This window comes from Streptomyces sp. NBC_01224, assembly GCF_036002945.1.
Lineage (GTDB): Bacteria > Actinomycetota > Actinomycetes > Streptomycetales > Streptomycetaceae > Streptomyces.
Genome location: NZ_CP108529.1, coordinates 3,335,591 through 3,393,135, shown reverse-complemented (window position 1 = coordinate 3,393,135; position 57,545 = coordinate 3,335,591). Strand labels below are relative to the sequence as shown.

The following is a 57,545-nucleotide window of genomic DNA, read 5'->3' as shown; positions in this document are numbered from 1 at the left end:
GATCGTCGGCGGCCGTCTGGCAGACCGGTTCGAGGGCCACCACCGGAAGGTGATCGTGCCCGGGATGACGGTGGCCGCGCTCGCGCTGCTCCTGATGGCTTTCTCGGCCTCAATCGTGGGCTTCATCGTCTTCGGGACGCTCGCCATCTTCGCCGCCTCCCTCTGCTACATGCCGATCTTCGCGGTGCCCCTGCGCAGCCTCGCTCCCGAACAAGCCGGAGTGGGCAGCGCGGTGATCGTCTTCGGGGGACAGGTCGCCGGCATGATCGCCCCGCCCGTCATGGGTGTGCTCGCCGACGCCTTCTCCTTCCAGGTCGCCTTCGCCTTCCTCGTGCTGGGCGCGGTCATCGCCGCGGTCATGGCCGTCGCCACCCCTCAGGACACCACGTCCTTCCTCGCTTCCTCCGCACGCCGTACCCCTCTCGCAATGGAGCACTCATGACTGCCTCGGTCACCTCGCTGCTGTCCGGACTCAACGGCGAACTGCCCGGCCTGCGCGACCTGTACAAGGATCTGCACGCCAACCCGGAGCTCTCGTTCCAGGAGTTCCGTACGGCGGGAATCGTCGCGGCCCGGCTGCGGGAGCAGGGCTGGGACGTCACCGAGGGGGTGGGCACAACCGGCGTCGTCGGTGTCCTCACCGCGGGCGACGGCCCGGTGGTACTGCTCCGCGCCGACATGGACGCGCTGCCCGTGAAGGAGGAGACCGGACTTCCGTACGCCTCCACGAGGACCGGGGTGGACGCGGAGGGCAACGAGGTCCCGGTGATGCACGCCTGCGGCCACGACATGCATGTCACCTGTCTGCTCGGCGCCACCGCACTGCTGGCCGCCAACCGGCAGGCCTGGCGCGGCACCGTCGTCGCGGTGTTCCAGCCCGCCGAGGAGATCGGCGGGGCCCCGGCCATGATCGACGACGGCTTCCTGGAGCGCTTCCCGCACGCCGAGGTCTGCCTCGGCCAGCATGTGGGGCCCGTCCCCGCGGGTTTCGTCGCCACCCGGCCCGGTCCGGTGATGGCCGCGTCCGACAGTCTGCGGGTGCGGCTGTTCGGGCGGGGCGGGCACGGGTCGACGCCCGAGGCGACCGTGGATCCCGTCGTGATGGCCGCCGCGATCGTGATGCGGCTGCAGACGGTGGTCTCCCGTGAAGTGGGGGCGGCGCAGCAGGCGGTGGTGACCGTGGGATCGATCCACAGCGGCACCAAGGAGAACATCATCCCGGACACCGCCGACCTCAGGATCAACATCCGCAGCACGACTCCCGCCGTACGGGAACGGGTCCTGGAGGCCGTCAAGCGGATCGTCCGCGCCGAGGCCGCCGCCTCCGGCGCCCCGAAGGAACCCGAGATCACGGACTTCAACGCCTTCCCGGTGACCGTCAACGACCACGAGGCCACCGCCACCGTCCAGGCCGCGCTCATCCGGGCCCTGGGAGAGGGGCGTGTCTTCACCCTGCCCCACACACTCACCGGCAGCGAGGACTTCGGCGTCTTCGGCACCGCGCTCCAAGTGCCCTCGGTCTTCTGGTACTTCGGCGGCGCCGACCTGGCCGCGTTCAAGGACATCGACCCCGACGCCCTGCTGGAGAACGGAATTCCGCCCGAGATCCCCGGCAACCACTCACCGCTGTTCGCACCGGCCATCGACCCGACCGTCGAAGTCGGCGTGACATCGCTGCTGGCGGCTGCCGCGCAGTGGCTGACGGCCGGCGCCGACACCACCCGATAGCCGCCGCGCACGACAGAACGACGGAGGAGAGAACCATGAAGCAAGACCCCGAACTGATCTTCGTCGGCGGTCCGGTCCTCACCATGGACCCCGAACACCCCCGGGCCGAGGCCCTCGCCGCACGGGCGGGCGTGATCACCGCTGTCGGCGGCAGGGACGAGGTACTGGCCCTGCGCGGCCCCGGCACCCAGGTCGTGGACCTGGCGGGGCAGGCGCTCATGCCGGGATTCGTCGAGGCCCACGGCCACCCGACGACGATGGCCCTGGCCATCGCCCCGCCCGCGGTGGACGTGCGCCCGTTCACCGTGCCGACCGGCGAGGCCGTCCACGCCCGGATACGGGAGGCCGTGGCCGCGGCGCCCGGCGAGCCCGTGGCCGTGTACGGGATCGATCTGCTGCTCCAGCGCGACCTTCCGCTCCCCACCCGGGAGTTGCTCGACGAGCTGTGCCCGGACGCCCCGCTCGTGGTGTTCACCGCCAGCGGTCACGCCGCGTACGCAAACACCGCCGCCCTGCGCGCCGCGCGGATCACCCGGGACACCCCCGACCCGGCCGGGGCCCGCTTCGTCCGCGACGCCGACGGCGAACCCACCGGTGAGGCCCAGGAGGGCGCCGCCGTCGAGGCGTTCATGTGGGTCGTGGCAGGCGACCGGCTCCAGCCCGCGAAGCTCGCCGCCGCACTGGAATGGTCGTACGCCGAGCACGCCCGGGTCGGCATCACCACCGCCGCCGACCTGGCGACCGAGCCGGGCCTGCTCGCCGCTCTGCGGGCCGCCGCCGCACACCCCCGGGCGGCCCTGCGCGTCCGCTCGTATCTCATCGGCACCCCCGAACTGGCCGCCGACCCCGAACGGCGCTTTTCCGGACATGCCCCGGCCGCCGAGCTGTTCGGCATCTCCGGCATGAAACTGTGGGCCGAGGGCACCGCATGGCAGGGCACCATCGCCACCAGCTTCCCGTTCCAGGACAACGAAGCCACCCGCCGCATCGGCCTGGACCCCTGCGCCCACGCACCCATGAACTACAGCCCCGATCAACTCGCCGAACTGGCCGCCGCGTTCACCGCCCAGGGCTACCCGATGGCCTGCCACGTCCACGGCGACGTCACCTTCGACGCCGTGCTCGACGCATACGCCGAGGCAGGCGCCGGCGACCCGGAGCGGCTGCGGGCCATGCGTCCGCGCATGGAGCACTGCGGCGCGGTCACCCCCGACCAGTACCGCCGCGCCGCCGCCATGGGCGCCACCGTCAGCCTCTTCATGGACCACATCCGCTGGTGGGGCGACGTCCTCGCGGACGATCTGTTCACCCCTCGGATCGCCGAGCGGTGGATGGCCGTGCGCTCGGCCTGGGACGCCGGACACCGCGTCTCCCTGCACAACGACGGCATGTGCTCACCCACCGACCCGCTCGCCTCCGTCGCCACCGCCCTCACCCGCCGCACCCCGGCCAGCGGCCGCGTCCACGGCACCACCGAGCGCCTGACCATCGACGAGGCGCTGCGCGCGGTGACCACCAACCCGGCGTGGCAACTGCACCTGGAGGATGAGATCGGCATGCTGCGCCCCGGGATGCGGGCCGACCTGGCGGTTCTGACCCAGGACCCGTACGCCGTGCCCGCCGAGCGCTACGAACGGTTCCAGGAGGAGGTCGCCGTCTCGGCCACCTACCTCGGCGGCCGCCCCACCTGGACGGCGTGAACGAGGTGTCGTACGTGTGAGAGCGGCCCGGCTGCCCGGTACGTGAGGGCAGCCCGGCCGCCCACGCCTCAGCCCCGGCTCTCCTCGGTCTGGACGATCCGCACCCGCGCACCCGGCCGCAGTCCCCACTTCTCCATCGCCCCGGCCTCCGACTCGATCACATGACGGGCCCGCAGCCGCGGCATCCCGAGCCGGCCCGGTTTCATCGTGTGGACGGCGACCACGTTGAACTTCCGGTCCAGGTACGCCACATCGATGGTGAACCGCATCCGGAAGGTGTGCACACTCCCGCACGGGGTGATCAGCAGGGCGCCGTCGATCCCGTTCTGCCCGAGCAGCCCGCGGCTCCTGGTCCGGTAGGTGGCCGCGATCCGCAGCGGTATCTCCGGCTCCTGCCCTCCCTGTGGATCGGTGACCGTCAACGTCCCATTCCCATTGCGCCATTGAGCCATGGCCAAGACGGTAGCGTCCGGTGACGGCCGCTGGGTCCACAACGGTGCGCAGTGGGCCCCAGGGCCCATGACCTGTGCCCGGCGCCCGCTTAGGGTCGGCTCCGTGTACGCCATGCTGACAGTGCTCGCCGCACTCTGGGGCGCAGCGGCCGGACTGCTGGTCCCGCGCGCCGCCTACCGGTTCTCCGTCGAACCGGAGGACGCCTGGCGGGACACCTGCCCCGCGGGCCACGCCCTGACCGGTGCCGCCCGCGGCTGGCTCGGCTCCACCCGGTGCGCCATGTGCGCGGCGGCGGTGCCGGTCCCCGCCGCTCCGGGCGCCGAGCCGGGAGACCGGGGCGGCGAGGAAGACACCGGGCAGCCCGTGGCGCGCTACGCCCCCGGGGTCCTCGTCCCCGTCGTCACCGCGCTCGCCTGCGCCGCGCTCGCAGCGGCCACCGGACCCCGGCCCGAGCTCGCCGTCTGGCTGCTGCTGGCCCCCGTCGGCGTACTCCTCGCGACCATCGACCGCCGCGTCCACCGCCTGCCCGACCGGCTGACCCTGCCCGCCGCGGGGGCGGTCGCCGTACTTCTGGGCGTTGCGGCGCTCCTCCCGGAGCACGGCGGAGCCTGGCTGTCCGCCCTGCTCGGCGGTGCGGCCCTCGGCGCCTTCTACTTCCTGCTCTTCCTCATCAACCCGAACGGAATGGGCTTCGGAGACGTCAAGCTCGCCCTGTCGCTGGGCGTGGCCCTCGGCTGGTACGGCTGGGCCGTGGTGTTCGCCGGGGGCTTCGCCGGGTTTCTGCTCGGTGCGGTGTACGGGTTCGGGCTGATGGTCCTGAAGCGGGCCGGGCGCAAGACCGGCATCCCGTTCGGACCTTTCATGATCACGGGTGCGCTGCTGGGCATACTGCTCGGCGGACTGGCTTCCTGACCGCTGCTCGGGCTGCCGGCCGCACGCCCCGCTGTATTGAGGTCGCGCGGGCCACCGCCCGGCTGACACCATTCCCGTATGCCCGGAACACCCGCAGAAGCAGCGGAACACGCACGGTTCGACGCCCTCGTCGCGGAGGCCGCCGCAGTCTCCGTCGACGGCTGGGACTTCTCCTGGCTCGACGGCCGGGCCACCGAACAGCGCCCCTCCTGGGGCTACGCCCGCGCCATGGCGGACCGGATGGGACGGGCCAGGGCCGCGCTCGACATCCAGACCGGCGGCGGCGAGGTCCTCGCCTCCGTGCCGAGGCTGCCGCCGCTCACCGTCGCCACCGAGTCCTGGCCGCCGAACATCGCCCGCGCCACCGCACTCCTGCACCCGCTCGGTGCGGCCGTGGTCGCCGATGCGGACGAGCCGCCGCTGCCGTTCGGCGACAACGCCTTCGACCTGGTGGTCAGCCGGCATCCGGTGACCACCTGGTGGGCGGAGATCGCGCGGGTGCTGACCCCCGGGGGCACGTACTTCTCGCAGCAGGTCGGCCCGGCGAGCGTCTTCGAACTCGTCGAGTACTTCCTCGGCCCGCAGCCGTCCGAGGTGCGCGGCGCCCGTGACCCGGAGAAGGCACGGGCCGAAGCCGAGGCGGCCGGGCTCGAAGTCGTCGATCTGCGGATGGAGACGCTGCGTACCGAATTCTTCGACATCGGCGCCGTCGTGTACTTCCTGCGGAAAGTGATCTGGATGGTGCCGGGCTTCACCGTCGAGGAGTACCGGCCGAAACTGGCCGCGCTGCACCACCGGATCGAGGCCGAGGGGCCGTTCGTGGCCCACACCACCCGATTCCTGATCGAGGCCCGCAAGACCGAGGACGGCAAACCGGAGTAGGCCGTACCCCCTGCTTTCGCCCGGAGGATGCGACCCTGGACGGTGAGCGCATGGGAGGGAACCGGCCATGAGGGTGGGGAACGAAGGGGAAGCACCGCGTGGCCCGCGGCAGGGGAACGCCGACTGGCTCAGAGGCGCACGGATCGTCGGAGTGCTCGGCGTCTTCTACCGGCCGGAGGGGCGGATGGGGGAGCCGGAAGCCGTTGAATTCCTGCTGGCCGACGGCCAGTCGGTGCTCCTGACCTGCGCCTCCGACTGGACTCTGCATGTCGGCCCCGGTGCCTGGCCGAGGCTGCCCGACTGGTGCGTACCGCCGGGACAGTGGGAGTTCGCCGCCGTGTCGAACCTGCCGCAGCCGCCCGACGGCGGCTGGACCGTCACCTGCACCGAGGAGCGCAGGGACGAGAAGGGCGAGGTGCACGAGGCCGTCATCCGGTGCGAGGGCGGACGCTTCGTGGTCATCGGCGGTGACACCGTGTCGATCCGCTTCACCCGCGGCCACCGGGGCGCACCGGCAAAGGGCTGACTTCCGGCCGTCCGGTGCTTGAGGACAGGACGGCGACCGGACGGGCCCGGCGAGCCATTGATGTCACCGCACCAGCCGCGCCGGCAGGCGCTACGCGTGCGCCCCCACCGTCACCTTTCCGACCGTCAGTTCCGGCTTGCCCTCAAGCACTTCGCCGACCCGCGCCACCTGCTCCTCCAGCCCCTGCAACTGCCCGGCCGTGAGCGGTGACAGCGGCTCCACCGTCACAGCGATCCGCCGGCCCGACCGGCGCTGGTGCCACACCCCGGCCACGGTCCCGTCGATCAGCAGCACCGGGAAGTTCCCCGCCTGGCCACCCGCCAGCGCACGGGTGTACGCCACGCCGGGGAAGAGCTTCTCGCGCGGCTGGGACGCGATGAGATACGCGTCGAAGTAGGGGAGCAGCCGCACCCCGCGCACCGGCTCCACCGGAAACGCGGTGTCGCCCGCCACCAGCCAGGCCGGCTCCCCCTCGTACGCCACCTCCTCGATCTCCCCGCGCGCGGCCATCCCCGTGAACAGCTCCGCCGCCCAACGCTGCGGCGCCGCGAGCCACTTGGCGAAGTGCTGGGGCGTGGCCGGACCGTACGCGTACAGATAGCGGCGTACGAGACGGGCGAGCGCCTCCGGACCGTCGAGCGGGACGGCGTCCGGGCGGGTGTAGGTGACCTTGCGGCCGCGACCGGGCGCGAAGCACAACGCGCCGCGGTGACCCGCCAGATGCATCACCTGCCGCCAGCGCGGCCACATGTCCTGGAACGCGGGCATCACCCGGTCCCCGGCCCATGCCCCGGCACGTTCCACCACCGCATCCGAGAGCTCGTCGACGGTCAGCTCGGCCCCGGTCAGCGCGTCCGCGATCGCGGCGAGCACGGCCTCGGTCTGCTCCGGCGGCATCCGGACATCCGCGGGCAACGGATTGCGTCCGGCCGGTACGGCGGACAACGCGCCGGTCCACATGGGCAGTTCGGTCATCGGCAACAGATGGATGGTGCCGCGCGGCCCGTGCGTCTTGACCAGGGTGCGCTCGGTCCACAGCGCCTCGCGCACATCGGTGCGGGTCGCGCCCGTCGTCCGCAGCCCGACGGAGAGCTCGGCGGCCGACAGCACCTGGGCGTGCGCGGCGGGCAGCGCGCCGACCGCATCGGCCGGGGTGAGGTGCACCGGGGCGGCGAGCCCCTGGCGTTCCATCCGGCGCGCGTTCGCCCCGGTCCAGGTCACGGTCGCGGTTCGTGTCGTCATGATGCGGAATCTAGCGGCCCATCAGGTCAGGGACTGTCCCATATTCGGCCCATGACCTCTGCGAGACGTACAGCCAAGGTCCTCGCCACCGCGTCGGTGCTCCTCCTGACGCCCGCCCTCGCCGGCTGCGGCACGGAGCGGGCCGGGGACGCGGGACCCGGTGCGGGGTACAGCCCTCCGGCCGTGGGCGCCTCCCCCTACGTCGAACCGGGCGCCGGCGACGGCGCGCCGCACTATCGGGAGAACCACGCCTTCCAGTCCACCGCCGGGCTGTCCCCGGACGACCGGGCCAAGGGTGCTGCCGAAGTGAAGAAGGTCGAGGCGGGCCTGGCCGGCATCGCGGAGGGCCGCAAGACCACCGAGCCCCAGCTCCATGAGGCACTCGCCGGTCTGGGATACGGCCCCGAGACCATCTCCACCGGCACCTTCGGCCCCCACCGCAACACGTTCATCATCGACCTCGGCCCGATCTGTGTGGAGGGGGCCCTGGACGGCATGGTCAACGGGCTCGTCAAGGCCGAGGCCCACGGCCGCTACCTCGAAGGAACCGGCTGCGAAAAGCCGGTCGGCGGCCACTGAGACCCCACCGGATGCCGTGCTCGCACCGGAGTCCGGCGAATTCGGAGAGTAATTGTGGAGTGGCGTGGCACGCAGCATCACTTACGAAGGGTTATGGTGGAAACCCCCCCCTCGGGCCGGTCCGTATCCCCCCCCACGGACCGGCCCGTTTTTTATGGGCCCGCTGTGCGCACCGCGTGGCGGCGGCGTGCCGACTGCCTATCGGCTCCGCGAAGGCCGCCCCCGGTCAGCTCCGTCCGGCCCAGATGTTGGTGCCCGCGGTGTCCACGGCGAAGGTGTCGATCTCCTTCAACTCCTCGGCGGAAAGCGGCGCCCCGGCAAGCGCCGCGACGTTCTCCTCCAGCTGCTTCACGCTCGAAGCGCCGATCAGCGCCGACGTCATACGGCTGTCCCGCAGCACCCAGTCGAGTGCCAGCTGGGCGAGTGACTGCCCGCGCCGCTGGGCGATGCCGTTCAGCCCGTTCAGCCGGCGCAGCACCTCGTCGGAGAGCAGGCCCGGGTCCAGGGACTTGCCCTGGGTGGCGCGCGAGCCCTCCGGGATGCCCGTCAGGTACTTGTTCGTGAGCAGGCCCTGGGCGAGCGGCACGAAGGAGATGCAGCCCATGCCGGCCGTCTCCAGGGTGTCGAGCAGCCCGTCGTCCTCGATCCAGCGGTTGATCATCGAGTAGGACGGCTGGTGGATCAGTGCCGGTACACCCATCTCCCTGAGCAGCCGGGCCGCCTCGGCGGTCTGCTCCGCGTTGTACGAGGACACACCCACGTACAGCGCCTTGCCCTGCTGTACGGCGGAGGCCAGCGCCCCCATCGTCTCCTCCAGCGGAGTGTCCGGGTCGAAGCGGTGGGAGTAGAAGATGTCGACGTAGTCGAGCCCCATCCTCTTCAGCGAGGCGTCGAGCGACGACAGCAGGTACTTACGGGAGCCCCACTCGCCGTACGGGCCGGGGTGCATGTCGTAGCCGGCCTTGGTGGAGATGATCAGCTCGTCCCGGTACGGGGCGAAGTCCTGCCGGAACATCTTGCCGAAATTGAGCTCGGCGGAGCCGGGCGGCGGCCCGTAGTTGTTGGCCAGATCGAAGTGGGTCACCCCGAGATCGAAGGCGCGGCGCAGGATCGCCCGCTGGGAGTCGAGTGTGCGGTCGTCGCCGAAGTTGTGCCAGAGGCCGAGGGAGATGGCCGGAAGCTTGAGACCGCTGCGGCCGGTGCGGCGGTATTCCATGGAGTCGTAGCGCGAACCGGCGGCTCGGTAGAAGAGGGGAGAATCAGTCACGTTTCTCTCCTTATCACGGACTTGTGACAGGCCGGGTTGGGCCGGTGCGCCGCCTGCGCAGTAATGTGGCGGCTTCGGGGACTGCCACGGCACGGCGGGGCGATGGACTCTGCGGAGTAGTGCGGCGATCCCCAGGGGGACGACCCCGGACCCCGGGCAATGGGGCGGGCGGGCCCGCACAGAACCGAGAGGTGAACTCAGTGAACTTGCGCGACCTGGTGTACGGGCTCTACGCGCGCCGGGTGGAGGCCCGCCTCGACCACACCCAGGTGCCCAAGCACATCGGCGTCATCCTCGACGGCAACCGGCGCTGGGCGAAGGCGTCCGGCGGTACGGCCGCGCAGGGGCACCAGGCCGGCGCGGACAAGATCCAGGAGCTGCTCGGCTGGTGCAGTGAGACCGATGTGGAAGTCGTCACACTCTGGCTGCTGTCCACGGACAACTTCGACCGGCCCGAATCCGAGCTGACGCCGCTCCTCGGCATCATCGAGAACACCGTGCGCGACCTCGCGGCGGACGGGCGCTGGCGGGTCCACCACGTCGGCACGCTCGATCTGCTGCCCGCCCACACCCAGACCGTGCTCAAGGAGGCCGAGCAGGCCACGGCCGGCATCGACGGGATACTGGTCAATGTCGCCGTCGGCTACGGCGGGCGCCAGGAGATCGCGGACGCGGTCCGCTCGCTGCTGCTGGACCACTCCGCCAAGGGGACGTCCTTCGAGGACCTGGCGGAGATCGTCTCCACCGACCTGATCTCCGAACACCTCTACACCCGGGGCCAGCCCGACCCGGACCTGGTGATCCGCACCAGCGGCGAGCAGCGGCTGTCCGGTTTCATGCTCTGGCAGAGCGCGCACTCCGAGTACTACTTCTGTGAGGTCTTCTGGCCGGCGTTCCGCCGCGTCGACTTCCTGCGGGCCCTGCGCGACTACGCAGCCCGCCACCGCCGCTACGGCGGCTGACACCGCCGTTTTACGGGGATCCCGTCCCCCGGAGAGGGCACGTCCCCGGCGGCACCGGTTCCCGTCGGCGATCACCTGACGGGCTTGAGCGGTGCCGTGCACCGTTTCGCTTTCCGGCCCGTCCGGCGTTCGAGGACAGAGCCATTCGGGTGGTGTGCCCGAACCCACAGGCCCGGGCCACTACTCCCGTCTCACCGCCCGCCCGAGAGCGGCATGGCTTCGCGTGTTCGAGGGAATACCCCTGACAGGTCGATGTCCGGTCACAAACCAGGCGGACGTCGTGTCCAAGTGAGCGGCATGGAGTCCGCTCGCCCGGGAGGCCTCTTGCACACGAAGGACCGTACATACAGTGCGGCCGACGCGGAGGGCCGGCGCTCGGCCCGTGCATCGGGGCCGCAGCCCGGTTCGTCCTCTCCCATTGGGATGCTCCGCGACGCCGTCGCACCCCAACCTCGTCCGAGGGGGTACGTCCTTCCGTGGTGACCAGCACAAAGCGCCGCATGTCCGACAGGCGCACCTATGTTCTCGACACCAGCGTCCTGCTGGCCGATCCGAACGCCATGGCCCGGTTCGACGAGCACGAAGTCGTGCTCCCGATCGTCGTGGTCACGGAACTGGAGGCCAAACGGCACCACCCGGAGCTGGGGTACTTCGCCCGGCAGGCCCTGCGCCTGCTGGACGACTTCCGGACCCGGTACGGCCGGCTGGATGCCCCGATCCCGCTCGGGGATCTGGGCGGGACGCTGCGCGTCGAACTCAACCATTCCGACCCCGGCGTGCTGCCCGCCGGCTACCGGTTGGGGGACAACGACTCACGGATCCTCGCGGTCGCGCGCAACCTCCAGGCCGAGGGGTACGACGTCACGGTCGTCTCCAAGGACCTGCCGCTGCGTATCAAGGCGTCCTCGGTCGGCCTCCTCGCCGAGGAGTACCGCGCCGAACTCGCCATCACCGACTCCGGCTGGACGGGGATGTCGGAACTGCCCCTCGCCGCCGAGCAGGTGGATCTGCTCTACGGGGAGGAGACGCTGTACGTACCCGAAGCCGCCGAACTGCCCGTGCACACCGGACTGGTCCTCCAGTCCGAGCGCGGCAAGGCGCTCGGCCGGGTCACCGCCGAGGGAAATGTGCGCCTGGTGCGTGGCGACCGGGAGGTCTTCGGCATACACGGCCGCAGCGCCGAGCAGCGCATCGCGCTCGATCTGCTCCTCGACCAGGACGTCGGCATCGTGTCGCTGGGCGGCAGGGCCGGTACCGGCAAGTCGGCGCTGGCGCTCTGCGCGGGTCTCGAAGCCGTCCTGGAGCGCAGGCAGCACCAGAAGGTGATGGTCTTCCGCCCGTTGTACGCGGTCGGCGGGCAGGAACTGGGCTATCTCCCCGGCACCGAGGCCGAGAAGATGAGTCCCTGGGCGCAGGCCGTCTTCGACACGCTCTCGGCGGTCGCCGGACGCGAGGTGATCGAGGAGGTGCTGGGGCGCGGCATGCTGGAGATCCTGCCGCTCACCCACATCCGGGGCCGCTCGCTCCACGACGCCTTCGTGATCGTCGACGAGGCACAGTCCCTCGAACGGAACGTACTGCTGACCGTGTTGTCCCGGATCGGGGCGAATTCCCGGGTGGTGCTCACGCATGACGTGGCCCAGCGGGACAACCTCAGGGTCGGCCGGTACGACGGAGTCGTCGCCGTGGTCGAGAAGCTGAAGGGCCATCCGCTCTTCGCGCATGTCACGCTCACCCGCTCCGAGCGTTCGCGGATCGCCGCGCTGGTGACCGAAATGCTGGAGGAAGGCCAGATCTGATACGGGATACGACAGTTGGTGCCGCCCGGCGAGCGAAGCAGCTTAGCCGGGCGGCACTGTGCTGCGGTGGCATTTGCGTAAAACACTTGCTCCAAACGAGGTGTGAGCTTTCACACGCAACGGAGAATTGCCTACCGGCGTGCCGTTCCGGCAGAGTCTTGCTTCCGTCAGGCCCCGCATACGGCACACCCGCACCTCCAGAGGTGCCACGCACCACACAACTCAACAATCGCCGTCCGTATGCCGCCCGCGAGCACCACGCGGCACTCCCCCAGGGGAGTTGCCCACCGGGCCCGTGCCTCCCGTGACCCAAGCAGTAGGGAGGCCAGTGCCAGGGGCACGATTGCGTCCGCGAGGTCACCTAAGCGGGCGATGCTGGAAGGACACCGTGTGAGCCGGATCTCGGTCCGGGGGTTCGCCGTGGCGTCAGCCACTGCGGTCACCACCGTCGGCGCCGTCGTAGGCGTTGCCTCGGGCAGCACTCCCGCTGCCGACGACAACAACTTCGAGGCGACCGCAGCCGACACGACGCTTCTCGCCGACATCCCTGCGGGCCAGCAGGCCCAGGTGCAGACCGCCTCGCTGACTCAGCAGGCCGACGCCCAGGCATCCGCGGCCGACGCGTCGGCGAAGAAGTCCGTGGAGGAAGCGGCCCGTATCCAGGCTGCCAAGGACGCCAAGTCGAAGAAGCAGGCGGCCGAGGACAAGCTGGAGAAGGAGCGCCAGGACAAGAAGGACGCGGCCGAGCGCGCCAGCCGTTCCGAGATCCGCAGCGCCTCCACGTTCGCGCAGCAGGGCTCGTACACCGTGGCCGAAATCAAGGCGATCGCGCGGCAGATCGTTCCCGCCGACCAGTTCCAGTGCTTCAGCAACATCGTGAACGTCGAGTCGAGCTGGAACTACCGGGCGAGCAACCCGTCTTCCGGTGCCTACGGCCTCGTCCAGGCGCTGCCGGGCTCGAAGATGGTATCCGCCGGAGCCGACTGGCAGACCAACCCGGCCACGCAGATCAAGTGGGGCCTCAGCTACATGAACGGCGCCAAGTACGGCAGCCCGTGCGGTGCCTGGGCCTTCTGGCAGGCCAACCACTGGTACTAGAACCTTCCGAGGTTCCGGTCTCAACCTCTCGAAGCCCCTCGCCGTCCTACGGTGAGGGGCTTCGCGCGTGTACGGTCGTTCCGGCCGGTTCGGCGGGGGAGCGGTGGGGAGAGAAAACGGGGGAAAGGGACGATCATGTCGAAGCTTCCGGGGTGGCTCGGCCGTCTGGGCGCCGAACTCACCGAACTGGGCGAGCGGCTGGAACAGCGCAGGGCCGAGGCCGAGGGGGTCGAGGGCGAAGGGGGCGAGGCCGCGCCGATCGAGCCGCCGGAGACCGCCGCTGCCGCACCCTCTGCCGTGCCTGCCGGAGCCGTACCGGCCGAGGCGGGCCGGCGTGGTGCCGCGGCCGACCGCGTACCGCCGCCTCCCGCGTACGCCCCCTCCGTGGCGGCCCGGCCCGATCCGGTCGCGGCGATCCCCTGGGGAATGCGCGTCGCGGCCGAGGCGTCCTGGCGGCTGCTCGTCCTGGCGGGCACGCTCTATGTGCTGATGAAGGTCATCAGCGCCGTACAGCTGGTGGTTCTGGCCTTCGTCGCCGCGCTGCTCGTCACCGCGATGCTGCAGCCGACCGTCGCCCGGCTGAGGCGGTACGGTCTGCCGCGCGGACTGGCCACCGCGGTCACGGCGATCCTGGGCTTCGTCATCATCGGGCTGGTCGGCTGGTTCGTGGTCTGGCAGGTCATGGACAACATCGACACTCTCTCCGACAAGGTGCGGACGGGTATCGAAGACCTGAAGAACTGGCTGCTCGACAGCCCCTTCCATGTCACCGAGCAGCAGATCAACGACGTCGCGAAGAACCTCAGCGACACCATCGGCACCAACACCGAACAGATCACCTCCGCCGGGCTGCAGGGCGTCACCGTGATGGTGGAGGTCCTCACCGGGATGCTGCTGGCCATGTTCTCGACGCTCTTCCTCCTGTACGACGGGAAGCGCATCTGGCACTGGGTGCTGAAGCTGGTGCCCGCACAGGCCCGGCCGGGTGTCGCGGGCGCCGGGCCGCGCGCCTGGCGGACCCTGACCGCCTACGTGCGGGGCACGGTCCTGGTGGCGCTGATCGACGCGATCTTCATCGGTCTCGGGATCTGGTTCCTCAAGGTGCCGATGGCGGTGCCGCTCGCCGTCTTCATCTTTCTCTTCGCCTTCATCCCGCTGGTCGGCGCGGTGATCTCCGGAGCGCTCGCGGTGGTCGTCGCGCTGGTCACCGAGGGCGTGTTCACCGCGCTCATGGTGCTGCTCGTGGTGCTCGCCGTGCAGCAGATCGAGGGCCATGTGCTGCAGCCGTTCATCCTGGGACGCGCGGTGCGGGTGCATCCCCTCGCCGTCGTCCTCTCGGTCGCCACGGGGGGCATGGTCGCCGGCATCGGCGGAGCGGTCGTCGCGGTGCCGTTGGTCGCGGTCACCAATACGGTGGTCGGCTATCTGCGGTCGTACGGACAGGAGGAAGCCCTGCGGCACGCGCCGTCCCCGCGCGGGGCGACCGCGATCGACGTCGCCCCCACGCCCGCGCCGGGATCGCCGCCCGAGGACAGCGGCGGCACGAAAACCAAGTGAACAGAAGAAGGGCCCCGTGGACGGTCGGTCGTCCTCGGGGCCCTTCTCGTACAAGGGTACTGCTGGTCCTACTCGGCGAGCACGGCCTCGGCATCGAGGGTCACGCCGACCGCCTGGATCACCGAGGCAATCTTGACGGCTTCCTGAATGGTCTCACGATCCACGCCGGCCTTGCGCAGCACCTGCTCGTGGGAGTCCAGGCACTGGCCGCAGCCGTTGATCGCGGAGACGGCGAGCGACCACAGTTCGAAGTCGATCTTCTCCACGCCGGGCTTGCCGATGACGTTCATCCGCAGGCCCGCACGGAGCGTCCCGTACTCGGGGTCCGACAGCAGGTGCCGGGTCCGGTAGAAGACGTTGTTCATCGCCATGATGGCGGCGGCCGACTTCGCTGCGGTGTACGCCTCCGCGGAGAGGTTGGCCTTCGCCTCCGGCTCCAGCTCGCGCAGCACCTTCGGCGAGCGCGAGGCGATCGCACAGGCGAGGACGGTGCCCCACAGCTGCTGCTGCGGGAGGTCGCTGTTCCCGATGACCGAACCGAGGTTCAGCTTCAGGTCCTTGGCGAAGTCCGGAACCGCGGCCTTCAGTTCGTCGAGTGCCATGTCGCTGTCAGCTCACTCGCCCGAGAGGAGCGCGACCGGGTCGAGGGTGTTCTCGCCCTTGGTCCAGTTGCAGGGGCACAGCTCGTCGGTCTGCAGGGCGTCCAGGACCCGCAGGACCTCCTTGGGGTTACGGCCCACGGAACCGGCGGTCACCATCGTGAACTGGATCTCGTTGTTCTGGTCGACGATGAAGACGGCGCGCTGGGCGAAGCCGTCCTCGCCCTCGATGCCGAGGTCACGCATGAGCTCGTGCTTCGAGTCGGCCATCATCGGGAAGGGCAGGTCGGTCAGGTCCGGGTGGTCCTTGCGCCAGGCGTGGTGCACGAACTCGGAGTCACCGGAGAAGCCGAGGACCTGGGCGTCACGGTCGGCGAACTCGTCGTTCAGCTTGCCGAAGGCGGCGATCTCGGTGGGGCACACGAAGGTGAAGTCCTTCGGCCACGCGAAGACGATCTTCCACTTGCCCTCGTAGGTCTTGTGGTTGATCTGCTCGAACTCCTTGCCGCTCTCCAGCGAGACACAAGCAGTCAGGTCGAACTCGGGGAACTTGTCACCGACAGTGAGCACGCGCTCTCCTTGTAGCGTAGGAATTCCCTTTTGCGGGAGTTCCTGAGGGTTGGACGATCTCCACCTTGGCACAGAGTGCATTGATCGCGGAAATAGCTACACTCGGTCGTGATGATCGGAGGTGCCTATCAGTGGCGCAGGGTAATCAGGGCAATCGGACCAAACAGCCCAGTCTGTCGCAGCTGCGCGCCTTCGCGGCCGTCGCCGAATATCTGCACTTCAGGGACGCCGCGGCAGCAATCGGGATGAGTCAGCCGGCACTGTCCGGAGCCGTGTCGGCGCTGGAGGAGGCACTGGGTGTCCAGCTCATCGAGCGTACGACGCGCAAGGTACTGCTCTCGCCGGCCGGGGAGCGGCTCGCGGTCCGGGCCCGGGTGGTGCTGGAAGCCGTGGGTCAGCTGATGGAGGAGGCCGAGGCGGTCCGGGCGCCGTTCACCGGAGTGCTCAGGCTCGGAGTGATCCCGACCGTCGCCCCGTACCTGCTGCCGACGGTGCTGCGGCTGGTCCATGAGCGCTACCCGGAGCTCGACCTCCAGGTGCACGAGGAGCAGACCTCCTCGCTGCTGGAGGGGCTGGCCGCGGGAAGGCTGGACCTGCTGCTGCTCGCCGTGCCGCTCGGGGTGCCCGGAGTGGCCGAACTTCCCCTCTTCGACGAGGACTTCGTGCTGGTGATGGAGCAGGACCACTGGCTGGGCGGGCGCACCGACATTCCGCGCGAGGCCCTGCGCGAGCTGCCGCTGCTGCTCCTCGACGAGGGGCACTGCCTGCGCGACCAGGCGCTCGACATCTGCAGGGAGGCGGGGCGTACGGAGGGTGCGCCGGTCACCACGACCGCGGCCGGGCTCTCCACGCTGGTGCAGCTGGTCGCCGGCGGGCTCGGGGTGACGCTGCTGCCGCGTACCGCGGTGACAGTCGAGACCGGCCGCAACGAGGCGCTGGCCACCGGGTATTTCGCGGAACCCGCACCGTCGCGACGGGTGGCGCTGGGGATGCGGACGGGGGCGGCGCGGCGCGAGGAGTTCGAGGAGTTCGCGGCGGCGCTGCGGGAGGCGATGCGGGGGCTGCCGGTACGGGTGGCGGGCGGGCCTTAACCCTTGGGGCGAGTCAGGCGCGGGGTGCCGCCTCTGAATGGACCGTGTCCTCGCGGCTCGTCGCTCCGTGCATGACGGTCTCCGACCGGTCCGCGCGGGAGGTCACTTGTATCCGTTGCCACGCTTTCGAAGGTCTTCCGCCCGGGTGGCCGGACGAGGGTCGATCGAGCCCGAGCGGGGATGTGCCCCCGTGAGTAGCGGCACAGTGCCGGGAAGCCTCGGGGAGCCGTGGTGGTCGTCCCGGACGGTGTGTAATCGGCAATACTTCAAGCCAATTTACCTATACAGAACCTCCTAGGTGTGGATATATCAGGCTGGAATTCGAGTGACTGTTCGTCACTTAACGTACTGAACAATAAGATCTGCAACTGCAACCTCAAATGAGCGCGACGGACTCATGGGGGAGCCTGCCCAGATGGCATCCGGGGTACTGGGGGAGAGGGGCCAGGAGTGGCGTGGGATGAATGGGAACAACTCAAAGCCGATGCGGCGCAGCGCCACACTACGCATATGGAGATCAACAGCCTCCAAGGCGAAGGCGGATATGCGACGTCGACCGGGGGTGGCGCAGGCAGGCTCAAGCACAAAGGCGGACCGTGGACCGAGGCAGCCGGTACAGCCGATGACCTGCAGACCACTACGAGCACGTGCAGAGTGGAGCTCCGCTCTGCTCACGAGGGTATCGGCGGAGGGCTCGAAGGGCTGGCCAGCCTTGGCTCGCTGAAGACCGTGCTCAACTCTTGGGAAGAGCGCCTCCCGTGTCGAGGCTACCCAGTATGAAGGATCTTGTCGGCCCAGGGATCTTGGGGGAAGCCGCAATGGGAAGTAACGATCTCTGGTTCGGTACGGACCCGACGAGTAAGGAGTTCGGGGCCACGAGAATGGAGAGTGGCGACGGCCCACTCCCGTTCTGGCTGTCGGGCCAAGGCCCAACTCCCGCGCATTCTGGTTATTTCGACGAGGACAGGAACCCTTCAGCGGCAGACAACATCGCTCGTATCGTCGGCGGACGTTCAGACTCGATCACTACAGAGGCCCCGCGGTGAAGTACGTTTCCAATCGCATTGCCGTCCTTGTGCTTGCCATGACTTTCGTAGCTGGCTGCGGGAGCGGCAGCAATAATTCCCCTGCTTCCCAAAGGACTTCCAGCGTGAATATGCAGCAGGCTGCAGACAAGGCTGACATCCTCATCGGCGACACACTGTCCTCCGTGGACCCTCCTCTGGAGTGGACGCACGATCTATCCGATAGTGGAATGTGCACTGGCGCCCCGGAACTCGGCGATGTCACGCGCCGTGCTGTGGTCATGACTCAGGTTTCCGAGGGACGCAAAGGTTCGCTTCTCGGAATCATTGAGCGGGCATGGGAGAAGTCGGGCTACACAATCACCAAGGTCAACCCCGATAAGCAGTTCCCTGCCATCTTTGCCGATGCCGGTGACGGTGTATTGAGGATGGGGTTGACCGTCGGGTACAAGGGGCAGTTCTTCCTGGAGGTTCAAACGGCTTGCGTGGACAAGTCGAAGGTGGCGCAGCCCTCCACTCCGGGGAAGGGCACTGACTACCGCGGGAAGGAAGTGCCCACTCCCAACGTGCACTCCGACTTCTGGTCGTCCGACAAGCCGGTCGCTTCTGGTTCTCCGAGCTGAGGCCGACGGTACTGCCTTCGGCAAGTCCGGTACGAGCGCCGACCAGCGCCGGCTCAAGGCGAGGGGGCGCGGCTCCTGAGGAACCGCGCCCCCTCGCCGCCTCGCACAGGTCACTCCGTGCGCAGGCCCTCCGGCCGCATCATGCGCCACAGCGAGGGCAGGGACACCAGCGTGACCAGCAGGATCAGTGCCGCACCCGCGCCGGTCATCGGCAGGAACAGCCACCAGTCGGTGATCTTCTTGTCGAGCATGGTGATCAGTGCCGCGCCCAGGCCGAGCCCGCCCGCCACGGCGACCGTCAGCCCGATGACCACGGGTACGGCGGTCTGCCAGAGCACCGACCAGGCGAGGGTGGAGCGCCGGGTGCCGAAGGCGACCAGGACCGACAGCAGGCGCTTGCGTTCGCGCAGCTGCTCCAGCTGGGAGACCAGCATCGCGGCGGCGATCAGCAGCAGCGTCGCGGTCGCGCCGACCTGGAGGCCGCGCTGCACACTGGCGTACTTCTCGTCTCGGGTCTTCGACGTGAGGGACGCGACCCGCATCGCGGGGTCGATCCGGGCCGCCGTGTTCCGTACGTACTCCGCGGCGTCCTCGACGCTCTCGTCGATCCGGATCTGCGTCTGGGTCGTCGCGCCCGGCAGCTTGCTCGGGTCGAGTGCGCCGATGGTGGCCATGATGCCCCAGGAGTCCTCGCCCAGCGGATCGTGGCGGGCCTGGACCGTCCGGGAGCCGGCGGGCAGGGTCCACCGCATCGGCTTCTGGCCGTAGCCCAAGCCGATCAGGACCTCCTTGCCCTTGCGGGCCGTCGCATCGACCCAGTCGGACATCTCCTTGTCGTTCCTGGGGTGGGCCACGAAGGTGTCGCCGTCCGTGCAGGAGCCGATCCGGGCGAGTTCGCGCAGGGTCGCGCAGTCGCCGACGATGAGACTGGTGGTCGGCTGGACGTCGGACTTCGTGTACTTGCCGGGCCGGGTGGCGTACGTCTCGACCTTCCCGATGACGGCGTCCACGCCCTTGGTGGCCTTGAACTCCTCGATGGTCCGGGTGGCCGCCCCGGGTTCGACCTTCTCGGAGTACGTGTAGAACTGGGCCCGCGACGGGTCCTGTCCGGTCACCCTGCTGAACTCGTCGCCCACCGCGGCGAACAGCATCTGCAGCGCCACCGCTCCCGCGACCGCGACCGTGATGCCGCTGACCGCGCGGGAGGCGGCCCCGCTGCTCAGCTGGAGCCTGCGGGTGGCGAGCTGCCAGGGCACCGGGCCGCCGTGCAGCCGGTTCACGCACGCCTCGACCAGCCAGGGCAGCAGCAGCGCGAGCCCGACCAGGACCAGCACGGCACCGCCCGCGATCGGGTACGGGTTGACCGGGGTGAACTCGTCGACCTTGCCCGTCAGCCCGAGCACCGCCAGGCCCGCGACCGGCATCGGCAGCCGCCACCAGAGACGGCGTCCGCGGTTGCCGCCGCCCCGTACGACGCCGAGCGGTTCGATCACCACCGAGCGCATCGCGACCAGCGTGACCAGCACCGCCGCCACCGGGACGGATACGACGACCAGCGCCGTCAGCGCGGGGTCGGGCACCAGGTCGGGCGGGAAGACGCTGACGTTCCACACCTCGATGTGACCGACGAATCGGCGTCCCACCAGGAAGAGCACCGCCCCGGTCAGCACGCCGAGGAGCGCCCCGAACAGGGCCTCGCCGGCCGCGATCCGACGGGTCATCCGGATGTCCGTACCGACCAGCCGCAGCGCGGCGAGCCGGCGGTCGCGGCGGTCGCCGCCGAACCGCACCGCCGTCGCGATGAAGATCGCGACCGGCGCCAGCAGCACGACGCAGATCATGATGATCAGCACGATGAGGATCGGCGACATGGGCTCGGGCGGGCCCGGGTCGCCATAACCGGCGATCCGGTGACCGCCGTTGGCGGCGGTCAGGGTGTCGCTGCCCATGTAGAAGAGCAGCTCGCCCGGGGCGATCACGCCCGCGTCGCCGATCGTGCCGGTGATCCGGTTCGACAGCCGCTCCCTGAGCAGGCTGCCTTCGGGGGAGGCCAGCAGTTCCTTCAGGGCGGGGGAGACCACCATCTCGTCCGCGCCGGGGAAGCGTCCGACGCCCGGCGGGACGACCGGATGAGTACCGTCCGCACGCATCAGATAGCCCCCGATGGTACGGCCGCGGTACTCGGTCTCCGCGTTGATCCGCAGCACCGACGTATCGGACTTCTTGGCCTGGCCGTCGGGTGAATCCGAGATCTTGGTCTCGGAGCGGGCCTGGTCGCGCGCGGAGCGCTGGTCGAGCATGTGCGGTACGGACGCGGCGACGAGCAGCAGCGTCACGCCGAGGCCGACACCGACGGCGGTCAGCAGCGTGCGGATCCAGCCCTCGCGCCCGCCGGAGGAGGCGAAGCGGACGCCGAGGGCGAGGTCGCGCAGCAGGGCGGTGAAGCCGGTGGGCCCGGTGGGGCGGGGCGCTGCCTCGGCCGGGGCGTTCTTGTGGTCGAGCAGGGTCACAGCGCGTGCTCCAGGTCGCGGGCCCGGCCGTCGCGCACGGTGACGTCGCGGTCGGAGTACGCGGCGACCCGGGCCTCGTGAGTCACCAGGACCACGGCGACGTTGGTCGACCGGGCCGCCTCGGTGAGCAGCTCCATGACCCGTTCGCCGTTGAGGGAGTCCAGGGCGCCGGTCGGCTCGTCGGCGAAGATCACCTTGGGCGATGCGGCCAGCGCGCGGGCCACGGCGACGCGCTGGCCCTGGCCGCCGGAGACCTCGCCGGGGCGTTTGGCGGCGACGGTGTCGACCTCCAGGCGCTCCAGCCAGTGGCGGGCGGTGGCTTCGGCGGCCTTGCGCTTCGTGCCGCTCAGCCGGAGCGGCAGGGCGACGTTCTCCACGCACGTCAGCTCCGGGACGAGCTGGCCGAACTGGAAGACGAAGCCGAACTCGGTGCGGCGCAGGGCGCTGCGTTCGGCGTCCGACATCGCGGAGAGCTCGCGGCCCGCGTAGGTGATCGTGCCCTTGTCGGGGGTGACGATTCCGGCGAGGCAGTGCAGCAGGGTCGACTTGCCGGAGCCGGACGGGCCCATCACGGCGACGACCTCGCCCGGGTGGATGGAGAACGAGGCACCGTCGAGCGCGGGCGTCGATCCGTACGACTTGTACAGGCTGTCGGCACTGAGCAGGGATCCGGTGGGGGTCATGCGCCCACCTCCGCGGCGAGTCGGTCCAGCCGGGCGGCGGTCAGTTCCAGCCAGCGCAGATCGGCTTCGAGGTGGAAGAGCGCGTGGTCGCAGATCAGCTGATCGGCAAGGTCGCCCTTGCGCTTGCGGTCGGTGAGGATGCGCATGAGGCGCAGGTGTTCGGCGCGCTGGGTGTCCAGCAGGGCCTCGGCGCTGCGGCCGGTGAGCAGGGCCAGGACGACCTTGGTGTACAGCGTCGACTGGAGGTACGGCTCGGGCTTCTCCGGCTGCGCGAGCCAGGAGCTGACATCGGTGATCCCGGCCTCGGTGATGGCGTACCGCTTGCGCTCGGGGCCGCCGCTGCTCTCGACGCCGTCGACCTCGACGAGGCCGTTCTTCAGGAGCCGGGACATGGTCGAGTAGACCTGGCCGTAATGCAGGGGGCGGTCGTGGCCGAACTTCTCGTCGAACGTGCGCTTGAGGTCGTAGCCGTGACGGGGGCCGGACTCCAGGAGTCCGAGCAGGGTGTGGCCGATTGACATGCCGAGCACTGTACACGGCGTGTATACCCCTGGTGTATACCGGGGTTCCGCTCCCGGAACCCCGGCTTCCGGAACCTCGGAGTTCAGGTGCCGGGCGGGCCCGGAGCATCCTTCGGGGGTCGCCCCCGCCGGGGGATCGGCCGTGCTGTGCCTGGCAGGCGGCCCGCCTCCGCCAGCGCCCTGCGCAGCAGGAACTCGATCTGGGCGTTCGCGCTGCGCAGTTCGTCCGAGGCCCAGCGGGCCAGCGCGTCATGCACCGCGGGATCCAGCCGCAGCAGCATCTGCTTGCGCTGCGGCGGGGTCCTGCGGGCCGGCGGGGTCTGTTCGGTCACTGGTAAAGAGTGCCCGTGTTCAGGACCGGCTGGGCCGCGCGGTCACCGCACAGCACCACCATCAGATTGCTGACCATGGCCGCCTTCCGCTCCGAGTCCAGCTCGACGATGTCCTGCTCGGCTATCCGGGTCAGCGCCATCTCGACCATGCCGACCGCACCCTCGACGATCTGCTGCCGGGCCGCGACCACCGCGCCGGCCTGCTGACGCTGAAGCATTGCGGAGGCGATCTCGGGGGCGTACGCGAGGTGGCTGAAGCGAGATTCGATGATCCGCACGCCGGCGGCCTGCACCCGGGCGGTGAGCTCCACGGCCAGCTTCTCGGTGATCTCCTCCGCGTTGCCGCGAAGGGAGAGGCCACCCTCCTCATGGGCGTCGTACGGGTACTCGATCGCGATGTGGCGGACGGCCGCCTCGGTCTGGGTGGCGACGAATTCCAGGAAGTCGTCGACCTCGAAGAGCGCCTGCGCGGTGTCCTCGACCTTCCAGACGACGATCGCGGCGAGCTCGATCGGGTTGCCGTAGGCGTCGTTGACCTTCAGGACCGCGGTCTCGTGATTGCGGACCCGCGTGGAGATCTTCCGGCTGCTGGTGAGCGGGTTGATCCAGCGCAGCCCGTCGGTACGGATCGTGCCGACGTACCGGCCGAAGAGCTGGATCACCCGCGCCTCGCCCGGTGCGACCATCTTCACACCCGTCATGCAGAAGAACGAGGCGATGACGAGCAGGACCCCGAGGATCAGGACCGGGACGCCCGCGCCGTTGTTCCCGTTCGAGCCGACGACGCCGCCGACGATGGCGAGACCGATGCCGGCGATCACTCCGATCACGGTCAGCAGCAGGCCGAGGCCGCCGGGAATGCTGTGCGCCGTCACCTCCCTCACCTGCGGTTCGGGCATCTCAGGGGCGTCGGGCGTGAGATCGGCGGCCAGGGTGGCCACGGCGTGCGGATCGTGTGGGTCGGACATGGGATCCCCCGTTTCGAAAGACCTGCATGGTGCTAGCAATGTGATTACACATTACCTGGATTCGCAACCATGGGCACCTCTCGTGAGTCGGTTCCCTAGAGAGCGGGTGCTGATTGTCACGTCCGGAAAAGGCCCCATCGCTTGCTTTTTGTCCCAGCCGACAGTGTTAGCTGGCTGGGCTGAGCTGATCTGGTCGAGCAGAGAAACAGGAGCAACACAGCAATGGGTCGAGCGGATGCGCGACGAGCCCAGCGGCGCGGAGCGCGGCGGGCTGCGAAGAGCGGCGGCATACGCAGACTCTTCACCTGGCGGAAGATGCTGGGCACGTTCTTCGGGTTCTGCCTGCTGATCATGGGCGCCTTCGTGGCGCTCTACCTGTACGTGGACATACCGAAGGCCAACGCCCTGGCCGAGCGGCAGAGCAACGTCTACCAGTACAGCGACGGCACCGTGCTGACCCGTACCGGTGACGGGGTCAACCGCCAGATCGTGGACCTCGCCGAGGTCCCCAAGGAGGTGCAGCACACCTTCGTCGCCGCCGAGAACAAGACGTTCTACAAGGACCAGGGCATCGACCTGAAGGGCACCGCTCGCGGCCTCCTCAACACGCTCTCCGGCAAGGGCAAGCAGGGTGGCTCGACCATCACCCAGCAGTACGTGAAGAACTACTACCTGACGCAGGACCCGACGGTCAGCCGCAAGCTCAAAGAGCTGGTGATCTCGCTCAAGGTCGACCAGAAGAAGGACAAGAGCTTCATCCTCGCCGGGTACATCAACACCGCGTACTACGGACGCGGCGCGAGCGGGATCCAGGCCGCGGCCCAGGCCTACTACGGGGTCGACGCCAAGGACCTCAACGTCTCCCAGGGTGCCTATCTGGCCGCGCTGCTCCAGGCCCCCAGCCAGTACGACTGGGCGAGCGCGACAGAGACCGGCAAGAAGCTCGTCAAGGAGCGCTGGGGCTACACGCTCGACAACATGGTCGAGATGCACTGGCTCGACAAGGCCGAGCGCGACAAGCTCACGTTCCCGTACCCGGACAAGCCCAAGCCCGCCAAGGGTATGGAGGGCCAGACCGGTTACCTCGTCGAGGCCGCCAACAAGGAGCTGGACAAGCAGGGCATCACGGAGGACGTGCGGCGGGCCGGCGGCTGGACCTTCACCCTCAACATCGACAAGAAGCGGCAGAAGCAGCTGGAGAAGGCGGTCGACCGGCAGCTGGAGTCCAAGCTGGACCGCAAGGGCAACAAGGTCGACGCGACCGTCCAGGCGGGTGCCACCTCCGTCGATCCGAAGACCGGAGCCGTCGTCGCGCTCTACGGCGGCGTGGACTACGTCAAGCACTACTACTCCAACGCCACGCGTCGGGACTACCAGCCCGCCTCCACCTTCAAGCCGCTGGTGCTCGCCTCCGCGCTGGAGAACGAGTCGAAGACCCAGGGCGGCGATCTGATCGGCGTCAACACCCGCTACGACGGCACCAGCAAGCGGCCGGTGGTGGGCAGCGACACCCCGTTCGCCCCGGAGAACGAGGACAACCAGAGCTACGGCAACGTCACCGTGCAGACCGCGATGAACAAGTCGATCAACTCGGTCTTCGCGCAGATGGTGGTCGACGTCGGCCCGCCCGAGGTGAAGAAGACCGCGCTGGCGCTCGGCGTACCGGACCAGAACTTCCCCGAACGTCCCGCCGTCTCGCTGGGCACGATGAACGCCTCGACCTGGGACATGGCGGGCGCGTACGCCACGCTCGACAACCACGGCAAGAAGGTCACCCCGTTCATCGTGAAGTCCGCCAAGAACCGCGACCGGACATACGAACCGGTCAAGGGCATCGGCGACCAGGTGATCAGCCGTAAGTCCGCCGACACCGTGACCTCCGTCCTGAAGGGCGTCGTGGACAGCGGCTCCGGCCGGGCGGCCAACACCTCGGCCTACGAGGCGGCGGGCAAGACGGGCACCTCGGAGAACAACAAGGCCGCTCTGTTCGCGGGCTACACCCCGGAGCTGACCACGGTCGTGGCGCTCTTCGGTGAATCCCCCAAGGACGGCGGCGGCCAGGTCAGCCTGACCGGTACCGCCAACTCCGGCCGGGCCAACGGTGGCGGCTTCCCGGCGCAGATCTGGGCGGACTACACCCTCGGTGCGCTGAACGGCGGCTCCAGTGCCCAGTTCGACCTGCAGGACGTCGAGCGCGGCGAGGTCACCGTACCGACGACCCCGTCGAACACCCCCTCGGCACCGGAGAGCCCGACGCAGTCCCCGTCCCAGGAACCGAGTCGGCCGGCACAGAGCCCGAGCGACGGGCCCAGCCAGTCGGCCAGCCAGTCACCGGAGCCGCCGCCGAGCCAGTCCCCGGAGCCGCCGCCGAGCCAGTCCCCGGGTCTTCCGGGCGAGGGAGGGGACCCCGGCCGGCCGGGCAACGGCAACAACGTGGCGAACAACCCGCCCGGACAGTGAGGACGTGAGGTCATGAGTGAGGGGCGGTGCCGGCCGGCACCGCCCCTCACTCATGCGTCCGCGTACGACGGTGTCAGCCGCCGTTGACCTTCTTCGCGATCCGGTCGCCGAGGTCCTTGTCCACGTTGCGCCAGTACTGCAGCGCCCGCTCCAGGACCGGGGCGCTCACCCCGTCCAGAAGATGGCCGGAAATGTTCGACACCAGCCGATCACGCGCCGCGTCGTCCAGGACCTTGCGCACCATCGTGCCCGCCTGGCCCCAGTCGTCGTCCTCGCGGTGCAGCTTGTACGCCTCGTGCACCATCTCGCCCGCCGTGGCCCAGCCCGCCGGGTCGCCGTAGCGTTCGGTGTCCGCGGCCGGACCGCCGTACGAGTTCGGTGCGTAGACCGCTCCCGTACGAGTCGGCTCGTACCGCATCGGGCCGTCCTTCGCGTACGAGTTCCGGCCGAACCGCGGACGGTTCGGCGGCAGCTGCGCGTAGTTCGGGCCGATCCGGTACCGGTGGGTGTCCGGGTACGAGAAGAGCCGGCCGAGCAGCATCTTGTCGGGCGACGGACCGATGCCGGGCACCAGGTTCGACGGCTCGAAGGACGCCTGCTCGATGTGGACGAAGAAGTCCTCGGGGTTCTCGTTGAGCGTCATCCGGCCGACTTCGATCTCCGGGTAGTCGCCGTGCGGCCACACCTTTGTGAGGTCGAACGGGTTGAACCGGTAGTCCGGCGCATCGTCGAACGGCATGATCTGGACGTACAGCGTCCAGCTCGGGTGATCACCCCGCTTGATCGACTCGAACAGGTCGCGGCGGTGGATGTCGCCGTCGCTGCCCGCGATCTCGTCGGCCTCGGCCTGGGGGTAGAAGTCGATGCCCTGGTCGGTCTTGAAGCGGTACTTGACCCAGAACCTCTCGCCGCCCGCGTTCACCCACATATAGGTGTGCGAGCTGTAGCCGTTCATGTTGCGGTAGGTCTTCGGGATGCCGCGGTCGCCCATCAGCCAGGTGACCATGTGCGCGGACTCGGGGGAGAGGGTCCAGAAGTCCCACTGCATGTCGTGGTCACGCAGGGCACTCTCCGGGCGGCGCTTCTGCGAACGGATGAAGTCCTGGAACTTCATCGGGTCGCGCACGAAGAAGATCGGCGTGTTGTTGCCGACCATGTCGTAGTTGCCGTGCTCCGTGTAGAACTTCAGGGCGAACCCACGAGGGTCGCGCCAGGTGTCGGGAGAGCCCTGTTCACCGGCGACCGTGGAGAAGCGGGCGAGCATGGCGGTCTGCTTGCCCGGCTGGAAGAGGTCTGCCTTGGTGAACTGGCTGACGTCGTTGGTCACCTTGAAAATGCCGTAGGCACCGGAGCCCTTGGCGTGGACCACTCGCTCGGGGACCCGTTCCCGGTTGAACTGGGCCATCTTCTCGATGAGGTAGTGGTCCTGGAGCAGGATCGGACCGTCGGATCCGACAGTGAGCGAGTGTTCATCGCTCTCCACCGGGATTCCGGCGTTGTTCGTGGTGTAAGGGGTGTTCTTGGTCTTCGATTCCTCAGGCACGAGCGTCCTCCCGTCGGTGGGGGTTTCGGTCAGGTCGTCTCGTTCACGACTGAAGTCAACTCCGCCGACAGGAGGTCGGCAACATTTGGCTACCGTCCGTGCGGGGCTCTTGTCCGCCCCCTGCCCGGACCCCCTACTGGCCCCGGGTCGGCATCTCGAACCAGACCACCTTGCCGGTCGAAAGACGCGTCGCCCCCCACCGTCTGGCCAGCCGGTTCACCAGGAACAGGCCGCGGCCGCCCTCGTCCATGTCCCGGGCCCGGCGCTGCCGGGGCAGCTGCGGTGCGTCGTCGCCGACCTCGCAGCGCAGGATGTCGGTGCGCAGCAGCCGCAGCGTCACCGGCCGCTCCGCATAGCGCACCGCGTTGGTGACCACCTCGCTGACCAGCAGCTCCACCGAGTCGGAGAGATCGTCGAGCCCCCAACGATTCAGCGCCCGGCGGGCCAGCCTGCGGGCCTTTCCCGGAGCTGTCTCCTCCGGTTCCAGGTGCCAGTACGCGACATCACTCGGTGCGATCCCGTCGAACCGTGCGGCCAGCAGCGCGATGTCGTCGTCCCGGTCGCCGGGGCCGAGCATGTCGAGCACGTCGTCGCAGAGGGCCTCCAGCGGCGGGGAATGATCCGGGCCGGTGAGCCGGGCGGTGGTGGCGAGACGTTCGCGCAACTGCTCGATCCCGGTCCAGACGTCCCGCAGCCGGGACTCCACCAGACCGTCGGTGTAAAGGAGCAGCGTGGCGCCCGCGGGAGCGTCCAGCTCGACGGCCTCGAAGTCCACACCGCCGACGCCGATCGGAGCGCCGGGCGGCACCCGCAGCACCTCCGCGCGGCCGCCCAGATGGAGCAGGACGGGCGGCGGATGCCCGGCGTTGGCGATGGTGATGCGGTGCGCGACGGGGTCGTACACCGCGTACAGGCAGGTCGCCATGCGGTCGCTGCCGAGCCGCTGCGCCTGCTCGTCGAGGTGGTGCAGCACCTCCTGCGGTGGCAGGTCGAGCCCGGCGAGGGTCTGCGCGGTGGTGCGCAGCTGCCCCATGATCGCCGCGGACGTCATGGAGTGGCCCATGACGTCGCCGACGACCAGGGCGACCCTGCTCCCGGGCAGCGGGATCGCGTCGTACCAGTCGCCGCCGACCCGGGCCGTCTCGGCGGCCGGGAGATAGCGGGAGGCGAGCCGGACACCGGTCGGCTGCGGCAGCGAGTCGGGCAGCATGGTGCGCTGCAGCTCGTCGGCGATGTACGCCTCGCGTCCGTACAGCACGGCCTTGTCGATGCCGAGCGCGGTGTGCGTCGCCAGCTGGGCGGCGACCAGCAGGTCATTGGCCTCGAAGGGCGGCCGTTCGGTCCCGCGCAGGAAGACGGCGGCGCCGATCACCCGTCGCCGTCCGCGCAGCGGGGCGAGGATCGCACGGTGCCCGGTGGGTACGGGCCGTCCGGTACCGAGCAGTTCGGGCAGCGCGGCGCGGGCCGCTGCGGAGTCCCCGAAGACCGGCCGTACACCGCGCAGCACCTCGGCGAGCGCGCCGCCCGAGCGGACCTCGCACAGCTCGGCAGCCGGGGGCAGATCGCCGTGCGGATCGATGGCGGGCAGCCGCAGTCGTTCGATCTCCGACGAGGTCTCGGTCTCCTCCTCGCTTAAACGCAGCCGGTCCGACCGGCGCAGCCGCAGTACGAACGGGGAGACCGGCCGCTCGTCGCCGACCGGGAGCGGGTCGCGGAGGTAGACCAGTATGGCGTCGGAGAAAGTCGGCACGCTGGCCCGGCACAGGCCCAGCACGATCTCGTCCAGGTCTATGCCGCGGGCGATCCGCCGGGTGGCGGCCCCCACGAAACGCAGCCGGTCGCCCTCGCGACGGGCCGCGGCCTGTGGGTCGAGTCCTGCGGGGCCGGGGTTCGCCGGGGATGCCGCCGGATTCGCGCCCGGCGCCGTGGCCGGGCCGGGGATCGCGGCGGTGGCAGGGGAAGCGACCGGCGCGGCATCCTGCTGCCGCGGCCGGGTGCGTTCCTGCGACCGGGCGGCAAGAGGCTGCCGGCCTTCGTGGGAGGTGGGATGCTCCGTCACGCGTGGGGTTCCGTCCGTCCGGGCCGGTTGTATGAGGCAATCACCTCGTGGGGCGCTACTGTGCCCCGGCAAGAGCGGCGATAACAACGGCTGTCACCGGATGCCCCCGAACCAGGGGCCGAAACCGGATGCCCGACGCGTGGTTCGGTGACAACGTTTCCGGCGACGGGGCGGGCGAAAGCGAGCACGTCTCCACCCCCTCGTAGTGGCTCATGCGATTCATACGACTGATGCTGCTCATACAGCTCATGCAGTGCGTTGTGCTCGTGCGATGACTTACGGTCAGGTCCGGTGCCGCGTCCGCCGGTTGGAGCGGAGCGGCCCTCCGGAGGACGATCCTACGGTTGCCCCCCTGGGGTGCATCAAGGGTCTCACGACGGCATATGCGAGGGGGTACGGTCCCAGTCATCCGGGAGTGCGGGAACCCGCCAGTGCGGATCGGGCCGCCAGTCCTCCCAGCCGTCCCGGAACGGCGCGCCCCAGTTCTGGATCACCTCGACGGCCGCGAGGCCCGCCTCCCGTACCCGACGCGCGGTCTGAGGGGCCATCAGGCCGACCCGCTGCGCCTGGGCGAACTCGTCCTCGTCGCGCCAGACCCAGCTGCGGTCCGGGTACACGGAGATGTCGAGAAAGTGATCCTCGGAGTCGATGCCGCCCGCCCAGCGGGTGCGCGGTTCCTCCAGGTTCACGTACCAGCTGCGGAACTGCCATCCGGGCTCCCAGAACAGCCAGACCGACCAGGGTTCACCGGGACGGGCGAGCTTCAGCACGCCGTTGCCCAGCCATGCCGAGCGGGCGGTGGTGCGCGGGGCGGTGTAGCGGGTGGCGAGCGGCTCGTCGTGCACCTCGGTGCCGTTCGCCAGCACCGGTTTCACGCATTCGGTGCCGGGTGCCACCCATACGGCGAGCAGCTCGTCGGTGTCCTGGACGACGGTGACGGGGCGGCAGATGTGGACCGGGCCCTGGGCGTGATCCGGCGCGGCGTCCCGCCCCAGGGGGCCGTTGTCGCGGTAGCGCCACAGGATCTGATCGCCCGGCGCCCAGTGCTCGATGTATCCACTACCTGCCATGGGCAGATCTTAGAGATGCCGCGGCCCGGTTGCCGCGACGCATGTCACGGGCGGGTCATACGCAACACGTCCAGCGCCTCGTCGAGCTGCTCCACCGTGAGATCGCCGCGCTCTACATATCCCGAGTCCAGCACCACCTCGCGGATCGTCCTGCGCTCGGCCAGGGACTTCTTGGCGACCTTCGCCGCCTCCTCGTAACCGATGTACTTGTTCAGCGGGGTGACGACGGACGGCGAGGACTCCGCGTACTCCCTGGCCCGCTCCACGTTCGCGGTGATCCCGTCGACCGTCCGGTCCGCGAGCAGCCGGGAGGCATTGGCCAGCAGCCTCACCGACTCCAGCAGATTCTTCGCGATGACGGGAAGCATCACATTCAGTTCGAAATTGCCCGCCGCGCCCGCGACGGCGACCGTCTGGTCGTTCCCCATCACCTGGGCCGCGACCATCAGGACGGCCTCGGGAATGACCGGATTCACCTTCCCCGGCATGATCGACGAGCCCGGCTGGAGGTCGGGAAGGCTGATCTCGGCCAAACCGGTGCGCGGCCCGGACGCCATCCAGCGCAGATCGTTGGAGATCTTGGTGAGCGAGACGGCGAAGGTACGGAGCTGGCCGGACGTCTCCACGAGCCCGTCCCGCGCGCCCTGCGCCTCGAAGTGGTCCCTGGCCTCGGTGAGCGGCAGCCCGGTGGCGCGGGCGACCTCGGCGATGACGGCGGCGGAGAAGCCGGGCGGGGTGTTGATGCCGGTGCCGACGGCCGTGCCGCCCAGCGGCAGCTCGGCGAGGCGGGGGAGGGAGGCGCGCAGCCGCTCGATGCCGTACCGGACCTGTGCCGCGTAGCCGCCGAACTCCTGGCCCAGAGTGACGGGCGTGGCGTCCATCAGATGCGTACGTCCCGACTTCACGACCGTCGCGAACTCGGCGGACTTGCGTTCCAGGGCGGCAGCCAGATGGTCCAGCGCCGGGATCAGCTCGCCGGTGACGGCCGCGGTCGCGGCGATGTGGATGGAGGACGGGAAGACGTCGTTGGACGACTGCGAGGCGTTGACGTGGTCGTTGGGGTGGACCTCGCGGCCCAGGCGTTCGGTGGCGAGGGTGGCCACGACCTCATTGGTGTTCATGTTGGACGAGGTGCCGGACCCGGTCTGGAAGACATCGATCGGGAAGTGTGCGTCCCAGCGCCCCTCGGCGACCTCCTCGGCGGCCTCCTGGATCGCCAGGGCGATGTCCGGGTCGAGCACCTTCAGCTCGGCGTTCACCTTGGCCGCGGCCGCCTTGATCCGGGCCAGGGCCTCGATGTGCGCCCGCTCCAGACGCTGGCCGGAGATCGGGAAGTTCTCTACCGCGCGCTGCGTCTGGGCCCGCCACCTGGCGTCCTTCGGCACCCTCACCTCGCCCATCGAATCGTGCTCGATGCGGAAATCCGTGCCGTCCGCGGGGGTCTGTGCGGTGGTCTGTGCGTCGTCCATGGGGTTCAACCTCCTGAAAAAGTTGAGCACTTGTCTTGTTCTGTGTATTCCCAAGTCGCCTACCGACCAGTAAATACCGGGGGTAACCACAACCCGGGGAGGCGCAATGAGGCGCACCAGGCACAGACTTCGCTGTACGGTCGCGGCCGCCGCGGCCACGGCGGCGGCATTGGGCGGCATGGCCGCCGCCGCAGGACCGGCGGGCGCGGCAGACCGGTCCGGTATCACCACTACCGCATCCACCCCCCTGTCGCCCGAACTGGAGGCCATCCGCGCCGCCGAAGCCACCCGGCTGTACGGCGACCCGGCCGAGCGCCCGCTCGCCGACCGCAGGACCGGGCTGATCTCGCTCGGCGACAGCGAGATCTCCGGCGAGGGCGTCGGCACGTACGAGGCGGGCACGAACGGCCCCGACAACTGGTGCCACCGCTCGCCCGACTCGGCCATCCACCGCACCGGGATCCCGGCCGACGTCACGTACAACGTCTCCTGCTCCGGCGCGTACACCGGCAACATCGTGATCGGCGGATCGAAGCAGTACGCCGACGAACTCGTGCAGAGCGACAACCTCGCCATCAAGGCCCGCAACACCCGCATCAAGATGATCGTGCTGGTCGCCGGCGCCAATGACGACCTCCAGTTCGGCCCGGTCATGACGGACTGCGTCGAGCGCTGGGTCCTCCTCCAGGGCGCGTGCCAGTCGAAGTACGAGGGCGGCTGGCAGGCGCGCGTCGACGGACTCGTCCCCAAGGTCGAGAAGACGGTGCGCGATCTGAAGACCGTCATGTCCGACGCCGGATACAACAACAGTGATTACAAGCTCGTGGTCATGGGCTACCCGAGCCCCATCGGCCCGGACTTCTACGACAACCCGAACTTCCCCGGCAAGCTTCCCGGCGGCTGCGCCGGATACGACTCCGACGCCGCCTGGGGCCGTAACGTCGCGGTCCCCGCCTTCGAGCGCGGCATGCGCAAGGCCGCCGCCGACACCGGAGCCGTCTACCTCGACAACTCCCGGCTCTTCCACGGCCACGAGGTCTGCAGCGAGGACACCTGGGCCCGCGGGCTCTACATCGATCTGTCGCACTTCCCGCCGGACTCCAACTCCGTCCGGCAGTCCTTCCACCCGAACGCGCGCGGCCACGCCGCCTTCGCCTCCTGCCTGACCCAGATCTACAACTCGTCCCTGCGCGAGGCGAGCTGCGCGGATCCGGCGAGCACCGGATCGCCCGTGCTGCAGGCCGCGGCGTGGGACGACGTCTTCAAGCCCCTGAAGAACGAGGCCACGGGCACCTGCGTGGATGTCCCCGCCTCGGTGACCCGCAACGACACGGAGATCGGCGGCTGGGACTGCCACGGCGGCCGCAACCAGGGCTGGTGGTACGACTCCGGCACGAGGAGCATCCGTACGGAGCTGAGCCACGACCGGTGCCTCGATGTGCCGGGTGCCGACTACAAGGCGGGCGCCACGCTCATCGTGTGGAACTGCTCGGGTGCGGCCAACCAGCAGTTCGTCAAGCAGTCGGGCACCTTGCGCCCGGCGGCCTCGACCGGGCTGTGCCTGACGCTCGCGGCGGCCAAGGACCCGCTGAAGCTGCAGAACTGCGACGGCAGTGCGAAGCAGCGCTTCGCGTAGCTCGTTCCCGCGGTGCAGGGAGGGGCGGGGCGGCCTCGGCCGCCCCGCCCCTCCCTGTGTGTCAGCCGGACGTCACGAACGCGCCCAGGACGGCCGCCAGATGAGCGGGGTCGTCGGCGCCGCACAGCTCGCGCGCCGAGTGCATGGACAGCCCCGGCACCCCCACGTCGACCGTCGGGACACCCAGCCGGGCCGCGGTGAGCGGGCCGATCGACGTGCCGCACGGCATCGCGTTGTTGGAGACGAACGGCTGCCACGGCGCACCCGCCCGCTCGCACGCCGCCGCGAACACCGCCATGCCGGTGCTGTCGGTGGCGTACCGCTGATTGACGTTGACCTTGACCGCGGGGCCGCCGTTGGGCAGCGGATGATGGCCCGGATCGTGCCGTTCCGCGTAGTTGGGGTGCACCGCGTGCGCCATGTCGGCGGAGATGCAGAAGGCGCCGGACAGGGCGCGGGAGAAGTCCTCGGTGCCGCCGCCGCGCGCGGTGACCGAACGGCCGAGGACCCGTTCCAGCAGGGGGCTCTGCGCGCCCGTCTCCGAACCGCTGCCGACCTCCTCGTGGTCGAAGGCCGCCAGGACGGGGATGTACGAGGGATCGTCGTCAGCGGTCGCCGCACCCGCCAGGGCCGTGACGCCCGCATGCACCGACACCAGGTTGTCCAGCCGCGCGGACACCACGAACTCCCGGTCCGCGCCGAGATATCCGGGCGGCTGGATGTCATGGAGCATCAGATCCCAGCCGAGGACGTCGTCCCGGTCCACCTCCGCGGCCGCCGCGACCCGGCGCAGCAGCGAGCCCTCCTCGGGCGCCCCGAGCGCCCACAGCGGGGCGAGATGGCGCTGCCGGTCGAGGGCGAGCCCCTCATTGACCGTACGGTCCAGATGGATGGCCAACTGGGGTACCCGCAGCAGCGGTTCGTCGATCTGGACGAGCCGGGACTCGACCCCGCCGCCGGGGCCGCGCAGCGCGAGCCGCCCCGAGATGCCCAGATCGCGGTCGAGCCAGGTGTTCAGCGGAACGCCGCCGTAGATCTCCACGGCGATCTGCCGCCAGCCCGCCGACCCGGTGTCGGGGGTGGGCTTGACCCGCAGATTCGGGGAGTCCGTGTGTGTGCCGACGATCCGGAAGGGGGTGTGCGCGGGGGCGCCCTCGGGGGCGTACCAGGCGATCAGGGCACCGCCGCGGACGACGAAGCTGCCGCCGGTCGTGCCCGTCCAGTCGTCCGTGCCGCGCAGTTCGCGGAAGCCGGCCTTCTCCAGGCGCTGGGCGGCACTCGCCACCGCGCGATACGGGGAAGGGCTGGCCCTGATGAAGGACAGCAGGTCGGCGGCGTGGCTGCGGTGGGGAAGCGGCGTCATACGGCGTCCGCCTTTCCGGTGTTCGACGGTGAGGTGAGGGTGGGCGAACCCGCGCCGGGCCGCTGGGCGCGGCGCGGTGCCCGGGGTGTGGGGGGTGGGTGGCGGCTGTTTCCTGGTTCCCCAGGACTGCTTCCTGATGCCCCGGGTCGGCGGAGCGCTGCAGGAACGTCCGACAACCCACCGCACGGCCCGGCAAGGCGCAAGTCCGCGGCGCGGCCCGCTGCGTGAAATCGGCGGTGCCGGACGGGCCGCCCCGGCGCGCGGGTCCGAGGTGACCGGGGGTGTACGGGGCCCGTGCCGGGGGCGTCCGGGAAGCCGCTGCGGAGGGCCGGGACACGCGGCACCCCGTTCTCCGGCACCGCCCCTGCCCGTCGGTCACGCACGAGTGCGCCTCAGGATTGGCTGAATTCCGTCGTACGCGAATCCTCACCGCACCTGCCCACCGCGATCGGCACCGGAGCGGGGCGCGGGGACGCGATCTCGCCTCCGCGACCCCGCCACCCTGATCAGGAACGCCACGGCGATCACGATGGCCACCCCGTGCGACCAGGCGACGACGGTCAGCGGGCTGTGGCTGTCGAGTGCCGCCGCGACCAGGATCATGCCGACGCCGAACCCGAGATTCTCCACCGTCGCGGAGAGCCCGAACGCATGACCGCGCAGATCGGCGGGGAGCGTCTGCAGATGCGAGGTGTACGAGACCTCGGTGAGCCCGTCGGCCGCCCCCGCGACAAGTGCGATCACGGCGGTCGCCGCCGAAGGGAACCCGGCGAACGCCAGAATGAACGCCCCGGACATCAGACACGTGCCGTACCCGAACCCCGGTGCACCCACCGCCCGCCCGGTGCGCTTGATGTACCGCTGGATCAACTGCTGCGCGACGACGTTCCCCAGCGCCCACAGACACCAGAACGCGCTGACGAACACGGCAGGGTGCGAGGCGTCGAGCCCGGCGGAGTAGACCGGCAGCGCGGCGTTGTGGGAGGACGAACCGAAGGCGTCCGCACCCCGCAGCACCACCATCAGACCGAGACCGGGCGCGGCGGCCGACCTGAGGAACGCCCCCGGCATCCGCCGCCGCCCCGTCCCGGTCCCCCGCCTGCCCTCCTGCGTACGTCCGCCGGAATCCCCCTCCGATTCCGGCCGGGCGTCCTTCCCCCTGCCCCCGCCCGCGATCGGCAGCAGAGCCACCGTCACGGCGCAGACCACAAAGGTGGCCATGTCCACCACGAACGCGGCGGTGTAGCCGACCAGCGAGACCACCACACCCGCCGAAGCGAAACCGGCCACCATGGCCAGCGAACGTCCCGTGATGGAAAGGGAGTTGGCCCACGACCGCCGCTCGTCGCCGACCATCTCGGGAATGGAGCTGCGCAGCGACACCATGAAAAGCGTTCCGCAGGCACCCACCACCACGGAAACGGCCATCAGCGCGGCCGTCCGCATCCCCTCCGGCGCGAAGACCAGCAACAGCATCACCGCCGCCTGCGCCACATTCGTCCACAGCATGAGGCTCTTGGCCGTGAATCGGGCGAGGAGACCGCCGGCAGCGAGTCCGGCGAGAAATCCGGACCCGAGCCGCACGGCCATGAACAGGCCCATCGCGAGCGCTCTGCCCGTCGTCTCGTAGACGAACAGATTGAGCGCCACCATATTCAGGAAGGTGCCGTACGAAGAGAGGGAGTATCCGGCGACGAGGAATCGATAGCGGCGCTCGCCGCGTGCCGTGTCGGCCGGATCGATGTCCGGTGCCGGGTCCGGCCGGTCGTCCGCCTGTTCGGTGTCTTGTGTCACCGGCCCATAGTCACCAGTCGTGCTCACCCATGGCCTCCGGATTGCACGAATGTAATACAACGCCCGCTGGGGTGGGAACGGCCCGCGGGGGCGCCCCGGCCGGTGGAATGCGGCCGGAACGCCCCCGCGGGACCGTACCTGTCGTGCCTCTCGGCACGCCTCAGCTCATCAGGCGAGACCCGGACCCCGCACCGGAATGCTGGTGAACGTCGGTGCCGGGGCGGGCTCGGTGAAGAAGTCGTTGCCCTTGTCGTCGACGACGACGAACGCGGGGAAGTCCTCGACCTCGATCTTCCAGACCGCTTCCATGCCGAGCTCCTCGTACTCGACGACCTCGACCTTCTTGATGCAGTCCTGAGCGAGGCGCGCCGCCGGTCCGCCGATCGAGCCGAGGTAGAAACCGCCGTGCGCGTCGCACGCGTCCGTGACCTGCTTGGACCGGTTGCCCTTGGCCAGCATCACCTTGGAGCCGCCCGCCGCCTGGAACTGCGCGACATAGCTGTCCATACGGCCGGCCGTGGTCGGGCCGAAGGAGCCGGAGGCGTACCCCTCGGGCGTCTTGGCCGGGCCCGCGTAGTAGACCGGGTGGTCCTTCAGGTACTGCGGCATCTCCTCGCCCGCGTCCAGCCGCTCCTTGATCTTGGCGTGCGCGATGTCGCGGGCCACGACCAGCGGACCGGTCAGCGAGAGCCGGGTCTTGACCGGGTACTTGGTCAGCTCGGCGAGGATGTCGTCCATCGGCCGGTTGAGGTCGATCCGCACCACGTCGCCCTCGTCGAGGTGCTCGTCGGTGGTCTCGGGCAGGAAGCGGGCCGGGTCCTTCTCCAGCTGCTCCAGGAAGACACCCTCGGCGGTGATCTTCGCGGTGGCCTGGCGGTCCGCCGAGCACGACACGGCGATCGCGACGGGCAGCGAGGCGCCGTGGCGGGGGAGGCGGACGACACGCACGTCGTGGCAGAAGTACTTGCCGCCGAACTGGGCGCCGATGCCGATCTTCTGCGTCAGCTCGAAAACCTTCTCCTCCAGCTCCTTGTCCCGGAAGCCGTGACCGGTGGGGGAGCCCTCTGCGGGCAGCTCGTCCAGGTAGTGCGCGGAGGCGTACTTCGCGGTCTTCAGCGCGAACTCGGCCGACGTACCGCCGACGACGATCGCCAGGTGGTACGGCGGGCAGGCGGCCGTACCCAGCGAACGGATCTTCTCCTCCAGGAACTTCATCATGGAGGCCTCGTTCAGCACGGCCTTCGTCTCCTGGAAGAGGAACGACTTGTTGGCCGAGCCGCCGCCCTTCGCCATGAAGAGGAATTTGTAGGCGCCGCCGTCGGTGGCGTACAGCTCGATCTGCGCGGGCAGATTCGAGCCGGTGTTCTTCTCCTCCCACATGGTGAGCGGAGCCATCTGCGAATAGCGGAGGTTGAGCTCGGTGTACGCGTCGAAGATGCCGTGCGACAGGGCCTCTTCGTCACCGCCCTCGGTGAGTACGTTCTGCCCGCGCTTGCCCATGACGATCGCGGTGCCGGTGTCCTGGCACATCGGCAGGACGCCCGCGGCGGCGATGTTCGCGTTCTTCAGCAGGTCGAGCGCGACGAACTTGTCGTTGGACGACGCCTCGGGATCGTCCACGATCCGCCGCAGCTGCGCCAGGTGGGCGGGGCGCAGGTAGTGCGAGATGTCGTGCATGGCCTCGGCAGCCAGGGTGCGCAGCGCCTCCGGGGCGACCTTGAGGAACGTACGGCCGTCGGCCTCGAAGGTGGATACACCCTCGGAGGTCACCAGACGATACGGCGTGGTGTCCTCTCCCAGAGGGAGTAGATCGGAGTACGCAAACTCTGGCATTACGGCCATTCCTCACTCGGCAGACAGCGGCTGACCTCCCTTGGGCAGCGCACCCACCAGGGTAGAACGCCGCGCGGACACCGAAGCTGTGAGGTAAGGCTCAGTTCGGCATCCGCACGGGAGCGACGCGCGGGCGACACGGCGGAGGCGCGGCGGGGGCTAGTCGCGATCTATCGCGTTTGGGTACGCTGGGCCGGTGGACCTCGAAAAGCACCCCCAGCAGCCCGTAGCCCCGGCGGAGCCGGCCGGTATCCGCGCCTCCGACGCGGACCGTGACCGGATCGCGGACATCCTGCGCGAGGCGATGGCCGAGGGCCGGCTCACCGCCGAGGAACACGCCGAGCGGGTCGATGCGGTCTACCGCGCCAAGACCATCGGCGAACTGGAGCCGCTGGTACGGGATCTGCCTGCCCCGGGGGGCGCCTCCCGCTCGGCCGCCGAGCCCGGCGCCTTCGGCCATGAGAGCCCCACGGGTCCGGCCGAGAACCTGGTGGCGATCTTCAGCAGCTCCACCCGCAAGGGCCGTTGGCGCGTCGGCGGCCGTACGAACGCGTTTGCGCTCTTCGGTAGCGTGGAGATCGATCTGACCGAGGCGCTTTTCGGCCAGAGGCTCACGGTGATCAATGCGACCGCCATCTTCGGAAGTGTCGAGATCAAGGTCCCCGAGAACATCTCGCTGCGCGGCAGCGGCACGGGCGTCTTCGGTAATTTCGAAGTCGCCACACTGGAATCCGCGGACCCCGAAGCGCCAGTGGTGGTCGTCAACGGCTATTCGGTGTTCGGCAGCGTCGAGGCGAAGCCCAAGCGCGGGAAGTTCATTGCGGATCTCCAGGACCGGCTGCGCAAATACCTCGGCTAGGACCCGGCCGGGAACGGCGCGGTCCGTCCTGGTGCGAACTCTTCCGAACTGCTCTGAACTCCTTCGAGAACAAGCCATATTCCTGACTGGTCGCAATTCCGCAGCCCGGAACCAAGTGCCACTCAGTGCATAGGCGCGCGCACAGCGGGTAGGGAGTGCTGCATCGTCTCTCGCTCGCGAAGCCGTCGTCAGGAGTAGACCGTGCTGCAACTGCCGCATCAGCCCCTGCAGGTCGCCGCCGTCCCTCCCCAGCGCACCCCCGCGCGGGAGGACCAGGCCGGCCCCTGGCACTCGGAGGCGGTGTGCCGCCGGGACGAAGCCGGGCTGTTCTTCGCCCCGTCGAAGGAGCCGACTGCTGCCCGACTCGCACGCGAGGAGTCCGCTAAGCGGGTCTGCGCGCGCTGCCCGGTGATGATCGAATGCCAGGAACACGCACTCATACAGCCGGAGCCGTACGGGGTGTGGGGCGGCCTCACCGCCGCCGAACGCCGCGTGGTGCTCGCCCGTCGCAGACGGCGCGAGATGGAACTCAAGGCATCATCCGCGTCCTCCGCCGCGACGGGCCGCATAGCCGCGGCGGGCTGACCGGCCGACGGGCTGCCGGGGGCCTGAACCGGTGCCCCGCGTCCGTACCGCGAAGAGGCGCCCCCACCGCACACGGGGGGCGCCTCTTCGAGTTCTGCTCCCCGAACCTCCGGGGCGGGACCTACTTCGCGCGGTCGAAGTCGATCGCGCTGTAGGCACGCAGCTTCGACAGCCGGTGGGTCGAGTCGATCTTCCGGATGGTGCCGGACTTGGACCGCATGACGATCGACTCTGTGGTCGCCGTCTCCGCGCGGTACCGCACACCGCGCATCAGCTCACCGTCCGTGATGCCGGTCGCGACGAAGAACACGTTGTCGCCGCTGACCAGGTCGTCGGTGGACAGGACCCGGTCGAGGTCGTGACCGGCGTCCAGCGCGCGCTGCCGCTCGGCCTCGTCCTTCGGCCAGAGCTTGCCCTGGATGACGCCGCCGAGGCACTTTATGGCGCAGGCCGAGATGATGCCCTCGGGGGTGCCGCCGATGCCCATGAGCAGGTCGACGCCGGTCCCCTCGCGGGCAGCCATGATCGAGCCCGCGACATCGCCGTCGGAGATGAACTTGATCCGGGCGCCGGTCTCCCGGATCTCCTTGACGATGCCGTCGTGGCGGGGGCGGTCGAGGATGACGACGGTGACATCCTCCGGGGCGGAGTTCTTCGCCTTCGCGACCCGGCGGATGTTCACCGAGACGGGCGCATTGATGTCGACGAAGTCGGCGGCCTCGGGGCCGGTGACCAGTTTGTCCATGTAGAAGACCGCGGACGGGTCGAACATGGCGCCGCGGTCGGCGGCGGCCAGTACGGCGATCGCGTTCGGCATGCCCTTGGCATTCAGGGTCGTACCGTCGATCGGGTCAACGGCGATATCGACCTCGGGACCGGTGCCGTCACCGACGCGCTCGCCATTGAACAGCATGGGGGCTTCGTCCTTCTCGCCCTCGCCGATGACGACGACGCCGTTCATCGAGACGGTGGAGACGAGGGTCCGCATGGCCTTCACGGCGGCGCCGTCGGCGCCGATCTTGTCGCCGCGACCGACCCAGCGCCCTGCTGCCATGGCGGCGGCCTCGGTGACCCGGACCAACTCCAGGGCGAGGTTACGGTCGGGGGCCTCCGGAGAGACCTCTAGCTGGGACGGCAGATGATGCTCGGACATCGGAGCGCACCTTTCTGTACGGCGACGACCGGAAGAGGGTGCTCTGACTCTATCGTCAGGTCGACAGAATGAGCAGACCGGGTCACGTATGAGCGGGCTGCCCCCGGGTCGGGCCCGTCAGGCCTAATGCGACCATGGACCCGTGGCTAGCAAGCGAGGCAAGCAGACAGTGCGCGACATGTTCCTGTCGATGGCGGTGATCTCCGCTGCGGCAGGGCTCGTTTACATCTTCATTCCGCACGACGAGAACGCCAACCCGGTCAAGGCGGTCGACTACCGGGTGGAGCTCCTGACGGCGCGGCGCGCGGCACCGTACCCGGTGGCCGCCCCGGACGGACTGGCCAAGGAGTGGAAGCCGACCTCGGTCAGTTACGACCGCCAGGCGGGCAACAGCTGGCACCTGGGCTTCCTGGACCCGGAGGGCAAGTACGTCGCGGTGGAGCAGTCCACCTCCCCGGCGCAGAAGTATGTGACCGAGGTCAGCCAGGAGGCCAAGAACACCGGGCGTACGCAGCAGGTCGCGGGCGAGGCCTGGCAGCACTGGAAGGGCGAGAAGTACGACGCCCTCGTGCGCCAGGACAAGGGTGCGACCACGGTGGTCACGGGTTCCGCCTCGACGGAGCGGCTGGCGGAGATGGCCGCCGCACTCAAGTCGTCCTGATGTCCTGTGCGGGGCATCTGCCTCGTACGAGGCGCACGGAGAAGGCCCTGGAGCACTTGATGCTCCAGGGCCTCCTCCGTAGGCGTTGCGACGCTCAGACGGTCGTGATGACCTCGTCGTAGGCGAGGCGCGGCAGACGCGGGAACCAGGCGTCCTCGCCCGCCTTGCCGATGTTGACGACCATCAGCACCTTGTGGTCGCCGTCCAGGAACTCCTTCTCGATGCCCGCGGCGTTGTAACCGGTCATCGGGCCCGCGGCGAGGCCGGCGGCGCGGACGCCGATGATGAAGTACGCGGCCTGGAGCGCACCATTGAGTGCGGCGGACGACTCGCGGACCGGGCGCTCGGAGAAGAACGCGTCCTTGGCCTGCGGGAAGTGCGGCATCAGGGCCGGGAGCTCCTCGTGGAACTCGTTGTCGGCGACCAGGATGGCGACCAGCGGGGCGGTCGAGGTCTTCGGCTGGTTGCCCTCGGCCATGTGCTTGACGAGGCGCGCACGGGCGTCGTCGGAGCGGACCAGGACGACGCGCAGCGGCGACTGGTTGAACGCGGTGGGGCCGTACTTGACCAGGTCGTAGATCGCCTGGACCTGCTCCTCGGTCACCGGCTCGTCGGTGAATGTGTTGGCGGTGCGGGCCTCGCGGAAGAGGAGGTCCTGGGCGGCGGGGTCAAGAACGAGGGACATCTGGCGGTTTACCTTCCGGGCGTACACGTGGATCAAGCAACGGCGGCCACGTTACGGGAGAGGTTGGTTAACTTTCAACTAAAGCTGGAGTGGAGTGATCTGTTCCACAGCGCGGGCCTCTTGTGCCATTCGCCGGCAAGGGCTCCGATCGCGGCGCCGCCTGCCTTGCGCCCACCTCGCCGTGGTCGGCCTCGTCCGAAAAGCCGGGACCGGGAAGCCGGGCGAACCAGGGAGCCGGAAGCGGGGCCGGCCGGGGAAATCGGAAGTCGGGGAGGCCTCAGCCGTTGTCGGCTGTCGTGCCGCCGCCGCTCTCCTGGGGGGCGGCCGGCCCCGCCAGGGCCGCGTCCAGCCGTGCGCGCGCGCCTTCCAGCCAGTGCCGGCACACCTTCGCCAGCTCCTCGCCCCGCTCCCACAGCGCGAGGGACTCCTCCAGCGTCGTACCGCCCGCCTCCAGGCGGCGCACCACCTCGATCAGCTCGTCACGGGCCTGCTCGTATCCGAGCGTGCCCGCGGCACCAGCCGTCGTAGTCCCGTCGTCCGTCATGCGCCCCACCCTACGTTCCGGCCCATCAGGAGCCTCCTACCTCGCCCGTCATCGCTTTCGAGCCGCCTCGGCGCCCGTCCGCCTCGTCCGCCCCAGCACCGAACCCCCGCTCACTCACTCACCCGCACCGCGAACTCGCCCCCCGAAACCCGCGCCCGAAGCAGATCGCCCGGCACCCCCGCGTCCGCGGGAGCCCGCACCACATGGCCGTCCGCCCGCTGCAGCACCGCATACCCGCGCTCCAGCGTCGCCGCGGGCGACAACGCGACCACCCGCGCCCGGGTATGGGCGAGCTCCGAGTCCGCCCGGTCCAGCAGATGCCCCAGTACCCGCCGACCCCGCCCGATCAGCGCATCGATCTCCGAGGCCCGCTCGTCCACCATCCGCTGGGGATGCTCCATCGCGGGCCGGCCCAGCGCATGCGCCAGCCCCCGCTCCTCCCGGTCCAGCAACCCCCGTACCGTCCGCAACGCACGGTCCCGCAGCTGCTGCACCCGCTCCAGCTCCTCGCCCACATCGGGCACGACCTTCTTCGCCGCATCCGTCGGAGTGGAGGCGCGCAGATCCGCGACCAGGTCGAGCAGCGGGGAGTCCGGCTCATGACCGATCGCCGACACCACCGGCGTACGGCACGCGGCGACCGTACGGATCAGCTGCTCGTCCGAGAACGGCAGCAGATCCTCCACGCTGCCGCCACCCCGCGCCACCACGATCACGTCGACGTCCGGGAGATCGTCCAGCTCCTTCACGGCCTGGACGACCTGATTCACCGCGTGCACCCCCTGCACCGCCGTGTTACGCACCTCGAACCGCACCGCGGGCCATCGCCGCCGCGCGTTCTCCAGAACGTCGCGCTCGGCCGCCGAGGCACGGCCACAGACCAGTCCGATCAGCTGCGGCAGGAACGGCAGCGGCTTCTTCCGGTCGAGCGCGAAGAGCCCCTCCGAGGCCAGCGACTTCTTGAGCTGCTCAAGGCGGACCAGCAGCTCACCGATGCCGACCGGCCGTATCTCCGTGGCCCGCAGGGACAGCTGGCCGCGCGGCGCGTACCACTCGGGCTTGGCGAGCACGACGACCCGCGCTCCCTCCGTCACGACATCCGCGATCCGGTCGAAGACCTGGCGGAAGCACGTCACGCTCACCGAGATGTCCTGAGACGGGTCGCGCAGCGTCAGGAACACCACCCCGGCGCCCGGCCGCCGTGACAACTGGGTGATCTGGCCCTCGACCCAGACGGCGCCGAGCCGGTCGATCCACCCCCCGATCAGCCGCGACACATCACCGACGGGCAGCGGAGCTTCCGCGGACGTTTGGAGAGCCATGCGAGCGAGCGTATCCGCCCCCACCGACAATCAGCCGCCCACGACAACCGCCACTCCGGCTCGCCCCCGCCTCAGGCTGTGCGCCGTCCCCACTGCAGCGCCAGGACCACCAGCCCCACCCCCAGCCAGCACACCCCCACCACCTGAGCGCTCGCGGTCGCCTCCACGATCACCGCGATCAGCACCCCCGCACCCACCACCGGCACCAGCACATGCCGCCACCAGCTGGGCGGCCCCTCCATCCGGCGTACGGCGAACCAGCCGACCACCGACGCGTGCAGCAGCACGAACGCCGTCAGCGCACCGATGTCGACGACCGACACCAGATGGTCGAGACCGTCGGCGCGCCGGGCCGCCCACACCGCCGCCACCAGCGTCACCGTCGCGGCGAGCAGGATCGCGACCCGCGGCACCCCGGACCGCGGGTCGACCTTGGACAGCAGCAAGGGCAGCCGCCGCTCCCTGGCCATCGCGAACAGCAGCCGCCCCGCGGCCGCCTGCCCGGCCAGTGCCGCGAAGGCTGCCCCGATCGCCTTGCTGACCGCCACCAGATCGTGCAACCAGGTCCCGACCGCAAAGTCCACCGTGTCGTAGAACGCCGACCCCTGCGCGGCCGGATCGGCGGCCAGCTCAGCCGACGTCATCGGCTCCAGCAGCGCTGCCAGATAGCCCTGCGCCACGAACAGCACACCCGCGAGCACCAGACAGAACAGCACCGCCCGCGCCACCTTCGACGAGCCCCCCGTCACCTCCTCCGCGAACGAGGCGATCGCGTCGAAGCCCAGATACGACAGCACGGCCACCGACACCGCCCCCAGTACCGCCGAAGCGGAGAAGCCGGAATCGCCGGTGAGCGGGGTCAGCCAGCCGCGCTGCGCCCCGTCCCGTACAAGAACCACCACCGCCGAGACGAGGAACACCAGCAGCACCGCGATCTCCATCGCGAGCACCGCGAAGCCGACCCGGGCGGCAGCCCGTACACCCCAGAGATTCAGCAGCGTGGTGGCGACGACCGCGAGCGCCGTCCACACCCACCGCGACACCGAAGGCACGAGCGAGTTCAGCGCGATCCCGGAGAAGAGATAGGCGACCGCGGGGATCAGCAGATAGTCGAGCATCGCCATCCACCCGGCGATGAACCCCGGCCCTTCCCCGAGCCCCTTGCGGGCGTACGCGAAGACCGAGCCCGCCAACGGGGCGACCCGCACCATCTGGGCGTAGCTGAAGGCCGTGAACGCCATCACGACGGTCGCCGCGACATAGACCAGCGCGACCGCACCGTCCGATTTCGCATCGAGTGTGCCGAATACGCCGACGGGCGCCATCGGAGCGATGAAGAGGAGCCCGTAGACCACCAGATCCCGGAAGCCGAGCGTCCGCCGCAGCCTGCCTTCCTCCTGGTGCGCCCCCTTCGCCTCCGTGACCCCGCCGCCGCTGCCGCTGTCCGTCCCCGACATGAGCCCTCCGTCGATCGCGTACGCATCAGTCTCGCGACCCCGCCGATCTTCCGCGCGTTCGGCTCGGCCTTACGATGGGACGCATGACTGCTACGACACCCCGCCGCGTCCTGCTCGCCGCTCCCCGTGGCTACTGCGCTGGCGTGGACCGTGCCGTGATCGCCGTGGAGAAAGCCCTGGAGCAGTACGGCTCCCCGGTGTACGTGCGCCACGAGATCGTCCACAACAAGTACGTCGTACAGACCCTGGAGAAGAAGGGCGCGATCTTCGTCGAGGAGACGGCGGAGGTCCCCGAGGGCTCGATCGTGATGTTCTCCGCGCACGGCGTCGCACCGACCGTGCACGAGGAGGCGGCCGAGCGGAAGCTCGCCACGATCGACGCGACCTGCCCCCTGGTCACCAAGGTCCACAAGGAAGCCGTCCGCTTCGCGCAGGACGACTTCGACATCCTCCTGATCGGCCACGAGGGCCACGAGGAGGTCATCGGCACCTCCGGCGAGGCCCCCGAGCACATCACGCTGGTCGACGGCCCCGAGGACGTCGCGGGTGTCGAGGTGCGCGACCCGTCGAAGGTCGTCTGGCTCTCCCAGACCACGCTCTCCGTCGACGAGACGATGGAGACGGTCGGCGCGCTCAAGGAGAAGTTTCCGCTGCTGATCTCGCCGCCCAGCGACGACATCTGCTACGCCACGCAGAACCGCCAGATCGCCGTGAAGCAGATGGGCGCGGACGCCGACCTCGTGATCGTCGTCGGCTCCAAGAACTCCTCGAACTCGGTCCGCCTGGTCGAGGTCGCCCTCGGCGCCGGTGCGAACGACGCCCATCTGGTCGACTTCGCCGACGAAATCGACGAGGCCTGGCTGGAGGGTGTCTCCACGGTCGGCGTCACCTCGGGCGCGTCCGTTCCCGAGGTCCTGGTCGACGGCGTCCTGGCGTGGCTCTCGGAGCGCGGTTTCGAGGACGTGGAGATCGTGAAGGCGGCCGAGGAGTCCATCACGTTCTCGCTGCCCAAGGAACTCCGCCGTGACCTGCGCGCCGAGGCCGCGGCGCTCGTGGAGAAGTGACGGCTTCGCGTCGACGGCTTCCCGTTCCGGGAAGTGAGCCGGGCCACCTGCCCGTACCGTGGATTGCATGCAGATCTTCGGAGTGGACATCGGCGGATCCGGGATCAAGGGTGCTCCCGTGGACCTGGACCGCGGAGACCTGGCGCAGGAGCGCCACAAAGTACTGACACCGCACCCGGCCACGCCCAAGGACGTGGCCGACTGCGTGGCGGATGTGGTCGGTCATTTCGACTGGTCGGGCCCGGTGGGCATCACCTTCCCGGGCGTCGTCACGAGCGGCTGCACACGCACCGCGGCCAATGTCGACCAGGGCTGGATCGACATGGACGCCCGCGGACTGCTCGGCGACAGACTCGGCCTTCCCGTCACCGTCCTGAACGACGCCGACGCGGCCGGCATCGCCGAGATGGCGTTCGGCGCCGGGCGCGGCCGCAATGGGACGGTGATCGTACTGACGCTCGGTACGGGAATCGGCAGCGCCCTCTTCATCGACGGCAAGCTCGTCCCCAACACCGAGCTGGGCCACCTGGAGCTGAACGGCCAGGACGCGGAGAAGCACGCCTCCACCAAGGTCAAGGAGGACGAGCAGCTGAGCTGGCACCACTGGGCGCACCGGGTGCAGAAGTACCTGACCCATGTGGAGATGCTGTTCTCGCCCGAGCTCTTCATCATCGGCGGCGGAGTCAGCCGCAAGGCCGACAAGTTCCTGCCGCTGATCGAGCATGTACGGGCCGAGATGGTGCCGGCGGAGCTGCAGAACAACGCGGGCATCGTGGGAGCGGCGATGGCGGCGGCGAACACGGCGTAGGGCTCACCCGGCTGCCTGGCCCTGCCCTATTGGGGGCGACGGGGCGGCCCTTTTTTATCGCCCCGGTCAGCGCTGGGGGCGACGGGGCGGCTGGGCGGGCCGCGCCGTCTGCGAGGCGAGCAGCATCCGACGTTGCCGTTGCCGTTGCCGCTGCCGCATCAGCCGTACCTTCCGTACGGTCGCGATGAGCCCGGCGATGAGTGTCCCGCCGTACAGCCACCCGGCATGTACGGCGAGCGCGGTGACGAGCGCCATGGTCTGGCCGCCGAAGCCGCCCGTGCCGCCGGAGATCGGGATCACGCCGACGGCGAATGCGATCGGCACGATGATCGGCGCGGTCACCAGGTCCGCGGGCCGTACCCACAGCGCGGTCAGCGCGCTGACCGGCAGGAACAGCACCCCGAACACGGTCGATGAACCGTCGAGGACCAGCCAGTCGAGGCACGCCAGCAGGAACATGGCGGCGGCGGCGAAGAGCCCCGCACCGATGCCGGTCAGCCGGGGATTCGGCAGCCTGCGCAGCGCGAGAACGGCGGGCGGCACCGGCCGGGACCGGCCCTCCGGCTTCGCGTCCACCACCCGATAGACGGCGGCGGCTTCGTCGATGGTGCCCTGCGGGGACAGCGGGGCCTGCTGAGACTGCCTGCGCTGCGGGGGACGTGTCCTGTGCTGCTCCACCGGGACAACGTAGGTCGCCGGGCGGGAGGAAACGGGTGCGGGACACGCGCTTTGGGCGACCTTAGGGGTGAGTTCGATGCCACACGGCCGAACGGGAACCGAATCGACGCCCGATCGGACCCGTGGATACCCGGTTGCCCTCGCCCGTAAACTGGAGAATCGGCCCACCCGGGCCCGACGCATTCCCGCCCGTCCCTCCTCCTCCCTCCTCCTCACTCCTCAGGAAGTCGCCAACGTGTCGCTCACGATCGGAATCGTCGGCCTGCCGAATGTCGGCAAGTCGACCCTGTTCAACGCCCTGACCAAGAACGACGTGCTGGCGGCCAACTACCCGTTCGCCACGATCGAGCCGAACGTGGGCGTCGTCGGCGTCCCCGACTCGCGCCTGAACAAGCTGGCGGAGATCTTCGGCTCCCAGAAGCTGCTCCCCGCGACGGTCGACTTCGTCGACATCGCCGGCATCGTCCGAGGCGCTTCGGAGGGTGAGGGCCTGGGCAACAAGTTCCTCGCGAACATCCGCGAGTCCGACGCGATCTGCCAGGTCATCCGCGCCTTCAAGGACGAGAACGTCGTCCACGTCGACGGCAAGGTCTCGCCCAAGGACGACATCGAGACGATCAACACCGAGCTGATCCTCGCCGACCTCCAGTCCGTCGAGAAGGCCGTCCCGCGCCTCACGAAGGAGTCCCGCCTCCAGAAGGAGAAGGTCGCGGTCCTCGCCGCGGTCGAGGAGGCCCAGAAGATCCTCGAGTCCGGCCAGACCCTCTTCGCCGCGGGCATCTCCGCAGGCACGGAGAAGGGCAAGCTCCTCCACGAGCTGCACCTCCTCACCACCAAGCCCTTCCTCTACGTGTTCAACGTCGACGAGGACGAGCTGGTCGACGAGGACTTCAAGAACGAGCAGCGCGCCCTGGTCGCTCCCGCCGAGGCGATCTTCCTCAACGCCAAGATCGAGTCCGAGCTGATCGAGCTCGACGACGACGAGGCCCTCGAACTCCTCCAGTCCATGGGCCAGGAAGAGCCCGGCCTCGCCACCCTCGGCCGCGTCGGCTTCGACACCCTGGGCCTGCAGACCTACCTCACGGCAGGCCCGAAGGAAGCCCGAGCCTGGACGATCAAGAAGGGCGCCACGGCCCCCGAGGCGGCCGGTGTGATCCACACCGACTTCCAGAAGGGCTTCATCAAGGCGGAGATCGTCTCCTTCGAGGACCTGGTCGAAATGGGCTCGGTCGCCGAGGCCCGCGCCAAGGGCAAGGCCCGCATGGAGGGCAAGGACTATGTGATGCAGGACGGGGACGTGGTGGAGTTCCGCTTCAACGTCTGATACGTCCGGCGAAAGGCCGTCTGACCTGCGGCGGAGCGGGTTGGGCGGCCTTTGCGGTCCGCACAGAGTCCGCAGCGTGCTGGATGAGTCCGGCGCGCGGGGGAGCGGTTACGCCGCTTCGTCGACCTGTGGCTGGGCGTCGGCGGATTGGTCCGCGTACGCCTTGTCGACCGCGGCCCGGGTCCGCTCCTCGGAGTCGGGCCACAGGTGGGTGTAGATGTTCAGCGTCATGGCCGCATTGGTGTGGCCCAGGCGCTCGGAGACCGTCTTCACGGACTCGCCGTGCTTGATCAACAGGCTGGCGTAGTGGTGCCGGAGGGCGTGGGGTCCGGTGCCCTTCGGTATGCCGGCCTTCGCGCAGGCGGGCCGCCAGGACCCGTCCATGAAGTGCGTGTAGACCACGGGTCCGCCTTGCGGCGCCGTGAAGACCCAGCTCTCGGGCCCATCGGCGGGGAAGTCCCGCAGGTGGGCCTTCACGCCCGCATCCGCAGCGAGAAGAACATCCGCTGGGGCGGCAGACCTCTACGAACAACGGCCTGACCACCCGACCCAGCAGACGTTGCCGGTCACACAAGGCGCGTCATAAAATGATCTTGGCGCCGGATCACGGTGGGACGCGAGCACGTGCACAGGAGAGTTCGCGCTACTCAGCTGTCGTCTTTCAGGAGCCGGGTAGGCCGAGGAGGCTGAACAACTGCTGGCTGGCCTGGAATGCGCTGCCTGCCGTCAGGAGGAACCGGTGGATGCGGCCCAGCGTCGCATCGCGAGCTTCGGTGTCCCCGGCGGCGAGGGCCGATTCTAGGTTCCCCGCGTGGCTCTCGGCGATGTCCGCCTCTGCCTGCGTGGCCTGGGTAGCGTCTTCGCGCAGTCGGTGTACCAACTGCTGGTGGACGTGCCGGACCTCACCCCGACGGTCCTGGTGCATCGAGGCGTTGCCTGCACCGAAGGCCGCGTTGAAGGTGTTGTCGCCCTGTTCGGTGGTCTGGTTGATGCTGATGTTCGAGGCGTTGGCCCCACGGCCGGCGTTCGCCATGTTCTCCCTCACTCCGTTTAGTGTCGCCCGGTACCGGTACGGGCTGTAGGGGTGGTTGGCGGTCACAAGTTGGTGGGCCAGACCCAGGCCGGCGAGTCGGCCCATGATCAGGAAGACGTCACCCTCGTTCCAGCCGCGCCGGGCGAAGTAGCTCTCCATGTCCACGAAGACCCCCGGGACGCTGTCGCTCAGGGCGCACACCTGATCCAGGGCTTCGAGCGCCAGCGCGTTCTGGCGCTCCAGGGCGATCGTGGGGGGCGGCAGTGCGGCTTGGTAGGCACGCTCGCGCTGGGCGCGTGCTTCAGCCGTACGACGTCTGCTCCGGGAGACCGCAGCGATTGAGAACACCGCGCCGCCTATCAGGAGGAAGGGCAGCAGAGTGACAACGCTCACGGAGGCAGCCTTCCGTCGCGGGACGCGGTGCACGGGACGTGGAGACGGATGGTAGAGACCGCTTCGGGTGCGAACAAGGGTGTGATCCAGCCTGGCCGCTCAGCCTAGGGCGACGCGAACGCGTTCCGTCCGCGTCCGCAGCGAGAATGGCATTCGCTGGGGCAGACGGCCAATCGTCCAGATGGCTTGAAGCACTCTCAAAGCTCTTGCTTCCCAGGGCACCACACGTACCGGATGTCCGGCTCACGTTCCTCGTTGCGGTGACCGTCGGTGTGCTCAGTGGCGATGAATCCGTGCCGCTCACAGAAGCGACGTGGTGACTCGTTGACCTGGAACGTCCGCAACGTCAACCCGGCCGGACCACGGCGGACGACAGGCTATTGATCTCCACCGCGACGCATGCGCACAGACACACGACACGACCGCATGAGAGTTCTCCGCGACGCCCGGACCAGGACGGAACCCTGTGATCGTTTCCGGTCAGAGCTAGCCAGCCACAGAGCTGCTCACGTTGATTCCCCACCCGGCTGGTGGTCTACGCCCCCGATATCGCTCGAGTGGACGAGATGTCGCTCCGGTCGGCCTCGCACTCAGGTGAGGCCGACCGGCGAACAACGCTTCAGGAGCAGTTCCATTCCTCGCTGGGCAGTGCGTGCCACAGGTCGAGCCAGTCGTGGAGCAGGAAGAGGGGGCGGGTCAGGACGACGTCGCCGGCCCGCTGGGAGCGGATCGCCAGGCCGAGGTCGGCGAAGACCGGATCGCCAGCGACGCTGTACGCCAGGCTGCCGGGCCGTGTTGTGCGGTGGACGAGCCAGTCCTCCACGTGGGAAGGTGCGCAGCCGGTCAGCGGGGCTGTGTCCAGTCTCACCTGGGGGCCGGTGAGGGCGTCTGCGGCGACGCACCCCAGGCGGCCGTCGTGAAAGAGGGCCCTGATCCCGCTCTCAGTGAAGTCGGCGTAGTTGAGCTGCTGGTCTTCGCCGTGGTGGGAGTAGGACGAGACGGCCGGTCCTTCGCCGAGGACGCGGGTGATCTCCTCCAAGGTCATCCCGAAGTGCAGGGGGCCGACTCCTACGTACGGCGTGAACGTCCACTCGGCGCGCTCCTCCTCCCGGGCGATCCGCCACGGGCCGCGGTACCCCGCCTCGCTTCCAGCGGCGGCCACGGGCGGCTCGGGTGCTGGCTCGTGCGGGGCGGCCGGGCTGGGCGCGGTCCGGTCCTTACGCCGGCGGCCGAGTCGTTTCGGAGCCGCGGTGTCCTCGGGTTGCTCTTCCAGCCAGCGGATCGCCTGCTCCTCCTCCTGGCCGCCGAACGGGTCCTCCGCCAGCTCGCCTGCCCGGTCCAGGGCCGCGCGGCGCTCCTTCTCCGCAGTGACGAGACCAGTGACACCCTCCCCCCAGGCAGCCAGCCGTTCCCGGGCGATCCACCGGTAGTACGAGTCCGCGCTCACGGCAAGGACCTCGCGAACGGCGGGCGCGTACCGGGGTACGGACGAGGCGAGGGCGGGGTCGGCCAGGAGCAGGGCGGTGGCCGCGAGCGCGGCCTCCTTCACTAGTGGATCGTCGGCGTCGCAGAAGTCCGCGATGCGGTCGTGGAGTATTGGCCTTGCCGCACGGGCGGCAGCCAGATCCTGCGCCGTGCCGACGCCGTCCTCGACGTCCAGACGGGCGATGTCGGCGAACGAAGCCAGCCAGTTCAGCAGTTCGGCGCGCAGCGACCGCCGACCGGCCCTGCGTTCCCACCGGTCTTCGGCGAGGGTGCGCGGATCGTCGAGAAGACGAGCGAGGACCAAGGCCGCCGGAGCGGTCGCCGGAAACACCTGCTCCCGATTGAGGGGCAGCCGATACAGATCCCCCACCGCCCGCACCCGGCGGGCCGGGTCGGTGGCGAGCACAGCGCCGAGGATGTCCGGTGTGTCAGGCACACCGTGCTGGCCCGTACAGACGTGCGGCAGCTCCTCCCAGGCGGTACCGGCGAGCTCTGCCTGTGCTCTGGGTGGCAGGGAGCTGGCGGGAGCATCAGGAAGGTCTGGGGTCATCTCGTTGATCACGGCCGCAGTGTTCCAGTTGACTCCGACATCAGCGCCGCCGATACGTGCTACAGACCGCAGACGGCTCACGCTCGAGCAACACTCTGATGCCCTCGCTGCTCGTGGCAGCGAGGGCATCAGTCGTCAGGCGGCGCGGGCTGTGGGTAACTGCGCGACCCACCTCGTGACCTCGGTCAGATGCTCGGGCTGTAGACCGAGGTGCGGGTCGGGCTGAATGAGGAGGGTCGCCGTTCCCTTCGCAGTGCGCTCCACCGCCCATTCATGGTCGAGGCCGGTGAAGTCGTCGTCGATCCAGACGGCGGGGGCGTCGCCCAGCCAGGCGTCGACGTGGTCGCGTTTCCACAGGTAGCCGTTGGGGTGGCTGGTGGTGATCTGGGGACGCGGCAGGTTGACGTGCGGCAGAGGCGGGAGGCCGAGGAGCGGTTCGATCAGGGTGGTGGCGTCCTGCCGCCAGCTGGTGCACCAGACCGGAGTGACGAGACCCGTACTGATCACGTCCATGAGCGCGAGACCGTGGGCGGGATCGAGCCAGACGGTAACCGGGTTGCCGGCGCTCCGGCCGGTGGGGACGACGTCGTGGCGGGCGTGGGTGGCCGGGGTCGAGCCGTCCGCGTTGGGGAAGGGTATGAGGACGCCGTCGATATCGAGGAGCAGGTAGGGCGGGCGCATCGGTTCCTCCAGGGGAAGCCGGAGCGAATGGCTGGTCAGAGCTTGCGAGCGCGGATCAGCAGGGTGGTGGGCCAGTGGCCCATGCGGGGGTCGTGGAACTCCTGGGCCGAGGTGAGCCAGAACCCGGCCTGGCTGAGGTGCCTCTCCCAGCGGTCGGTGTCGAACTCCCAGCGGGCAATGGGGAGCCGGGTGCGGTCGGGGAGGGCGACGAAGTCGCGGCGGGGCCGATCGTCGCTGGAGGGGCTGCGGCTGCCGCGCTGCGGGTGCGGAACGGAGAAGACGAGCACCCGGCCGGGCGTGAGGCGTTGAGCGATGGCCGGCAGCAGGAGCTCAGGAGCGACGAGCCCTACGGCGGCGAAGACGGAGTAGATCGCGTCGAACTGCTCGTCGGAGGCGTGCAGGTAGTGCAGGGCGTGGCCGGCGACGAAGGTGAGGTTGTTCAGCCGTCCGTAGTGGGAGCGGGCGCGGCGGACCTGGAGGCCGACCAGGTCGACGCCGGTGACGTGGGCGCCGTGGCGGGTGGCGAGGTGGGCGGCGTTGTGGCCGGGGCCGCAGCCGAGTTCCAGCAGTCGCTTGCCGCGCAGGTCGGGGCCGAGGACGTCAGCTCCGGGCCCTTGGCCGGGTCGCGTGGTCCATTCCATCCGTGCGGGTACGGACAGGGGTTCGGCGAGTCCAGCGGCGGTGCGCTGGAGCGCGTGGGCGTGCCAGGGGGATGCCTGGGCGAGCACGTCAGATCTCCAGGAGGTGGAGGGCGTCGGTGAGGTGGCGGCGGACAGCCTTGATGTAGGCGGGGTCGGTGGCCGGGTCGTCGATCCAGCGGACGGACTGCTCCATGAACCACTCGACGGCCCACATGCGGTGCCAGCCCAGGGCCCAATGTTCGGCGGTGAGCCCGCCGCGCGGGGCGAGGGCGTCGGGGGTGCCGCCGGCGGTGACGTACTGCTCCAGGAAGACGCGGAGGCGGATGGCGTGCGGGGGCTCGATGGTGCCGTGCCAGCTGGCGAGGTCGAGCAGGCCGGGGCCGGTGAAGGCGCGGGCGAAGTCGAGGAGCCGCCAGCCGCGCTCGCCGATGTGGAGGCTGGTGGGGTGGAACTCGGAGTGCACCCAGCCGAACGGTTCCAGTGTTGCTCCGGCCGAGCGGGCTTCGGCGGCCTTGGCGATCTGGTCGAGCGCGTCCTCGACGTCGTCGGCGTCCTGCCACCGGTCGGCCTTGCGCAGCCGTTCGAGGTGTTCCAGCGCCCGGGCCGGAAGTGCGCGCAGGCGCTCCTGGCCGAGGACAGGCAAGGGCGGAGCCGTACGGGTGCCGTGCAGGATCACGGCCGCAGCGACGCCGTCGAGGTCGTCGGCCTCGCGGACGGACGGTCCGAGGTCCTCCATGAGCATGCCGAGCCATCCGTCCAGGACGGCGGAGGCGTGGACCTGGGGGACGGGTACGCCGAGGGTGTGGGCAAGGCGGAGGGCCTGGTCCTCGCTGTCGAACGGCTTCTTGGCGTACTTGAAGATGGCCGTGGAGCCGTCGGGGAAGGTCACGCGCTCGACGCCGGACATGGACCACACGCGTACCTCCTCCCGTACGGCGGTGGTCTGGCCGGTCGCGGTGAGCAGGTTGTCGAGGAGTTCGGCGCTGGGGTTTGTGGTCACGGGAGGGCTCCGGGGGATGGTGGCTTCCGGGGCGGGCGAGGGATGCCGGCCCGCCCCGGAGCCTGATCGGATGGTGGGTTACGCGGCGGGGTTCACGCGGTGGGCGTAGACCTGCTCGATCCAACCCGCCTTGAACGCGGCGAGGTCGTCGCGGAAGTTCGCCATCGAGGCACCGTAGGGCGCGACCACGCCGCCGGACTGGTCCGGCACGGACTGGCACCCGTGCACGAGCCGGCCACCGAGCGCCGCGTGGGCCTTGATGGACTCGATCCGGCGGTGCTCGTTGAACCAGCCGCCGTGGTAGACCTCGTCGAGCATCCCGCCCATCTCGTCGTCCAGGTCGAAGACGACGGACGTGGCGGCAGGGAAAAACCAGCACGGGCCGACGTTGGAGATGTGCCCGTCCAGCTCGACCTTGTTGAGCGCCATGAGCGTGGCCGCCTCGCGGAGCATCCGCAGATGATCGGCGGTGATCTGCGGCAGGCCGAGGCTGGCCAGGTGCTCGTTGCGGAAGAGGTACGCGTACACCTCGTACGCGGTGGCCAGGACGCGGGCCGCGTCGGAGGTGGACTCACCGTGGTTCTTGATGAAGTCGAGCGCGAGCTGCTCGACCGCGCTCTCGGTCGTCTCGTCCGCACCGAGGAGCTGGGCCTTGACCAGCTCCCAGTCGGCGACGAGCCAGGTGTTCGACTCGAAGCGGAAGAAGTACTCGGCCGGGTCGATGGTGATGCGCCGGCCGTCGGCCTGGATGCCAGGCAGGCGGTTCCAGCGCGGGTCGAACGCCTCGGGCAGCTCGACCGTGATGGCCGTGGTGTCGATGGTGGTCACCGTGTCTCCGTCTCTGATCGGCCGGGTCCGGGCACAGGAATGCCCGAGCCCGGTGTGGGCGTACGGAACTTCGGGGTGCCGCCCGGACCAAGGGGGAGCCTGGATCACGGTCACGCCGTTTCGGGCGGCTGCTGATAAGTGAACCGGTGGTCACGCTCAGTGGGTACGGTGGAAGGCAGTTGAAGCGGTATACGCGGTTTACAGCTCCAGGGCGGAGGCGATCGTGGCGGCGCAGCGAGAACCCAACTTCCCTCTGCGCGATGTCATCGCGGCGGTCGACTGCACCTACGAGGCCCTCGCCAGAGACGTGCGGCGCATCGCCGCCGAGAACGGCGAGATCCTCCAGACCAACAAGTCGGCCATCTCGCACTGGGTGAACGGCACCCGCGCCCCGTCCGGCCGGGTAGGTCAGTACCTGGCCGAGGCGCTGTCCCGCCGAGCGGGACGTACGGTCACCCGTACCGATATCGGCCTGCCCGTCGGTGATGCCGAGGAGCCGGCGGAATCCGACCCCGTCCTCGCCGTCACCGACCTGGGCCGCGCCGACGTCCAACGTCGCCGCTACCTCGCCATCGCGGCCTTCACCACCGCCGGCGTGGCCATGCCGCTCGGCTACGACCACGAAGCCACCACCCGCATGCTCCGCGCCCGCACCGGCACGTCCCTCGTCGGCGCGGAGGACGTGGACGTCGTACGGCAGATCACCGCGGCCTTCAGCGCCGCCGACGAGCGCCTCGGCGGCGGGCACGGCCTGACCACCGTCACCGCGTACCTGGCCGACACAGCCGCCCCCATGCTGCACGGACGCTTCCCCAGCGAAGCCTTACGTCGGGCCGCCTTCGGCGCCGTCGCCGAACTCGCCTACCTCGCAGGGTGGAAGCACCACGACCTTGGCCAGGAAGGCGCCGCCCAGCGCTACTACCAGGTCGGCTACAAGCTC

General features: G+C 69.6%; 52 protein-coding genes and 1 pseudogene (2 of these 53 running past the window's edge). 22 read left to right on the top strand and 31 right to left on the bottom strand.

From position 1 onward, the window contains the following. The 3 genes in view from OG609_RS14585 to OG609_RS14575 are tightly spaced (at most 35 nt apart) and all read left to right on the top strand, a layout consistent with a single transcriptional unit that may run on beyond the window. On the top strand, positions 1-442 hold the end of the coding sequence (locus OG609_RS14585; RefSeq protein WP_327273212.1) for an MFS transporter. 821 nt of this gene lie to the left of the window's left edge; the window shows 442 of its 1,263 coding nt (coding positions 822-1,263); the start codon falls outside the window, past its left edge; it ends in the stop codon at positions 440-442. Beyond that, entirely contained in the window at positions 439-1,728 is a 1,290-nt protein-coding gene (locus OG609_RS14580) for an amidohydrolase (RefSeq protein WP_327273211.1), read from the top strand. The genes OG609_RS14585 and OG609_RS14580 overlap by 4 nt, the downstream gene beginning before the upstream one ends. Before the next feature lie 35 nt (positions 1,729-1,763). Then, positions 1,764-3,428, top strand: a complete 1,665-nt coding sequence (locus OG609_RS14575) for an amidohydrolase (RefSeq protein WP_327273210.1) — start codon at positions 1,764-1,766, stop codon at positions 3,426-3,428. A 68-nt stretch (positions 3,429-3,496) separates the two neighbouring features. Here the strand turns inward: OG609_RS14575 and OG609_RS14570 are convergent, their stop codons facing one another. After that, a complete protein-coding gene (locus OG609_RS14570; protein ID WP_327273209.1) occupies positions 3,497-3,880 on the bottom strand; it encodes a DUF192 domain-containing protein in 384 nt (127 codons plus the stop codon). Positions 3,881-3,992: 112 nt separating this feature from the next. On the opposite strand from OG609_RS14570, the gene OG609_RS14565 reads away from it, so the two are divergent. The 3 genes from OG609_RS14565 (at position 3,993) to OG609_RS14555 (ending at position 6,201) form a co-directional block, all read left to right on the top strand. Beyond that, positions 3,993-4,793 (top strand): prepilin peptidase, encoded by an 801-nt coding sequence (locus OG609_RS14565; RefSeq protein ID WP_327278049.1) that lies wholly within the window; start codon positions 3,993-3,995, stop codon positions 4,791-4,793. Between the two features lie 78 nt (positions 4,794-4,871). After that, positions 4,872-5,675 carry a class I SAM-dependent methyltransferase gene (locus OG609_RS14560; protein ID WP_327273208.1) on the top strand — a complete coding sequence of 268 codons (804 nt, stop codon included), beginning with the start codon at positions 4,872-4,874 and terminating at the stop codon, positions 5,673-5,675. A gap of 67 nt (positions 5,676-5,742) precedes the next feature. Next, a complete protein-coding gene (locus tag OG609_RS14555; protein WP_327273207.1) occupies positions 5,743-6,201 on the top strand; it encodes a hypothetical protein in 459 nt (152 codons plus the stop codon). Between the two features lie 90 nt (positions 6,202-6,291). Here the strand turns inward: OG609_RS14555 and OG609_RS14550 are convergent, their stop codons facing one another. Beyond that, positions 6,292-7,443, bottom strand: coding sequence for a winged helix DNA-binding domain-containing protein (locus OG609_RS14550; RefSeq protein ID WP_327273206.1), 1,152 nt, complete (start codon positions 7,441-7,443; stop codon positions 6,292-6,294). Positions 7,444-7,494: 51 nt separating this feature from the next. On the opposite strand from OG609_RS14550, the gene OG609_RS14545 reads away from it, so the two are divergent. Then, a complete protein-coding gene (locus tag OG609_RS14545) occupies positions 7,495-8,022 on the top strand; it encodes a hypothetical protein (RefSeq protein WP_327273205.1) in 528 nt (175 codons plus the stop codon). A gap of 226 nt (positions 8,023-8,248) precedes the next feature. On the opposite strand, the gene mgrA is transcribed toward OG609_RS14545, so the two are convergent. Continuing rightward, positions 8,249-9,289, bottom strand: coding sequence for an L-glyceraldehyde 3-phosphate reductase (gene mgrA / locus OG609_RS14540; protein WP_327273204.1), 1,041 nt, complete (start codon positions 9,287-9,289; stop codon positions 8,249-8,251). Positions 9,290-9,489: 200 nt separating this feature from the next. Between mgrA and OG609_RS14535 the strand changes: the two genes are divergently transcribed. The 4 genes from OG609_RS14535 to OG609_RS14520 all read left to right on the top strand — a co-directional run bounded on the left by OG609_RS14535 (position 9,490) and on the right by OG609_RS14520 (position 14,705). Beyond that, on the top strand, positions 9,490-10,251 hold the full coding sequence (locus OG609_RS14535) for an isoprenyl transferase (protein WP_327273203.1): 762 nt from the start codon (positions 9,490-9,492) through the stop codon (positions 10,249-10,251). Between the two features lie 476 nt (positions 10,252-10,727). Continuing rightward, positions 10,728-12,050: a PhoH family protein gene (locus tag OG609_RS14530; RefSeq protein ID WP_327273202.1), complete on the top strand. Its 1,323-nt coding sequence runs from the start codon at positions 10,728-10,730 to the stop codon at positions 12,048-12,050. Positions 12,051-12,440: 390 nt separating this feature from the next. Next, entirely contained in the window at positions 12,441-13,148 is a 708-nt protein-coding gene (locus OG609_RS14525; protein WP_327273201.1) for a transglycosylase SLT domain-containing protein, read from the top strand. A 135-nt stretch (positions 13,149-13,283) separates the two neighbouring features. Beyond that, positions 13,284-14,705 (top strand): AI-2E family transporter, encoded by a 1,422-nt coding sequence (locus OG609_RS14520; RefSeq protein ID WP_327273200.1) that lies wholly within the window; start codon positions 13,284-13,286, stop codon positions 14,703-14,705. A 68-nt stretch (positions 14,706-14,773) separates the two neighbouring features. Here OG609_RS14520 and OG609_RS14515 read toward each other — a convergent pair whose 3' ends face one another. Together OG609_RS14515 and OG609_RS14510 are read right to left on the bottom strand one after the other, a co-directional pair. Then, positions 14,774-15,307 carry an alkyl hydroperoxide reductase gene (locus tag OG609_RS14515; protein ID WP_327273199.1) on the bottom strand — a complete coding sequence of 178 codons (534 nt, stop codon included), beginning with the start codon at positions 15,305-15,307 and terminating at the stop codon, positions 14,774-14,776. A gap of 12 nt (positions 15,308-15,319) precedes the next feature. Further along, positions 15,320-15,874, bottom strand: a complete 555-nt coding sequence (locus tag OG609_RS14510) for a peroxiredoxin (protein WP_150487917.1) — start codon at positions 15,872-15,874, stop codon at positions 15,320-15,322. A gap of 131 nt (positions 15,875-16,005) precedes the next feature. On the opposite strand from OG609_RS14510, the gene OG609_RS14505 reads away from it, so the two are divergent. Both OG609_RS14505 and OG609_RS14500 read left to right on the top strand, forming a co-directional pair. After that, entirely contained in the window at positions 16,006-16,965 is a 960-nt protein-coding gene (locus OG609_RS14505; protein WP_327273198.1) for a hydrogen peroxide-inducible genes activator, read from the top strand. A 1,156-nt stretch (positions 16,966-18,121) separates the two neighbouring features. Next, entirely contained in the window at positions 18,122-18,613 is a 492-nt protein-coding gene (locus tag OG609_RS14500; protein ID WP_327278048.1) for a hypothetical protein, read from the top strand. 110 nt (positions 18,614-18,723) lie between these two features. On the opposite strand, the gene OG609_RS14495 is transcribed toward OG609_RS14500, so the two are convergent. The 5 genes from OG609_RS14495 to OG609_RS14475 all read right to left on the bottom strand — a co-directional run bounded on the left by OG609_RS14495 (position 18,724) and on the right by OG609_RS14475 (position 23,627). Continuing rightward, positions 18,724-21,123 (bottom strand): ABC transporter permease, encoded by a 2,400-nt coding sequence (locus OG609_RS14495; RefSeq protein WP_327273197.1) that lies wholly within the window; start codon positions 21,121-21,123, stop codon positions 18,724-18,726. Next, complete coding sequence (locus tag OG609_RS14490; RefSeq protein ID WP_327273196.1) at positions 21,120-21,806, bottom strand: ABC transporter ATP-binding protein; 687 nt, start codon at positions 21,804-21,806, stop codon at positions 21,120-21,122. Before OG609_RS14490 ends, OG609_RS14495 begins: the two co-directional genes overlap by 4 nt. Continuing rightward, positions 21,803-22,327 (bottom strand): PadR family transcriptional regulator, encoded by a 525-nt coding sequence (locus OG609_RS14485; protein ID WP_327273195.1) that lies wholly within the window; start codon positions 22,325-22,327, stop codon positions 21,803-21,805. The genes OG609_RS14490 and OG609_RS14485 overlap by 4 nt, the downstream gene beginning before the upstream one ends. An 83-nt stretch (positions 22,328-22,410) precedes the next feature. Then, complete coding sequence (locus OG609_RS14480; RefSeq protein ID WP_327273194.1) at positions 22,411-22,659, bottom strand: hypothetical protein; 249 nt, start codon at positions 22,657-22,659, stop codon at positions 22,411-22,413. Then, positions 22,656-23,627 carry an SPFH domain-containing protein gene (locus OG609_RS14475; RefSeq protein ID WP_093896794.1) on the bottom strand — a complete coding sequence of 324 codons (972 nt, stop codon included), beginning with the start codon at positions 23,625-23,627 and terminating at the stop codon, positions 22,656-22,658. The genes OG609_RS14480 and OG609_RS14475 overlap by 4 nt, the downstream gene beginning before the upstream one ends. A 222-nt stretch (positions 23,628-23,849) precedes the next feature. Between OG609_RS14475 and OG609_RS14470 the strand changes: the two genes are divergently transcribed. Then, positions 23,850-26,087 (top strand): transglycosylase domain-containing protein, encoded by a 2,238-nt coding sequence (locus OG609_RS14470; protein WP_327273193.1) that lies wholly within the window; start codon positions 23,850-23,852, stop codon positions 26,085-26,087. Between the two features lie 73 nt (positions 26,088-26,160). On the opposite strand, the gene OG609_RS14465 is transcribed toward OG609_RS14470, so the two are convergent. From OG609_RS14465 to OG609_RS14450, 4 genes are all read right to left on the bottom strand, one after another. After that, on the bottom strand, positions 26,161-27,630 hold the full coding sequence (locus OG609_RS14465) for a catalase (protein WP_327273192.1): 1,470 nt from the start codon (positions 27,628-27,630) through the stop codon (positions 26,161-26,163). A gap of 133 nt (positions 27,631-27,763) precedes the next feature. Further along, positions 27,764-29,689, bottom strand: coding sequence for a SpoIIE family protein phosphatase (locus OG609_RS14460; RefSeq protein WP_327273191.1), 1,926 nt, complete (start codon positions 29,687-29,689; stop codon positions 27,764-27,766). Between the two features lie 371 nt (positions 29,690-30,060). Further along, the gene (fomD, locus tag OG609_RS14455) at positions 30,061-30,759 is read right to left on the bottom strand and encodes a cytidylyl-2-hydroxypropylphosphonate hydrolase (RefSeq protein ID WP_327273190.1); all 699 of its coding nucleotides are present in this window, start codon (positions 30,757-30,759) and stop codon (positions 30,061-30,063) included. Between the two features lie 44 nt (positions 30,760-30,803). Next, positions 30,804-32,228, bottom strand: a complete 1,425-nt coding sequence (locus OG609_RS14450) for a class II fumarate hydratase (protein WP_327273189.1) — start codon at positions 32,226-32,228, stop codon at positions 30,804-30,806. Between the two features lie 106 nt (positions 32,229-32,334). Between OG609_RS14450 and OG609_RS14445 the strand changes: the two genes are divergently transcribed. Then, a complete protein-coding gene (locus OG609_RS14445; protein WP_327273188.1) occupies positions 32,335-33,864 on the top strand; it encodes a ricin-type beta-trefoil lectin domain protein in 1,530 nt (509 codons plus the stop codon). A gap of 61 nt (positions 33,865-33,925) precedes the next feature. On the opposite strand, the gene OG609_RS14440 is transcribed toward OG609_RS14445, so the two are convergent. The 3 genes from OG609_RS14440 to OG609_RS14430 form a co-directional block, all read right to left on the bottom strand. Next, entirely contained in the window at positions 33,926-35,227 is a 1,302-nt protein-coding gene (locus OG609_RS14440) for a M18 family aminopeptidase (protein ID WP_327273187.1), read from the bottom strand. A gap of 426 nt (positions 35,228-35,653) precedes the next feature. After that, positions 35,654-36,970, bottom strand: coding sequence for an MFS transporter (locus OG609_RS14435; RefSeq protein WP_327278047.1), 1,317 nt, complete (start codon positions 36,968-36,970; stop codon positions 35,654-35,656). A 219-nt stretch (positions 36,971-37,189) separates the two neighbouring features. After that, on the bottom strand, positions 37,190-38,863 hold the full coding sequence (locus OG609_RS14430; RefSeq protein WP_327273186.1) for a fumarate hydratase: 1,674 nt from the start codon (positions 38,861-38,863) through the stop codon (positions 37,190-37,192). Positions 38,864-39,050: 187 nt separating this feature from the next. Between OG609_RS14430 and OG609_RS14425 the strand changes: the two genes are divergently transcribed. Then, the gene (locus OG609_RS14425) at positions 39,051-39,713 is read left to right on the top strand and encodes a DUF1707 SHOCT-like domain-containing protein (protein ID WP_327273185.1); all 663 of its coding nucleotides are present in this window, start codon (positions 39,051-39,053) and stop codon (positions 39,711-39,713) included. A 201-nt stretch (positions 39,714-39,914) separates the two neighbouring features. After that, positions 39,915-40,298, top strand: a complete 384-nt coding sequence (locus tag OG609_RS14420) for a WhiB family transcriptional regulator (RefSeq protein WP_327273184.1) — start codon at positions 39,915-39,917, stop codon at positions 40,296-40,298. 121 nt (positions 40,299-40,419) lie between these two features. On the opposite strand, the gene glpX is transcribed toward OG609_RS14420, so the two are convergent. Then, positions 40,420-41,451: a class II fructose-bisphosphatase gene (glpX, locus tag OG609_RS14415; RefSeq protein ID WP_266358316.1), complete on the bottom strand. Its 1,032-nt coding sequence runs from the start codon at positions 41,449-41,451 to the stop codon at positions 40,420-40,422. A 142-nt stretch (positions 41,452-41,593) separates the two neighbouring features. Between glpX and OG609_RS14410 the strand changes: the two genes are divergently transcribed. Next, entirely contained in the window at positions 41,594-42,112 is a 519-nt protein-coding gene (locus OG609_RS14410; RefSeq protein WP_327273183.1) for a DUF4245 domain-containing protein, read from the top strand. Between the two features lie 94 nt (positions 42,113-42,206). Here OG609_RS14410 and OG609_RS14405 read toward each other — a convergent pair whose 3' ends face one another. From OG609_RS14405 to OG609_RS14390, 4 genes are all read right to left on the bottom strand, one after another. Beyond that, entirely contained in the window at positions 42,207-42,797 is a 591-nt protein-coding gene (locus tag OG609_RS14405) for a malonic semialdehyde reductase (RefSeq protein WP_327273182.1), read from the bottom strand. 277 nt (positions 42,798-43,074) lie between these two features. Beyond that, the gene (locus tag OG609_RS14400) at positions 43,075-43,341 is read right to left on the bottom strand and encodes an exodeoxyribonuclease VII small subunit (protein ID WP_327273181.1); all 267 of its coding nucleotides are present in this window, start codon (positions 43,339-43,341) and stop codon (positions 43,075-43,077) included. A 110-nt stretch (positions 43,342-43,451) separates the two neighbouring features. Continuing rightward, positions 43,452-44,663: an exodeoxyribonuclease VII large subunit gene (gene xseA, locus OG609_RS14395; RefSeq protein ID WP_327273180.1), complete on the bottom strand. Its 1,212-nt coding sequence runs from the start codon at positions 44,661-44,663 to the stop codon at positions 43,452-43,454. A gap of 71 nt (positions 44,664-44,734) precedes the next feature. Next, the gene (locus OG609_RS14390) at positions 44,735-46,120 is read right to left on the bottom strand and encodes an APC family permease (protein ID WP_327273179.1); all 1,386 of its coding nucleotides are present in this window, start codon (positions 46,118-46,120) and stop codon (positions 44,735-44,737) included. A 74-nt stretch (positions 46,121-46,194) separates the two neighbouring features. On the opposite strand from OG609_RS14390, the gene OG609_RS14385 reads away from it, so the two are divergent. Beyond that, positions 46,195-47,184, top strand: a complete 990-nt coding sequence (locus OG609_RS14385; protein WP_327273178.1) for a 4-hydroxy-3-methylbut-2-enyl diphosphate reductase — start codon at positions 46,195-46,197, stop codon at positions 47,182-47,184. Positions 47,185-47,251: 67 nt separating this feature from the next. Next, the gene (gene ppgK, locus OG609_RS14380) at positions 47,252-47,992 is read left to right on the top strand and encodes a polyphosphate--glucose phosphotransferase (RefSeq protein WP_327273177.1); all 741 of its coding nucleotides are present in this window, start codon (positions 47,252-47,254) and stop codon (positions 47,990-47,992) included. A gap of 66 nt (positions 47,993-48,058) precedes the next feature. On the opposite strand, the gene OG609_RS14375 is transcribed toward ppgK, so the two are convergent. Beyond that, positions 48,059-48,670: a DUF6542 domain-containing protein gene (locus OG609_RS14375; protein ID WP_327273176.1), complete on the bottom strand. Its 612-nt coding sequence runs from the start codon at positions 48,668-48,670 to the stop codon at positions 48,059-48,061. Between the two features lie 235 nt (positions 48,671-48,905). Between OG609_RS14375 and ychF the strand changes: the two genes are divergently transcribed. Then, the gene (gene ychF / locus OG609_RS14370; protein ID WP_327273175.1) at positions 48,906-49,994 is read left to right on the top strand and encodes a redox-regulated ATPase YchF; all 1,089 of its coding nucleotides are present in this window, start codon (positions 48,906-48,908) and stop codon (positions 49,992-49,994) included. Positions 49,995-50,102: 108 nt separating this feature from the next. Here the strand turns inward: ychF and OG609_RS14365 are convergent, their stop codons facing one another. The 8 genes and pseudogenes from OG609_RS14365 to OG609_RS14330 all read right to left on the bottom strand — a co-directional run bounded on the left by OG609_RS14365 (position 50,103) and on the right by OG609_RS14330 (position 56,605). Continuing rightward, positions 50,103-50,471, bottom strand: a complete 369-nt coding sequence (locus tag OG609_RS14365) for a tyrosine-type recombinase/integrase (protein ID WP_327273174.1) — start codon at positions 50,469-50,471, stop codon at positions 50,103-50,105. A gap of 184 nt (positions 50,472-50,655) precedes the next feature. Continuing rightward, a complete protein-coding gene (locus OG609_RS14360; protein WP_327273173.1) occupies positions 50,656-51,420 on the bottom strand; it encodes a hypothetical protein in 765 nt (254 codons plus the stop codon). 197 nt (positions 51,421-51,617) lie between these two features. Next, positions 51,618-51,785 (bottom strand): annotated as a pseudogene (locus OG609_RS14355) (GNAT family N-acetyltransferase); the annotation flags it as partial. 254 nt (positions 51,786-52,039) lie between these two features. Then, the gene (locus tag OG609_RS14350; protein ID WP_327273172.1) at positions 52,040-53,467 is read right to left on the bottom strand and encodes a hypothetical protein; all 1,428 of its coding nucleotides are present in this window, start codon (positions 53,465-53,467) and stop codon (positions 52,040-52,042) included. Between the two features lie 123 nt (positions 53,468-53,590). Further along, complete coding sequence (locus tag OG609_RS14345; protein ID WP_327273171.1) at positions 53,591-54,136, bottom strand: HAD domain-containing protein; 546 nt, start codon at positions 54,134-54,136, stop codon at positions 53,591-53,593. A gap of 35 nt (positions 54,137-54,171) precedes the next feature. Further along, positions 54,172-54,864 (bottom strand): class I SAM-dependent methyltransferase, encoded by a 693-nt coding sequence (locus OG609_RS14340; protein WP_327273170.1) that lies wholly within the window; start codon positions 54,862-54,864, stop codon positions 54,172-54,174. 1 nt (position 54,865) lies between these two features. After that, complete coding sequence (locus OG609_RS14335; RefSeq protein WP_327273169.1) at positions 54,866-55,777, bottom strand: phosphotransferase family protein; 912 nt, start codon at positions 55,775-55,777, stop codon at positions 54,866-54,868. A 78-nt stretch (positions 55,778-55,855) separates the two neighbouring features. Then, positions 55,856-56,605, bottom strand: a complete 750-nt coding sequence (locus tag OG609_RS14330; RefSeq protein WP_327273168.1) for a hypothetical protein — start codon at positions 56,603-56,605, stop codon at positions 55,856-55,858. 223 nt (positions 56,606-56,828) lie between these two features. Between OG609_RS14330 and OG609_RS14325 the strand changes: the two genes are divergently transcribed. Further along, on the top strand, positions 56,829-57,545 hold the 5' portion of the coding sequence (locus OG609_RS14325) for a tetratricopeptide repeat protein (protein WP_327273167.1). 639 nt of this gene lie beyond the right edge of the window; only the first 717 of its 1,356 coding nucleotides appear in the window; the start codon lies at positions 56,829-56,831; its stop codon lies off the right edge, out of view.

Coding starts and splice junctions, on each gene's coding strand:
- OG609_RS14580 (WP_327273211.1), top strand. CDS start 439: ATGACTGCCTCGGTCACCTCGCTGCTGTCCGGACTCAACGGCGAACTG.
- OG609_RS14575 (WP_327273210.1), top strand. CDS start 1,764: ATGAAGCAAGACCCCGAACTGATCTTCGTCGGCGGTCCGGTCCTCACC.
- OG609_RS14570 (WP_327273209.1), bottom strand. CDS start 3,880: ATGGCTCAATGGCGCAATGGGAATGGGACGTTGACGGTCACCGATCCA.
- OG609_RS14565 (WP_327278049.1), top strand. CDS start 3,993: ATGCTGACAGTGCTCGCCGCACTCTGGGGCGCAGCGGCCGGACTGCTG.
- OG609_RS14560 (WP_327273208.1), top strand. CDS start 4,872: ATGCCCGGAACACCCGCAGAAGCAGCGGAACACGCACGGTTCGACGCC.
- OG609_RS14555 (WP_327273207.1), top strand. CDS start 5,743: ATGAGGGTGGGGAACGAAGGGGAAGCACCGCGTGGCCCGCGGCAGGGG.
- OG609_RS14550 (WP_327273206.1), bottom strand. CDS start 7,443: ATGACGACACGAACCGCGACCGTGACCTGGACCGGGGCGAACGCGCGC.
- OG609_RS14545 (WP_327273205.1), top strand. CDS start 7,495: ATGACCTCTGCGAGACGTACAGCCAAGGTCCTCGCCACCGCGTCGGTG.
- OG609_RS14520 (WP_327273200.1), top strand. CDS start 13,284: ATGTCGAAGCTTCCGGGGTGGCTCGGCCGTCTGGGCGCCGAACTCACC.
- OG609_RS14515 (WP_327273199.1), bottom strand. CDS start 15,307: ATGGCACTCGACGAACTGAAGGCCGCGGTTCCGGACTTCGCCAAGGAC.
- OG609_RS14500 (WP_327278048.1), top strand. CDS start 18,122: ATGCAGCAGGCTGCAGACAAGGCTGACATCCTCATCGGCGACACACTG.
- OG609_RS14490 (WP_327273196.1), bottom strand. CDS start 21,806: ATGACCCCCACCGGATCCCTGCTCAGTGCCGACAGCCTGTACAAGTCG.
- OG609_RS14485 (WP_327273195.1), bottom strand. CDS start 22,327: ATGTCAATCGGCCACACCCTGCTCGGACTCCTGGAGTCCGGCCCCCGT.
- OG609_RS14475 (WP_093896794.1), bottom strand. CDS start 23,627: ATGTCCGACCCACACGATCCGCACGCCGTGGCCACCCTGGCCGCCGAT.
- OG609_RS14470 (WP_327273193.1), top strand. CDS start 23,850: ATGGGTCGAGCGGATGCGCGACGAGCCCAGCGGCGCGGAGCGCGGCGG.
- fomD (WP_327273190.1), bottom strand. CDS start 30,759: ATGGCAGGTAGTGGATACATCGAGCACTGGGCGCCGGGCGATCAGATC.
- OG609_RS14450 (WP_327273189.1), bottom strand. CDS start 32,228: ATGGACGACGCACAGACCACCGCACAGACCCCCGCGGACGGCACGGAT.
- OG609_RS14445 (WP_327273188.1), top strand. CDS start 32,335: ATGAGGCGCACCAGGCACAGACTTCGCTGTACGGTCGCGGCCGCCGCG.
- OG609_RS14440 (WP_327273187.1), bottom strand. CDS start 35,227: ATGACGCCGCTTCCCCACCGCAGCCACGCCGCCGACCTGCTGTCCTTC.
- OG609_RS14430 (WP_327273186.1), bottom strand. CDS start 38,863: ATGGCCGTAATGCCAGAGTTTGCGTACTCCGATCTACTCCCTCTGGGA.
- glpX (WP_266358316.1), bottom strand. CDS start 41,451: ATGTCCGAGCATCATCTGCCGTCCCAGCTAGAGGTCTCTCCGGAGGCC.
- OG609_RS14405 (WP_327273182.1), bottom strand. CDS start 42,797: ATGTCCCTCGTTCTTGACCCCGCCGCCCAGGACCTCCTCTTCCGCGAG.
- OG609_RS14400 (WP_327273181.1), bottom strand. CDS start 43,341: ATGACGGACGACGGGACTACGACGGCTGGTGCCGCGGGCACGCTCGGA.
- xseA (WP_327273180.1), bottom strand. CDS start 44,663: ATGGCTCTCCAAACGTCCGCGGAAGCTCCGCTGCCCGTCGGTGATGTG.
- OG609_RS14390 (WP_327273179.1), bottom strand. CDS start 46,120: ATGTCGGGGACGGACAGCGGCAGCGGCGGCGGGGTCACGGAGGCGAAG.
- OG609_RS14385 (WP_327273178.1), top strand. CDS start 46,195: ATGGGACGCATGACTGCTACGACACCCCGCCGCGTCCTGCTCGCCGCT.
- ppgK (WP_327273177.1), top strand. CDS start 47,252: ATGCAGATCTTCGGAGTGGACATCGGCGGATCCGGGATCAAGGGTGCT.
- OG609_RS14345 (WP_327273171.1), bottom strand. CDS start 54,136: ATGCGCCCGCCCTACCTGCTCCTCGATATCGACGGCGTCCTCATACCC.